Origin of the sequence: Salinicola lusitanus (genome assembly GCF_003206045.1) — a bacterium.
In the GTDB taxonomy this organism is placed as follows: Bacteria; Pseudomonadota; Gammaproteobacteria; order Pseudomonadales; family Halomonadaceae; genus Salinicola; species Salinicola lusitanus.
The window spans coordinates 458,856-515,933 of the sequence record NZ_PZJM01000009.1 but is presented as its reverse complement, the minus strand read 5'-3'; the positions used below and the strand labels follow the sequence as shown (position 1 = coordinate 515,933).

The 57,078-nt window shown below is 64.1% G+C and carries 52 protein-coding genes (2 of these 52 running past the window's edge); 35 read left to right on the top strand and 17 right to left on the bottom strand.

The genetic code is table 11. From position 1 onward, the window contains the following. Positions 1-177 carry the beginning of an SDR family oxidoreductase gene (locus DOM45_RS15655; RefSeq protein ID WP_110601971.1) on the bottom strand. It extends 678 nt beyond the left edge of the window, so 177 of the gene's 855 nt are visible here — the first part of the coding sequence; it begins with the start codon at positions 175-177; the stop codon falls past the left edge of the window. Between the two features lie 297 nt (positions 178-474). On the opposite strand from DOM45_RS15655, the gene DOM45_RS15650 reads away from it, so the two are divergent. Next, positions 475-1,524: an aspartate carbamoyltransferase gene (locus DOM45_RS15650; protein ID WP_110601970.1), complete on the top strand. Its 1,050-nt coding sequence runs from the start codon at positions 475-477 to the stop codon at positions 1,522-1,524. A 142-nt stretch (positions 1,525-1,666) separates the two neighbouring features. On the opposite strand, the gene DOM45_RS15645 is transcribed toward DOM45_RS15650, so the two are convergent. Continuing rightward, the gene (locus DOM45_RS15645; protein ID WP_205909480.1) at positions 1,667-2,488 is read right to left on the bottom strand and encodes a response regulator transcription factor; all 822 of its coding nucleotides are present in this window, start codon (positions 2,486-2,488) and stop codon (positions 1,667-1,669) included. Between the two features lie 171 nt (positions 2,489-2,659). Between DOM45_RS15645 and DOM45_RS15640 the strand changes: the two genes are divergently transcribed. The 10 genes from DOM45_RS15640 to DOM45_RS15595 all read left to right on the top strand — a co-directional run bounded on the left by DOM45_RS15640 (position 2,660) and on the right by DOM45_RS15595 (position 14,705). Beyond that, positions 2,660-3,472: a carbon-nitrogen hydrolase family protein gene (locus tag DOM45_RS15640; protein WP_110601967.1), complete on the top strand. Its 813-nt coding sequence runs from the start codon at positions 2,660-2,662 to the stop codon at positions 3,470-3,472. Positions 3,473-3,588: 116 nt separating this feature from the next. Then, positions 3,589-4,899, top strand: coding sequence for an APC family permease (locus DOM45_RS15635; protein WP_240612427.1), 1,311 nt, complete (start codon positions 3,589-3,591; stop codon positions 4,897-4,899). A gap of 554 nt (positions 4,900-5,453) precedes the next feature. Continuing rightward, positions 5,454-6,746 carry an NAD(P)/FAD-dependent oxidoreductase gene (locus DOM45_RS15630; protein ID WP_110601965.1) on the top strand — a complete coding sequence of 431 codons (1,293 nt, stop codon included), beginning with the start codon at positions 5,454-5,456 and terminating at the stop codon, positions 6,744-6,746. Positions 6,747-6,775: 29 nt separating this feature from the next. After that, the gene (locus DOM45_RS15625) at positions 6,776-7,906 is read left to right on the top strand and encodes an ABC transporter ATP-binding protein (RefSeq protein ID WP_110601963.1); all 1,131 of its coding nucleotides are present in this window, start codon (positions 6,776-6,778) and stop codon (positions 7,904-7,906) included. Positions 7,907-7,917: 11 nt separating this feature from the next. Continuing rightward, on the top strand, positions 7,918-8,838 hold the full coding sequence (locus DOM45_RS15620) for an ABC transporter permease (protein ID WP_110601961.1): 921 nt from the start codon (positions 7,918-7,920) through the stop codon (positions 8,836-8,838). Further along, positions 8,835-9,632: an ABC transporter permease gene (locus tag DOM45_RS15615; protein ID WP_110601960.1), complete on the top strand. Its 798-nt coding sequence runs from the start codon at positions 8,835-8,837 to the stop codon at positions 9,630-9,632. Before DOM45_RS15620 ends, DOM45_RS15615 begins: the two co-directional genes overlap by 4 nt. Before the next feature lie 72 nt (positions 9,633-9,704). Beyond that, positions 9,705-10,772, top strand: coding sequence for an ABC transporter substrate-binding protein (locus DOM45_RS15610; protein WP_110601958.1), 1,068 nt, complete (start codon positions 9,705-9,707; stop codon positions 10,770-10,772). Positions 10,773-10,851: 79 nt separating this feature from the next. Then, complete coding sequence (locus tag DOM45_RS15605) at positions 10,852-12,231, top strand: glutamine synthetase family protein (protein WP_110601957.1); 1,380 nt, start codon at positions 10,852-10,854, stop codon at positions 12,229-12,231. Between the two features lie 44 nt (positions 12,232-12,275). Next, complete coding sequence (locus DOM45_RS15600) at positions 12,276-13,349, top strand: ABC transporter substrate-binding protein (RefSeq protein ID WP_110601956.1); 1,074 nt, start codon at positions 12,276-12,278, stop codon at positions 13,347-13,349. A gap of 45 nt (positions 13,350-13,394) precedes the next feature. Further along, a complete protein-coding gene (locus tag DOM45_RS15595) occupies positions 13,395-14,705 on the top strand; it encodes an NAD(P)/FAD-dependent oxidoreductase (RefSeq protein ID WP_110601954.1) in 1,311 nt (436 codons plus the stop codon). A gap of 76 nt (positions 14,706-14,781) precedes the next feature. On the opposite strand, the gene DOM45_RS15590 is transcribed toward DOM45_RS15595, so the two are convergent. Next, positions 14,782-15,534 carry a gamma-glutamyl-gamma-aminobutyrate hydrolase family protein gene (locus DOM45_RS15590; RefSeq protein WP_110601953.1) on the bottom strand — a complete coding sequence of 251 codons (753 nt, stop codon included), beginning with the start codon at positions 15,532-15,534 and terminating at the stop codon, positions 14,782-14,784. Positions 15,535-15,776: 242 nt separating this feature from the next. Here DOM45_RS15590 and DOM45_RS15585 point away from each other — a divergent pair, with 242 nt between their 5' ends. The 3 genes from DOM45_RS15585 to DOM45_RS15575 all read left to right on the top strand — a co-directional run bounded on the left by DOM45_RS15585 (position 15,777) and on the right by DOM45_RS15575 (position 20,125). Next, a complete protein-coding gene (locus DOM45_RS15585) occupies positions 15,777-17,153 on the top strand; it encodes a glutamine synthetase family protein (RefSeq protein ID WP_110601952.1) in 1,377 nt (458 codons plus the stop codon). Between the two features lie 72 nt (positions 17,154-17,225). Further along, positions 17,226-18,629, top strand: a complete 1,404-nt coding sequence (locus tag DOM45_RS15580) for an aspartate aminotransferase family protein (protein ID WP_110601950.1) — start codon at positions 17,226-17,228, stop codon at positions 18,627-18,629. Next, on the top strand, positions 18,626-20,125 hold the full coding sequence (locus DOM45_RS15575; RefSeq protein ID WP_110601949.1) for an aldehyde dehydrogenase: 1,500 nt from the start codon (positions 18,626-18,628) through the stop codon (positions 20,123-20,125). Before DOM45_RS15580 ends, DOM45_RS15575 begins: the two co-directional genes overlap by 4 nt. A gap of 34 nt (positions 20,126-20,159) precedes the next feature. Here the strand turns inward: DOM45_RS15575 and DOM45_RS15570 are convergent, their stop codons facing one another. The 4 genes from DOM45_RS15570 to gshB form a co-directional block, all read right to left on the bottom strand. Then, positions 20,160-20,711, bottom strand: a complete 552-nt coding sequence (locus DOM45_RS15570; protein WP_110601947.1) for a cupin domain-containing protein — start codon at positions 20,709-20,711, stop codon at positions 20,160-20,162. Between the two features lie 23 nt (positions 20,712-20,734). Beyond that, the gene (gene ruvX, locus DOM45_RS15565; protein WP_110601945.1) at positions 20,735-21,205 is read right to left on the bottom strand and encodes a Holliday junction resolvase RuvX; all 471 of its coding nucleotides are present in this window, start codon (positions 21,203-21,205) and stop codon (positions 20,735-20,737) included. Further along, a complete protein-coding gene (locus tag DOM45_RS15560) occupies positions 21,205-21,762 on the bottom strand; it encodes a YqgE/AlgH family protein (protein WP_110602123.1) in 558 nt (185 codons plus the stop codon). The genes ruvX and DOM45_RS15560 overlap by 1 nt, the downstream gene beginning before the upstream one ends. Positions 21,763-21,900: 138 nt before the next feature. Continuing rightward, positions 21,901-22,866: a glutathione synthase gene (gshB, locus tag DOM45_RS15555; RefSeq protein WP_110601944.1), complete on the bottom strand. Its 966-nt coding sequence runs from the start codon at positions 22,864-22,866 to the stop codon at positions 21,901-21,903. A 425-nt stretch (positions 22,867-23,291) separates the two neighbouring features. Between gshB and DOM45_RS15550 the strand changes: the two genes are divergently transcribed. From DOM45_RS15550 to DOM45_RS15535, 4 genes are read left to right on the top strand one after another with little or no spacing between them, the layout of a single operon-like run. After that, positions 23,292-24,302: a TRAP transporter substrate-binding protein gene (locus DOM45_RS15550; RefSeq protein ID WP_110601942.1), complete on the top strand. Its 1,011-nt coding sequence runs from the start codon at positions 23,292-23,294 to the stop codon at positions 24,300-24,302. A 59-nt stretch (positions 24,303-24,361) separates the two neighbouring features. After that, complete coding sequence (locus DOM45_RS15545) at positions 24,362-24,913, top strand: TRAP transporter small permease (protein WP_198655636.1); 552 nt, start codon at positions 24,362-24,364, stop codon at positions 24,911-24,913. After that, on the top strand, positions 24,910-26,190 hold the full coding sequence (locus tag DOM45_RS15540; RefSeq protein ID WP_110601940.1) for a TRAP transporter large permease subunit: 1,281 nt from the start codon (positions 24,910-24,912) through the stop codon (positions 26,188-26,190). The genes DOM45_RS15545 and DOM45_RS15540 overlap by 4 nt, the downstream gene beginning before the upstream one ends. A 10-nt stretch (positions 26,191-26,200) precedes the next feature. Then, complete coding sequence (locus tag DOM45_RS15535) at positions 26,201-27,133, top strand: amidohydrolase family protein (protein ID WP_110601938.1); 933 nt, start codon at positions 26,201-26,203, stop codon at positions 27,131-27,133. 38 nt (positions 27,134-27,171) lie between these two features. Here the strand turns inward: DOM45_RS15535 and DOM45_RS15530 are convergent, their stop codons facing one another. Both DOM45_RS15530 and DOM45_RS15525 read right to left on the bottom strand, forming a co-directional pair. Further along, positions 27,172-29,331, bottom strand: a complete 2,160-nt coding sequence (locus tag DOM45_RS15530; protein WP_110601936.1) for a prolyl oligopeptidase family serine peptidase — start codon at positions 29,329-29,331, stop codon at positions 27,172-27,174. A 64-nt stretch (positions 29,332-29,395) separates the two neighbouring features. Then, positions 29,396-30,973: an FMN-binding glutamate synthase family protein gene (locus DOM45_RS15525; protein ID WP_110601935.1), complete on the bottom strand. Its 1,578-nt coding sequence runs from the start codon at positions 30,971-30,973 to the stop codon at positions 29,396-29,398. Positions 30,974-31,212: 239 nt separating this feature from the next. On the opposite strand from DOM45_RS15525, the gene DOM45_RS15520 reads away from it, so the two are divergent. The 3 genes from DOM45_RS15520 to DOM45_RS15510 all read left to right on the top strand — a co-directional run bounded on the left by DOM45_RS15520 (position 31,213) and on the right by DOM45_RS15510 (position 34,721). Next, positions 31,213-32,592 (top strand): GntP family permease, encoded by a 1,380-nt coding sequence (locus DOM45_RS15520; RefSeq protein WP_110601933.1) that lies wholly within the window; start codon positions 31,213-31,215, stop codon positions 32,590-32,592. A 43-nt stretch (positions 32,593-32,635) separates the two neighbouring features. Further along, positions 32,636-33,403, top strand: coding sequence for a glucose 1-dehydrogenase (locus DOM45_RS15515; RefSeq protein WP_110601931.1), 768 nt, complete (start codon positions 32,636-32,638; stop codon positions 33,401-33,403). A 184-nt stretch (positions 33,404-33,587) separates the two neighbouring features. After that, entirely contained in the window at positions 33,588-34,721 is a 1,134-nt protein-coding gene (locus DOM45_RS15510; RefSeq protein WP_110601929.1) for an alkene reductase, read from the top strand. Positions 34,722-34,825: 104 nt separating this feature from the next. Here the strand turns inward: DOM45_RS15510 and DOM45_RS15505 are convergent, their stop codons facing one another. After that, positions 34,826-35,242, bottom strand: coding sequence for a RidA family protein (locus DOM45_RS15505; RefSeq protein WP_110601927.1), 417 nt, complete (start codon positions 35,240-35,242; stop codon positions 34,826-34,828). A gap of 181 nt (positions 35,243-35,423) precedes the next feature. Here DOM45_RS15505 and DOM45_RS15500 point away from each other — a divergent pair, with 181 nt between their 5' ends. Continuing rightward, on the top strand, positions 35,424-36,032 hold the full coding sequence (locus DOM45_RS15500; RefSeq protein WP_110601925.1) for a TetR/AcrR family transcriptional regulator: 609 nt from the start codon (positions 35,424-35,426) through the stop codon (positions 36,030-36,032). Between the two features lie 64 nt (positions 36,033-36,096). Here the strand turns inward: DOM45_RS15500 and poxB are convergent, their stop codons facing one another. Together poxB and rph are read right to left on the bottom strand one after the other, a co-directional pair. Beyond that, complete coding sequence (gene poxB, locus DOM45_RS15495; RefSeq protein ID WP_110601923.1) at positions 36,097-37,833, bottom strand: ubiquinone-dependent pyruvate dehydrogenase; 1,737 nt, start codon at positions 37,831-37,833, stop codon at positions 36,097-36,099. 285 nt (positions 37,834-38,118) lie between these two features. Further along, positions 38,119-38,841, bottom strand: coding sequence for a ribonuclease PH (gene rph / locus DOM45_RS15490; protein ID WP_110601922.1), 723 nt, complete (start codon positions 38,839-38,841; stop codon positions 38,119-38,121). A 173-nt stretch (positions 38,842-39,014) separates the two neighbouring features. On the opposite strand from rph, the gene DOM45_RS15485 reads away from it, so the two are divergent. Both DOM45_RS15485 and DOM45_RS15480 read left to right on the top strand, forming a co-directional pair. Continuing rightward, complete coding sequence (locus DOM45_RS15485; RefSeq protein WP_110601920.1) at positions 39,015-39,878, top strand: YicC/YloC family endoribonuclease; 864 nt, start codon at positions 39,015-39,017, stop codon at positions 39,876-39,878. 139 nt (positions 39,879-40,017) lie between these two features. Beyond that, the gene (locus DOM45_RS15480; protein WP_110601919.1) at positions 40,018-40,701 is read left to right on the top strand and encodes a GntR family transcriptional regulator; all 684 of its coding nucleotides are present in this window, start codon (positions 40,018-40,020) and stop codon (positions 40,699-40,701) included. Between the two features lie 56 nt (positions 40,702-40,757). On the opposite strand, the gene DOM45_RS15475 is transcribed toward DOM45_RS15480, so the two are convergent. From DOM45_RS15475 to DOM45_RS15465, 3 genes are all read right to left on the bottom strand, one after another. Then, a complete protein-coding gene (locus tag DOM45_RS15475) occupies positions 40,758-42,299 on the bottom strand; it encodes a tripartite tricarboxylate transporter permease (protein ID WP_110601917.1) in 1,542 nt (513 codons plus the stop codon). Positions 42,300-42,302: 3 nt separating this feature from the next. After that, complete coding sequence (locus DOM45_RS15470; RefSeq protein ID WP_110601915.1) at positions 42,303-42,767, bottom strand: tripartite tricarboxylate transporter TctB family protein; 465 nt, start codon at positions 42,765-42,767, stop codon at positions 42,303-42,305. Positions 42,768-42,829: 62 nt separating this feature from the next. Then, positions 42,830-43,744, bottom strand: coding sequence for a tripartite tricarboxylate transporter substrate binding protein (locus tag DOM45_RS15465; RefSeq protein WP_240612426.1), 915 nt, complete (start codon positions 43,742-43,744; stop codon positions 42,830-42,832). Here DOM45_RS15465 and DOM45_RS20340 point away from each other — a divergent pair. The 3 genes from DOM45_RS20340 (at position 43,722) to DOM45_RS15450 (ending at position 47,339) form a co-directional block, all read left to right on the top strand. Beyond that, positions 43,722-44,801 (top strand): 4-carboxy-4-hydroxy-2-oxoadipate aldolase/oxaloacetate decarboxylase, encoded by a 1,080-nt coding sequence (locus DOM45_RS20340; protein ID WP_240612425.1) that lies wholly within the window; start codon positions 43,722-43,724, stop codon positions 44,799-44,801. The two genes, DOM45_RS15465 and DOM45_RS20340, sit on opposite strands and share 23 nt — an antisense overlap. Before the next feature lie 103 nt (positions 44,802-44,904). Beyond that, the gene (locus tag DOM45_RS15455; protein WP_240612424.1) at positions 44,905-46,236 is read left to right on the top strand and encodes an alpha-hydroxy acid oxidase; all 1,332 of its coding nucleotides are present in this window, start codon (positions 44,905-44,907) and stop codon (positions 46,234-46,236) included. Next, on the top strand, positions 46,233-47,339 hold the full coding sequence (locus DOM45_RS15450) for a hydroxyacid dehydrogenase (RefSeq protein ID WP_240612423.1): 1,107 nt from the start codon (positions 46,233-46,235) through the stop codon (positions 47,337-47,339). The genes DOM45_RS15455 and DOM45_RS15450 overlap by 4 nt, the downstream gene beginning before the upstream one ends. Here the strand turns inward: DOM45_RS15450 and DOM45_RS20110 are convergent. Next, complete coding sequence (locus tag DOM45_RS20110; RefSeq protein WP_157958451.1) at positions 47,297-47,635, bottom strand: hypothetical protein; 339 nt, start codon at positions 47,633-47,635, stop codon at positions 47,297-47,299. The genes DOM45_RS15450 and DOM45_RS20110 overlap by 43 nt on opposite strands. A gap of 393 nt (positions 47,636-48,028) precedes the next feature. Here DOM45_RS20110 and DOM45_RS15440 point away from each other — a divergent pair, with 393 nt between their 5' ends. The 5 genes from DOM45_RS15440 (at position 48,029) to DOM45_RS15420 (ending at position 53,044) form a co-directional block, all read left to right on the top strand. After that, entirely contained in the window at positions 48,029-48,889 is an 861-nt protein-coding gene (locus DOM45_RS15440; RefSeq protein WP_240612422.1) for a tripartite tricarboxylate transporter substrate binding protein, read from the top strand. 130 nt (positions 48,890-49,019) lie between these two features. Then, entirely contained in the window at positions 49,020-49,505 is a 486-nt protein-coding gene (locus tag DOM45_RS15435) for a tripartite tricarboxylate transporter TctB family protein (protein ID WP_157958450.1), read from the top strand. 12 nt (positions 49,506-49,517) lie between these two features. Continuing rightward, a complete protein-coding gene (locus tag DOM45_RS15430; protein ID WP_110601902.1) occupies positions 49,518-51,026 on the top strand; it encodes a tripartite tricarboxylate transporter permease in 1,509 nt (502 codons plus the stop codon). Continuing rightward, positions 51,023-52,033, top strand: a complete 1,011-nt coding sequence (locus DOM45_RS15425) for an amidohydrolase family protein (RefSeq protein WP_110601900.1) — start codon at positions 51,023-51,025, stop codon at positions 52,031-52,033. The genes DOM45_RS15430 and DOM45_RS15425 overlap by 4 nt, the downstream gene beginning before the upstream one ends. A gap of 66 nt (positions 52,034-52,099) precedes the next feature. Next, positions 52,100-53,044 carry a tripartite tricarboxylate transporter substrate binding protein gene (locus DOM45_RS15420; protein ID WP_110601898.1) on the top strand — a complete coding sequence of 315 codons (945 nt, stop codon included), beginning with the start codon at positions 52,100-52,102 and terminating at the stop codon, positions 53,042-53,044. A gap of 38 nt (positions 53,045-53,082) precedes the next feature. Here the strand turns inward: DOM45_RS15420 and DOM45_RS15415 are convergent, their stop codons facing one another. Then, complete coding sequence (locus DOM45_RS15415; protein ID WP_110601897.1) at positions 53,083-53,964, bottom strand: LysR substrate-binding domain-containing protein; 882 nt, start codon at positions 53,962-53,964, stop codon at positions 53,083-53,085. 165 nt (positions 53,965-54,129) lie between these two features. On the opposite strand from DOM45_RS15415, the gene DOM45_RS15410 reads away from it, so the two are divergent. The 3 genes from DOM45_RS15410 to DOM45_RS15400 all read left to right on the top strand — a co-directional run. After that, positions 54,130-55,122 (top strand): hydroxyacid dehydrogenase, encoded by a 993-nt coding sequence (locus DOM45_RS15410; protein WP_240612421.1) that lies wholly within the window; start codon positions 54,130-54,132, stop codon positions 55,120-55,122. 56 nt (positions 55,123-55,178) lie between these two features. Beyond that, positions 55,179-55,853, top strand: coding sequence for an RraA family protein (locus DOM45_RS15405; RefSeq protein WP_110601896.1), 675 nt, complete (start codon positions 55,179-55,181; stop codon positions 55,851-55,853). Positions 55,854-56,285: 432 nt separating this feature from the next. Beyond that, positions 56,286-57,078 carry the 5' portion of a Bug family tripartite tricarboxylate transporter substrate binding protein gene (locus tag DOM45_RS15400; protein WP_110601894.1) on the top strand. 155 nt of this gene lie beyond the right edge of the window, so 793 of the gene's 948 nt are visible here — the first part of the coding sequence; it begins with the start codon at positions 56,286-56,288; the stop codon falls past the right edge of the window.

Genomic DNA, 57,078 nt, shown 5'->3' with positions numbered 1-57,078 from the left:
GTGGACCGCGACGGCGCGACCGATGCCGCTGTCGCCGCCGGTGATGAGCGCCACCTTGCCCTTGAGCTTGTCGGTGCCACGGTAGTCGGCGCGAATGAACTCCGGTTCGGGATGCATCTCGTGCTCGTTACCCGGCTGATGGGTCTGATGCTGCGGTGGAAAATGCGACTCGGCCATGCTGGCTCCCTCCCGAATGAAGCGAATGAAATGTACCCGACCGTCGCGGGATCCTCCCGTGATTCACCGCGACGCTCTCCCAGCATAGAAAGCCTGGCGATTTCTTCCAAACCTTGGTATCGATATTTAACTCAGGTTAAGTCAAGAGTCGCGACGTGAGCGTCAGGGAGCGGTCTTGCCGCCCCTCGCGGCGGCGACGCGACATCACTCCTCTCCGGGCGTGAAGCCGGCCGCCAGCGGCGCTACACTATCGCCGCCGCCTGCGCTGCCACATTTGCCCGCCAAAGAGGTCCCCCGATGCCTTCGCACCTGCTCTCCGTCGATTCACTCTCCCGTGATGCCGTCGACCATCTGATCCGCATCGCCGAGCGCATGGAACCGATCGCCCAGCGGCGTAAGGTGACTCGCGTGCTCGAAGGTGCGGTGCTCGGCAATCTCTTCTTCGAGGCCAGCACGCGCACGCGGATCAGCTTCAACGCCGCCTTCTGCCGCCTCGGCGGCAGCGTCTGCGATACCACCGGCTTCACCTTCTCGTCGATGGCCAAGGGCGAGTCGCTCTACGACACCAGCCGGGTGATGGGCGGCTATGTCGATGCCATCGTCATGCGCCACCCGGAGCAGGGCTCGGTGGCGGAGTTCGCCGAGGCGACCCAGGTACCGGTGATCAACGGCGGCGACGGGCCCGGCGAGCACCCGAGCCAGGCGCTGCTGGACGTCTACACCATCACCAAGGAGTTCGCGCGGCTGGGCAAGCCGCTGGCGGGCGCCCACCTGCTGCTGACCGGCGACCTGAAATACGGCCGCACGGTGCACTCGCTGGTCAAGCTGCTGTCGCTCTATGAGCCCCTGCGCATCACGCTGGTGTCGCCGCCGGGGCTGGAGATGCCCCAGCACCTGATCGATCTGGTGGCGTCGCGGGGGCATCGCATCGAGACGCGCCTCAACCTCGCCGAGTCGTTCGACGACGTGGATGTCATCTACGCCACCCGGATCCAGCGCGAGCGCTTCACCGCCGAGATGACCGAGAGCTTCACCGAGCTGACCGCCGACTTCGTCGTCGATCGTGGCTTCCTCGACCGCCGCTGCTCGCCGACCACCATCGTCATGCATCCGCTGCCGCGGGACAGCCGCCCCGGCGCCAACGATCTCTCCACCGACCTCAACGGCGATCCGCGCCTGGCGATCTTCCGCCAGACCGACAACGGCATCCCCATGCGCATGGCGATCTTCGCCCACCTGCTGCAGGTGGAGGGTCTGATCGAGAAGGATCTACGCGACGTGGGTTGGTTCGTGCCGCCGAGCTTCGGTGTCGACGACGCCACCTTCCAGGGCTCAGGTTCCGCCTGAAAAGTTGGCGCGCGATGGCCGGGCAAGGCGAAAATGAGCGAGAAGGTGGCGTTTACGGGTTGTAAAGGCGTACTTTGATCGGACTCGCGCACGAGCTCATTTTTAACGCCGCATGGACGAGCGCAGCACTTTTGAGGCAAGCCTAACGGCGCGCCTGCCAGAACAGCGAAAACAGCTCCGACTGGGAGTTGACCCCCAGCTTGGCGTAGAGATGCTTCTTGTGGGCGCGGACCGTTTCGACGGAGATCGCCAGACGGCGGGCGATCTCCTTGGTCGAGCTGCCGCCCAGCATCAATTGGCTCACTTCGCGCTCGCGTTCGGTCAGTGCATAGCGGGAATCGAATTCCAGCGCGCGTTCCGGTAGCGGATGCCAGGGATGGGGGCCGGCCTCGCCATCGCCCTCCGGCTCGAAATGCATGCGCAAGCGCATCAGGGCCAGCAGCCACGGCTGCATCAGCGCGAGGCTGCCCAACGCCTGACGGGAAAAGGAACGGGTCGAGCCCAGCGACAGGCACAGGGTTCGGCGAGCATCCAGCGTCTGATTGAAGTGAATCTCGTCGGCGACGATGTTGCGTCGAAAATAGCGCTGGTAGTACTCGGTGCGGGTGAAGTGCTGAGGCGCCACTTCCGCCAGCGTGAACAGACCGCAGCGATCGCGCTCGCAAGCGTCGATGTAGAACGGATCGAGGAGATACAGGCCGCGCTGATAGTCCTGAAACAGGGCGTCGTCGGCGCCATCGTCCTCGTCGCTCTCGGCGAGAATACGGGGCGGCTGCCGGCGATCGAAAACCAGTGCCACCCAGGTATCGAAATGCACCTCTTCCGCCAACCGCCGCACCAATGCCAGCCAGAAACCGGCACGATCGACGTTTTCCGCCAACTGCCCGAAGGCACGATGCCACTCCAGACTCTCCAGCGGCGTCATGTCGTCGGCCCTTGTGCTCGGCCGGGGTCGATGGGTCATCGTTTCTCTCTCTGAGGCTGTGCCTGCCTGACGCCATATCGCTGCAACGCTACCGTCGAGCGTCTCCTTCCCCCGATCGGGTTACCCCGCTCGCGGGATAGGCAGCGGCGCGGGATTGGGGATACTGGAGGTCATCGGCTCCCGTTCCAATCACAACTCCCGGAGTGTTCCATGCAGCTTGTCCTGGCACAACTCGCCAGCTGCGAAGGCGAGATCGCGCACAACCTCGCCCGCGCGCTGGAAATCGTGCATGCCGCCGACGAAGGCACGGCGCTGATCGTCTTCCCCGAAACGCACCTGAGCGGCTTTGCCGAATCCGGGCATGTGCTCGACCGCGCCCTGACCCTCGACGGCCCGGAGTTGCAGGCGCTGATCGGCGTCAGTCGCGAGCGCGACATGGCGATCGCCATCGGCCTGCTGGAGCGGGATGGCGATGCCGTATTCAACACCACCGTGCTGATCACGCCGGAAAGCGGGATCGCCCTGCGTTATCGCAAGACTCACCTATGGCCGGATGAACGCACCCTGGTCGAGCCCGGCGATGCGCTTCACTGCCTCGAATGGCGCGGCCGATGCATCGGGCTGCTGATCTGCTACGACCTGGAATTTCCCGAACCGGCGCGGGCGCTGGCCGCCATGGGTGTGGACCTGCTGGTGGTGACCAACGGCAACATGGACCCCTACGGCCCCGTACACGCTCGCGCCGCCCAGGCCAGAGCCCAGGAAAATCAGTGCTTTCTGGCCATGAGCAACCGGGTCGGCCAGGGCGCCGGGCTCACCTTCGCCGGCGAGAGCGCACTGGTCGGCCCCGACGGCGAGCTGCTGTTCCGGGCCGGGCGCGAGGAGACGATCCAGCCGCTGCAGCTGGATCCGGCACGCCTGCCCAGCGCCAGGCAGGAGTACGACTACCACCGGGATCGGCGCCTGAGCCTCGCGGGCCACCTCGAAACCCGGGGCGCCCACCGCAGCTGGCATTTCGGCTGAGCGCCGTTGCTCTGCCCTGCGGTCATCGCCACAGCGGCAGCGGGTCGCAATGACCGCGAATCTCTAAATAACCGCGAATCTCAAAATAACCACAACAGGAAACGATGATGTCGGAAATGAAGAAGACCCTTACCCTCTCCCAGGTGGTGCTGTTCGGCCTGGCCTACATGACCCCGATCATCGTGCTCGGCACCTTCGGGGTGCTGGCGGTGGTCACGCAGGGGGCGGTGGCAGGTGCCTACCTCGCCGCCCTGGTGGCCATGCTGTTCACCGCCCACAGCTACGGTCGCATGGCCGCTGCCTATCCCGTCGCCGGCTCCGCCTATGCCTATGTCCGTCACGCCATCGACGATCGCCTGGGTTTTCTCGCCGGCTGGGCCATCCTGCTCGATTATCTGTTCCTGCCGATGGTGATCTGGCTGATCGGGGCGGCCTATCTCAACTCCGCCTTCCCGAGCATTCCGACGGCGCTGTGGCTGTTGGCGTTCATCGCGGTCACCACGGTGATCAACGTGCTCGGCCTGAAACTGGCCAGCCTGGTCAACAGCGCCATGATGCTGATCCAGATGCTGGTACTGGTGGCCTTCGTCAGTCTCAGCGTGCACTACATCCTCGGCGACCCCACTCAGCCGCTATTCAGCCTGGCGCCGTTTCTCGGCAGCGACGGCGGATCGCTACCGGTACTGATGGCCGGTGCGGCCGTCGCCTGCTACTCGTTCCTCGGCTTCGATGCCGTGACCACGCTGACGGAGGAGACTCGGGATCCGCAGCGCACGCTGCCGCGAGCGATCCTGCTGATCACGCTCCTGGGCGGGCTGATCTTCGTTGTCGTCTCTTACTGCGTCCAGCTCGCGGCGCCGGGCTTCGACTTCGCCAACCCGGACGCCGCCGCCTATGCCATCGCGCGTAACATCGGTGGCGATCTGTTCGTCTCGATCTTCCTGATCGGATTGGTCGTGGGCCAGTTCGCCTCGGGCATTGCCGCACAGGCCAGCGGTGCTCGGCTGATCTATGCGATGGGACGGGACGACGTGTTGCCGCGGCGCTGGCTGGGAACGCTGGGTCGCTATGGGACGCCACTGGGAGGGCTGATGCTGAGCGCCCTGGTGGCACTGCTGGCGCTGACGATGGATGTGCTGTCAGCGGCCTCGTTCATCAACTTCGGCGCTTTCCTGGCCTTCGCCCTGGTCAACTTGGCGGTGATCTTTCATTACTATCTCAAGGAGTGCCGCCGTGGCCCGGGCGATACCCTGCGCTTTCTGGTCTGCCCGGCGATCGGGCTCGTCGCCATCGTGTGGCTGCTGTTCAGTCTCGATCACAGAGCGATCATGCTTGGCTCGATATGGCTACTGGCAGGCGTGGGCTGGCTGGTCTGGCTGACCCGTGGCTTCCGCCGCCCGACGCCGGAGCTGCATATCGACGCTTGAGGTGGAGGAGGAGATGACACGCGACCTGCGCGAGGTGCGCTGGTCCGTGTCGAAAACTGACGGCATCGACGAAGAGAGTCCGAAAGCGGGCTCATGACGCGCCTTCGATCCCGGGAGCTGGGTCATACGCTGGCTTGACGGCGTTGTGGTGCCCCCAGCGACACGCCTGCCGATCTATCCACGGCAGCCGATGCCCTCCATCGGCTGCCTGATTCAACGCTACTGTCGATTATTCCACTATCCATCCAATCTCTCTCGGGGCCGACCCAAGGCCACCGGACGGGACATTCCGGCCCAGACCTCGATGGTAAGGTCGCGAAATAACGGACCTGGAAAAGCGAAAGACGCGCTCTCACCCTCCTTCCCGAGGGAAGGAAGCCCAGCAGAAAGAGGCGAGGCGTCTACCGAATCTCATCTCTTCCGGCCAAAAATAGTGTTATTAAATAGTTGACATGAACTACGGAACGAGTGACACACTGGGTAGGTCACGTCGCTCTTCGATATGACAGAATCAACAATTACAAGCGCAGCGCGCAACCCAAGACGGACTCCCTATGACAGTTCATTCGTCGTCGGCGACAACTTCCTCCTGGTACCGGGACTCCATCGCCGTCGAGCTCGAGCCGGCGCTCCCGCTGGAGGGCGATCACCGCGCCGATGTCTGCGTGATCGGCGCAGGCGTTACCGGTTGTTCCGCCGCGCTGCACCTGGCTCAGCGGGGGTATCGAGTCATCCTGCTCGAAGCACTGAGCGTGGGCCATGGGGCCTCCGGCCGCAGCGGCGGGCAGATACTGCCTGGCCTGGGCACCGACATGCACACCGTCGAGAAGGCCTTGGGGCTGTCGGCCGCCCGTGATATCTGGGAAATGAGCCGTGAAGCCGTCAGGCTGACTGCCCACCTCGTCGAGCATCACCAGATCCCCTGCGAGATGTCCTGGGGTTACCTTCACGCGGCGGTCAAACCTCGCCATGTCGTCGCGCTCAGGCAGTCACAGGAGCGCATGGCCCGCGACTTCGACTATCACGGGCTCGAGTGGCGGGAAGGCGACGCGCTGCGCGAACACGTCGTCACCGACGCCTACCCGGCGGCGCTCTGGGAGCGCGAAGCGGGCCACCTGCATCCGCTCAATTACACGCTCGGCCTGGCCCGAGCCGCTCAACGGGCCGGAGCGATCCTTCACCAGTTCAGCCCCGTGGTCGATATCCAGCACGGCAAGCCGGCCAACGTCGTCACCGCGCGCGGCCGTATCACTGCCGATCACGTCGTGGTCGCCACCAACGCCTACGGCGATAGGCTGGTGCCCGCCATGAGCGGGCGCATCATGAAAGCGGCCAACTACATGATCGCCACCGCGCCCATGACCGAGCAGCAGGCCGCTCAGGTTCTCCCGAGAAACGACGCCTTGTCGGATGCCAACTTCGTACTCGACTATTATCGTCTGTCGAGAGACAGGCGCCTGATCTACGGCGGGGAGGTGAGTTACGACGGCCGCCCACCGCAAGGTCTGGAGGCGCGTACCGATGCCAAGATACGGCGCCTTTTCCCGGTGTTGAAAGAGATCGATATCGAATATCGCTGGGGAGGAGACGTGGCCATCACCATGAATCGCGCACCTGACTTCGGCCGACTGGCGCCCAATGTTTTCTATGCCCAGGGCTACTCCGGCCACGGGATGGCGTTGGCGGGGCTGGCCGGCCAACTGCTGGGCGAGACCATTGCCGGACAAAGTGAGCGCTTCGACATCTTTGCCGCCATGCCCCACCGGACGTTTCCGGGCGGCCGGTGGTTACGGACCCCCCTGCTGGTACTGGCGACCCATTTCTACAAGCTTCGCGACCGGCTGTGACCAGCGGCAAGAACGACGAGGACGGCCCAATGACCGATTTGACCAACACCGTGAAAGCCACCGATCGCGCGGACGGGGCAGACACGGCGTCGAAAGACAAACGCGGTGCTTCCTCGATCAGGATGCAGGGGTTACGCAAGCAGTTCGGGCGCGATTCCGTTGCGCTGGCCGGCGTCGACCTGGATATCGACGCCGGCGAATTCTTTACCCTGCTGGGGCCATCCGGGTGTGGCAAGACGACCTTGCTGCGCATTCTCGCCGGCCTGGAAGAGGCCGATGACGGCCAGCTGAAGATCGGCGGAAAGGATGTCATCGACGTGCCGCCGCATCGGCGCAGCGTCAATACGGTCTTCCAGTCCTACGCGCTATTCCCCCACCTCTCCGTACGCGACAACCTGGCGTTCGGCCTGCGCATGCGTGGCGAACCGGCCGCCGAGCGCAACCGCAAGGTGGCGGAGGTCGCCGAATTCATCAAGCTCGGCTCGCTGGTCGAGCGCCGCGTCGACCAGCTGTCGGGAGGCCAGAAACAGCGCATCGCCCTGGCCCGGGCGCTGGTCTGCGAGCCCGACGTGCTGCTGCTGGACGAACCGCTGTCGGCCCTGGATGCCGGCCTGCGCGGCCAGTTGCAGGTCGAACTGCAACGCCTGCAGAAGCGCCTGGGCGTGACCTTCGTCTTCGTCACCCACGACCAGGACGAGGCCATGGTGATGTCGGATCGCATCGCGGTGCTCGATAGCGGCATCATCCAGCAGGTGGGCACCCCCAGCGAGATCTACGAGCACCCGGCCAACGCCTTCGTCGCCCGTTTCATGGGGCACGACAATTTGTTCGCCATCACCGCCAGCGACAGCAACTGGGTGGACACCGGGCTGGGGCGGCTGCAGCTGGATCCCGCCGAGCAACGCGACACCCCTGACGGATGGCTGCTGATCCGCCCCGAGACCCTGGAGCTGGGCGGCGACGTTCCCGCGGACTACAACCGGCTCGAGGGCACGGTGGAAGAGCGCCTCTATCGCGGCAGCCGCATCGAATACCGGCTGACCGTCAACGATCACCCCCTGACGGCGGTGGCCGGCAATCTCGGCCAGCGCATACACGACGTCGGCGACCGGGTGACCATCGGCATCTGTCCGGAAGATCTGGTCCGCGTCGCGGCCTGAGGAGAAGCGAGATGCTGCAGACATCCCAGACCGCCTCGCGGCGCCATGCGGTGGTCAGCGAAACCCGCCACCTGCTCTTTACGGTGACCCCGGGCGCCGCCTGGATCATCCTCTTTCTGGTGCTGCCGAGTCTCTATCTGATGGCCGTGGCGTTCATGACCAACGGCCCCTACGGACTGCCGCAGTTGCCGTTGTCGCTGAGCTCGTTCGAGCAGTTGGCGGGCGTCGGCTTTCTGGGCTGGAGCCCGGGCAATCTCTACACGCTGCTGCGCTCGCTGTGGCAGACCGTCGTCGCCACCGGCCTGGTGGTGCTGGTCGCCTATCCCATCGCCTATTACATCACCACCTGCCGGGCGCGGTGGCGACCGATCATGCTGCTGCTGGTGGTAGTGCCGTCCTGGACCAATCAGGTGATTCGCACCTTCGGCTGGATGAATCTGCTGGCGCCGGGCACACCGCTCTCCAACCTCGCCGAGATGATGGGCCTGATCTCGCCCAACATGGGGCTCTATCCGTCCAACTTCGCGGTGACACTGGGTCTCGTCTACAACTTCCTGCCGTTCATGGTACTGCCGCTCTACGCCGCCTTCGAGAAGCTCGACACCGCCCAGGTCGAAGCGGCGCAGGATCTTTACGCCAAGCCGGTCCGGGCGTTCTGGCACGCCGTCTTCCCGCAGACGCTGCCGGGCCTGCTCGCGGGCGTGGTGCTGGTGGCGATCCCCGCGTTCGGCATGTACGTGATTCCGGAGCTTCTCGGCGGCGGCAAGGCGATGATGCTCGGCAACCTGGTGGCGACGCAGTTCTCCGGCGGCTCGAACTGGCCGCTGGGCGCCGCTGGCGCGATCCTGATGCTGATCGCGACTTTCATCGGTCTGTTCGCGATGCGCCGCATCGGCAAGCGTCTCGGCGGCGGCGAGGAGGTGGTGATATGAGAAAGCGCACGCTCAAGCGCGGCCTGACGGCGTTCTGGTGGCTGACGCTGATCTTCCTCTACCTGCCGCTTGCCGTGGTGGTGCTGTTCTCGTTCAATGCCGCCAACAGCGCCGCTCGATTGACCGGGTTCTCGCTGCGCTGGTATCACCAGTTGCTGGGCAACGAACAGATCATCACGGCATTTGGTAACACGTTGATTCTGGCAACCTGTTCCTCCGTCATCGCGCTCGCCATCGGCTGCCTGATCGGCTACGGCATGTACCGGCACCGCCATCGCAAGCTCGGTTGGCTGATCGTGCTGATCTATCTGCCGATCGTGTTGCCGGACATCGTCTTCGGCATCTCCGAGATGGCGTTCTTCGTACAGTTCCACCGTCTGACCGGACTGCTGCAGCCGGGGCTTGGGACCATGGTCATCGCCCATGTGACCTTCCAGATCCCGTTCGTCGCGCTGATCGTCTACTCGCGCTTCGTCGGGCTCGACCCCAGCCTGTTCGAAGCGGCCAAGGATCTCTATGCCACGCCGTTGAAGCGGGTCATTCACTTCATGCTGCCGACCATCAAGCCGGCGCTGATCTCCGCGTTCTTCCTGTCGTTCACGCTATCGGTGGACGATTTCGTGATCAGCTTCTTCACCGCCGGGCCGGAGAGTGCCACGCTGCCGATCTACATCTGGAGCGCGATCAAGAAAGGCGTCACGCCGGAGATCAATGCCATTGCCACATTGATGATCGGCGCGGTGGCCCTGGCCGCCGTGATCAGTCTCGCATTCAACCGCCAACGCAAGGTCTGAGTCGAAGCCCAGCGTCGGGGGAGCGCTCGAAAAGCTGTCAAAAAAGCCGTCGAACAACAAGGAGAAGAACCGATGTCAAAGCCCGTCACCAGTGCCCTGACCGCCGCCTGCTGCAGCCTGCTGCTCGTCAGCCAGGCCCAGGCCGCGGACGACAAGCTCTATCTGTTCAACTGGACCGAGTACATGGACCCGGAGATCATCACGGCGTTCGAGCAGAAATACGACGTCGAGGTGGTGCAGAACTACTACAACTCGCTGCCGGAGATGTTCGCCAAGCTCAATGCCGGCGGTGCCTCCCAGTACGACATCATCGTGCCCTCGAACTACTACGTGCCGCGCTTGATCCAGACCGGCCTGGTCCAGAAGCTCGATCACTCCAGGATCCCCAATTTCACCAATGTGAAGGCGCAGTTCCAGGATCCGAGTTTCGACCCGGGTTCCGCCTATTCGGCGCCGTACCAGTGGGGCACGACCGGGATCATCTACAACACCGATACCTTCCCGGACGCGCCCCGCAGCTGGTCGCTGATGTTCGATCCCAAGGTCAACCCCGACTACCCCTTCGCGATCATGGGCGACGGCCAGGTCGCCATGGGCGCCGCCTGCGCGGCGCTGGGCAAACCCTACGACTGCGATGACCTCGACAGCTGGCGCGACGCCGCCAAGCTGATGATCGAGACCAAGCATCGCGACAACTTCTCCGGCTTCTCCGACGGCACCCCCGCACTGCAGCAGCTCGCGCGCGGCGTGACCCATGTCGGCATGTCCTATAACGGCGACTATCTGCTGTACAAGAGCGAGGATCCGGAGACCTTCGCGCACCTCGACTTCATGATTCCCGAGGAAGGCGCCGAGATGTGGGTCGACTCGATGATGATTCCGTCCCAGGCCCCCCACCCGGATCTGGCCTACAAGTTCATCAACTTCATTCTCGACGCCAAGATCGGTGCCCAGCTCTCCAACTACAATTTCTATGCCAGCCCCAACGCCGCCGCCGAGCCCTATCTGGAAGCGGCACTGAGGCAGCCGCCGGCCCAGCCCACCGACGAAGAGATGAAAGTGCTGCGTTTCACCCCGAGCCTGGAGGGCGAAAAACTGCAGACCTTCCAGCAACTGTGGTCGGAAGTGCAGGCTCGGTAGCGCCGCCGCTCCCCCATCTCACTGCCCGGCACGGCCGCTGGCCGCGTCCGGGCAACCCATCACCACACGGAACGCTCACATGGGTCACCGTCAGGAAACACCAGCGCTCAAAGACTGGTTCCAACAGCACGGCATCACCGAAGTCGAATGTCTGGTTACCGATCTCACCGGCATCCTCAAGGGCAAGATCATGCCCGCCAGCAAGTACCTCGATGGCGGGCTGCCACGATTGCCGGACTCGATCTTCATCCAGACCGTCACCGGCGGTTATCCCGACGACGAGGATATCCGCTTCTGGAATCCCGCCGAGCGGGACATGGAGCTGGTGCCCGATCCCGATGCCGCCTTCCTGGTACCCTGGGCCGAAGACCCCACCGCGCAGATCATTCACGACTGCTACTACCTCACCGGCGAGCCGGTCGATCTCTCGCCCCGTCACGTGCTCAAGCGCGTCCTGGAGCTCTACGAACAGCGCGGCTGGCGCCCGGTGGTCGCCCCCGAGGTCGAGTTCTACCTGGTCAAGACCAACACCGATTCCGACTACCCGCTGGAGCCGCCGATCGGTCGTACCGGACGCCAGGAGAGCAGCCGCCAGTCGTTCTCCATCGACGCGGTCAACGAATTCGATCCCCTGTTCGAGGAGATGTATGACTACTGCGAGGCGATGCACCTCGACCTGGACACGCTGATCCACGAGGAGGGTGCCGGCCAGATGGAGGTCAACTTCCAGCACGGCAATCCGCTGGCGCTGGCCGATCAGGTGGTCATGTTCAAGCGTGTGCTGCGAGAAACCGCGCTGCGCCACGGCATGTACGCCACCTTCATGGCCAAGCCGATGGCCAACGAGCCGGGTAGCTCCATGCACATTCACCAGAGCCTGGTCGACGCCAAGGGCAACAACCTGTTCGCCTCTGGCCTCAGCGGAATCGGAGACAACCCCACCAGCCCTCTGTTTCATCATTTCATCGGCGGTTTGCAGCACTATCTGCCCGCAGCGATGCCGCTGCTGGCCCCCAACGTCAACTCCTATCGCCGACTGATGCGCCACGAGGCGAGTGGTTCCGCGCCGGTCAACGTCGACTGGGGGATGGACAACCGCACCGTGGGCTTGCGCGTGCCGGTCTCCTCGCCCGCCGCCACCCGGGTCGAAAACCGCCTCGGCGGCGCCGACGCCAACCCCTATCTGGTGCTGGCGGCCTCGCTGGCCTGCGGCTATCTCGGCATGGTCGGCCAGTTGGAACCCCGTCCGCCGATGGTCGGTTCGGCCTGGTCCAGTGGCAGCAAGCTGCCGGACGACATCGGCCCGGCACTGGACCGGCTGCGGGAATGTCCCGAACTGGCCGACATCCTCGGCGAACGCTTCACCAACAGCTATCTCGCGGTCAAACGCGCCGAACACCGCGCCTACTTCCGCGTGATCAGCTCGTGGGAGCGCGAGCACCTGCTGCTGCGGGTTTGAAGTCCAACAAGAAGGCCAATAAACAGCGAAGCGGGGGAGCGATGATGAAATTGACGCAATGGGCGGTCTTGTCGATGGCGGCGCTGGCGAGCAGCGGCGCCGTGGCCGACGATCAGGAAAGACAGTTGAACCTGTTCAACTGGACCGACTACATGGATCCCGAGATCATCGCCGACTTCGAGGCCGAAACCGGCATCGACGTGGTTCAGAACTACTACAACTCCAACGCCGAGATGCTGGCCAAGCTGAACGCCGGTGGCGATGCCCAGTACGATATCGTCATCCCCTCGGACTACTTCGTGCCGCGCCTCATCGGGGCGGAGGTCATTCAGCCGCTCGCCCCTGACGGCCAATCACTCGAGGGCATCGACAACATCATGGCGGACTTCCAGCAGCCCGCCTACGATCCGGATGGCACCTACACCGTGCCGTATCAATGGGGGGTGACCGGCATCGTCTACAACACCGACACCTTCCCCGACCCGGATCCTAGCTGGGGACTGCTGTACGATCCCGCCGTCAACGCCGACTACCCCTTTGCGCTACTCAAGGGCGATGCCCAGTTCACCTTCTCGACCCTCTGCGCCTACCTTGGCGAAGGGTTCGACTGCGTCGGCCAGGCCCCTTGGGTCGAGGCCGCCAAGCTGCTGGTTGCCACCCGTGAGCGAGACAATTTCGTCGGCTTCGTCGACGCCACCGCGACCATCGAGCAGATCGCCAGCGGCGTGATCCACGCCGGCATTGCCTACAACGGCGACCTGGCCGGCAAACAGAGCGAGGACCCGGAGCTCTACGGCAACATCGGCTTTTTCGTGCCCAGAGAAGGCTCGCAGCGCTGGGTGGACGTGATGGCCATCCCGGCCCGGGCACCACATCCGGACAACGCACGCCGTTTCATCGAATACCTGCTGCGCCCCGAGGTCGCGGCCCGGCTCTCCAACTACAACCTGTACACCTCGCCCAACGCGGCGGCGCAACCGATGCTGTCCGCCGAACTTCGCGAGCCGCCGGTGATGCCCGATGCCGACACCCGCGCACGGCTGTCGCTGACGCCCGCCGTCGACGGCGAGCAGTTGCAGCTGCTGCAGCAGTTGTGGTCGGAAGCCCGATCTCGCTGATCGGCCTTTATCCTCCCAATCGTCCTTTCATTCATGGAGTCCAGGATGTCCGCGCCTTCCGACGCAAAGCGCCCGTCACAGCTCGAGCACACCGCCTCCTGGTACGCGGCCTCGGCCAACGCCGCGCCGGCGCGACCGGCACTGTCGGCCGACGTCAGCTGCGACGTGTGCGTGGTGGGGGCCGGCTTCACCGGGCTGTCATCGGCGCTGCATCTGGCCGAGAAGGGTCTGAAGGTGATCGTGCTGGAAGCCGCGCGCGTCGGCTATGGCGCCTCGGGGCGCAACGGCGGCCAGATCGTCAACAGCTACAGCCGCGACATCGACGTGATCGAATCGAAATACGGCCAGACAACCGGCCGGGCGCTGGGCGACATGGCCTTCGAGGGCAACCGGATAATCCGCGAGCGAATCGCGACCTACGGCATCGAGTGCGACCTCCGCGACGGCAACCTGTTCGCCGCCTGCAACGCCAAGCAGCTCGAGGCCCTCAGGCATCACCAGACCCTGTGGCAGCGCTACGGCAACGACAGCCTGGAACTGCTGGGAGGCGACGCCTACCAGCGTGAGGTCGGCAGCAACCGCTACACCGGCGTGCTGATCGATCACTCCGGCGGCCATCTCCATCCGCTGAACCTGGCGCTGGGCCAGGCTGCCGCCCTGGAATCGAGGGGCGGCGTAATTTACGAGCAGAGCCCGGTCGTCACCCTCGAGCACGGCGCTCCGGTCACGGTGAAGACCGCTGATGGCACCGTCAGGGCCGACCGCGTCGTCATGGCCGGCAACGCCTATCTGCACGGGGTCATGCCGGAGCTCGAACGAAAGTCCATGCCCTGCGGGACGCAGATCATCACCACCGAGCCCCTCGGGGACGAGCTCGCCCGGCGCCTGCTGCCCAACGGCATGGCGGTGGAGGACTGCAACTACCTGCTCGACTACTACCGGCTGACTCGCGACAACCGGCTGCTGTACGGCGGTGGCGTCAACTACGGCAGCGAGGGGCCGGCGGATATCGAGGCGGTGATTCGCCCCAAGATGCTCAAGACGTTTCCGCAGTTGAAAGAGGTCAAGGTGGACTACGCCTGGAGCGGCAACTTCCTGATGACGCTGAATCGCCTGCCGCAGTTCGGCGTGATCAACGACAACGTCTACTACGCCCAGGGCTACTCCGGCCACGGCGTGACCTGCACGCATCTTGCCGGGCGCCTGATCAGCGAAGTGATGACGGGGCGCGACGATCGATTCGACGCCTTCGCCGGGCTGCCGCACCAGCCCTTTCCCGGCGGCCGGATGCTGCGCGTGCCGCTTTCGGCACTGGGAGCCTGGTATTACGAGGCGCGCGACCGACTCGGCATCTAGGTGGCTCGACATCCCGATGCCGCCGGGAGCGCGCAGGGATTACCGTCCAGGTTCGGGCGAGCGCTGGCGGCGTCCGTCATTGCGGCTGACAGGCGCGGGCAAACCCCTGGAAGATCGCGTCGTAGAGCGCGTTGTTCCCGGGTTCCCACTCGGGGTGCCACTGCACCGCCAGGGTAAAGCCAGGCGCTTCCGGCAGCGAAACCGCCTCGACCAGACCATCCGGTGCCACCGCCTCCACGAACAGGCCCTCCGCCAACCGGTCTATACCTTGCTGATGCAGCGAGTTCACCCGTGCCTTCAGCCCTTTCCGGCACTCGCCATAGAGGCTGGCCAGGCGGCCGCCGGGCCGGATCTCGACCTCGTGGCTCGGCGCATACTGCTGGGCCTTCGACCCTTCCGGCTCGCGGTGATCCATGAGGCCGGGCACACGCTGGACGGCCTGATGCAGCGTCCCGCCAAGGGCCACGTTGAACTCCTGGAAGCCGCGGCAGATCCCCAGTAGCGGCAGCCGGCGCTCCAGTGCCAACGGCACCCACAGCATGGCGGCGTGATCGCGATCCAGGTCGTCCCGCGTGTTTTCAGGCGCCCGTTCCGCATGGTATCGACTCGGCAGCACGTTGGTGTAGCTACCGGTCAGCATCAGGCCGTCGAGACGATCCAGCAGCGCGCTGGCAGCGTCGGCATCGCTGTCGCGCCAGACCGGCAGGATGACCGGCTCCAGCCCATACGCCCGCAGCGCGCTGAGATATTTGTCGGTGACCATGTGGGCAGGGTGGCCTTCCACCTCACGGCGGCAGGCAATGACACCCACCAGGGGACGCTTCTGCATGATGCCTCCTCGAAACCGAAATCCGTCATGTTTTCATCAACACGCACCGATCTATTTTTATTGCCAGACAGCGACCGTGAAAACAAACAAAGCACATAAAAACAATCATTTATCCGAAAAATAAATAATAATCCATCAATTTTCAGCCGAAGAAAAAACGAATAAAACGTAAATAATTTGACAACAATACCGGGCGAACGAAACACTATCAACGACCATAACAAACGATCTCAGGTGACATCATGTCCTCCCTTCCCGTCGACGAGGCTCGTGACTTCCTGGCGCGCAACCCCGCTATCGATAGCATCGATCTCTTGCTGAGCGACCTCAATGGGGTGTTTCGCGGCAAGCGGATTCCCCGGGAAAATCTCGAAAAGGCCTACGTCAACGGTATCAACCTCCCCGGCTCGGTCTTCGCGCTGGACATCACCGGCAACACGATCGAAGCGACGGGCCTTGGCCTGGACATCGGCGACTGCGACCAGGTCTGCCGCCCGATCCCCGGCACCCTGATGCCGACACCCTGGCTGCGGGACGGCTGCCAGGGGCAACTGCTGATGACCATGCGCAACGAGCATGATGGCCCCTTCTTCGCCGACCCGCGCAACGTCCTGGCCCGACAGGTACAGCGCCTGGCGACGATGGGGTTCACCGCCGCCGTCGCGCTGGAGCTCGAGTTCTATATCGTCGATCGCACGCGGGACGAGCTGGGCAGAGTGCAGCCGCCCCGCTCGCCGGAGACCGGCGAACGCGCCACCACCAGCCAGGTGTATTCGATTTCGGAGCTCGACGAGTACGCCGCGTTCCTGGGCGACATCCAGGCCGCGGCCGCGACCCAGAACCTGCCGCTGGACACGGCGCTGAAGGAGTGCGCGCCGGGCCAGTTCGAGATCAACCTGCTGCACGGCAGCGACGTACTCAAGGCATGCGACAGCGCGGTGCTGCTCAAGCGCCTGATCAAGGGAATCGCCGTCAACCATGGCTTCGAAGCGACGTTCATGGCCAAACCCTACGACGAGGAAGCCGGCAACGGCATGCATGTCCACATCAGCCTGCTCGATGCCCACGGTCGCAATGTCTTTGCCGCCGATGACGAGAACCCGCTGGGTACCGAAACGCTGCGCCACGCCATCGGCGGCCTGCTCAGACTGATGCCGGAATCGGTCGCCCTGATGGCCCCGAATCTCAACTCCTTCCGCCGGTTTCAGCCGGGGCTCTACGTTCCCATGGCGCCGACCTGGGGCTTCGACAACCGCTCCGTGGCCCTGCGCATTCCCTCCGGGCCAAATGCCGCGCGACGGATCGAGCACCGTGTCGGCGGTGCCGATGCCAACCCCTACCTGCTGCTGGCGACCCTGCTCGCCTCGATCATCCACGGCATCACCCACCGGATCCCCCCCGAGGAGATCGTCACCGGCAACGCCTACGAGCAGTTCGACCCGATACTGACCAACAGCTGGTCTCGAGCGCTGGAGCTGCTCGAGCAATCCGAGGTGCTGAACGAGGCGCTCGGCCAGGAGTTCCTGAACGTGTTCCTGGCGAACCGCCGTGCCGAACGGGCATCCGCCATGCAAGTGGTAAGCCGGCTCGAGTACGACTGGTATCTGCGCCACGTCTGATCCCTGGAGCGACACCAGGAGGACATTGCCGGAGCCACCACATCGGGTACGCCCGCTCCAGAGGAGTACGCCATGACACCGTCAGACGCCGCAGGACTCAAAGCGCTCGACCGCGATCACTACCTGCACCCCTTCACCGACTTCAAGGCGCTGGGTGACGAAGGCAGTCGACTCATTACCGCCGCCGACGGCATCTACATCGAGGACGACGGAGGCCGGCGGTTCCTGGACGCGATGGCGGGACTGTGGTGCGTCAACCTGGGCTACGGCCGTCAGGAACTGGTCGATGCCGCGAGCCGCCAGTTGCGGCAGCTGCCCTACTACAACAGCTTCTTCAAGACCACGAACCCACCAGCGGCCGAGCTGGCCGAGACCCTCTGCGGCCTGGCGCCGGATCATATCAACCGCGTGTTCTTCACTGGCTCCGGGTCCGAGGCCAATGACACGGCATTGCGCATGGTGCGCCGCTACTGGGCGCTCGAGGGTCAGCCCGAAAAGCAGTGGATCATCAGCCGCGACAACGCCTATCACGGCTCGACGGTGGCCGGCATGAGCCTGGGCGGCATGGCGCCGATGCAGGCCCAGGGCGGGCCCTGCGTACCGGGCATCACCCACATCCGTCAGCCTTACTGGTTCGACCAAGGGCGGGACATGTCGCCAGAGGCGTTCGGCAAGGTCTGTGCCGACGCACTGGAAGCGCGCATCCAGGCGCTGGGGCCGGACAAGGTCGCGGCCTTCATCGCCGAACCGGTGCAGGGCGCGGGCGGCGCAATCATCCCGCCGGAGAGCTACTGGCCGGCGATCAAGGAGGTGCTGTCGCGCCACGACATCCTGCTGGTCGTCGACGAAGTCATCTGCGGCTTCGGTCGCCTGGGCGAATGGTTCGGCAGCGTTCACTACGATCTCGCGCCGGACCTGATGTCGGTCGCCAAGGGCCTCTCGTCCGGCTACCTGCCGATCGGCGGCGTGCTGGTCGGCGACCGGGTCGCCCGGACACTGATCGACGATGGCGGGGAATTCCACCACGGCTTCACCTACTCCGGGCACCCTACCTGCGCCGCCGTTGCGCTGGAAAACCTCAGGTTGATGGCGGCCGAAGGCGTCGTCGAACAGGTGCGCCGGGTGACAGGGCCGTATCTGGCGAAGCACTGGAAGGCGCTCGAGCGGCATCCCCTCATCGGCGAGGCCCGCTCCCTGGGGCTGATCGGCGCGCTCGAGATCGTCGCCGACAAGGCAGCCGGTACGCGTTTCGACAAGACCTTCAAGGCGGGCGAAACCTGTCGCGAGATCTGCTTCGAGTTCGGGCTGGTGATGCGCTCGGTGGGCGACACGATGATCATCTCTCCGCCGCTGGTCATCACCGAGGCCCAGATCGACGAACTGATCGCGCTGGCGACGGCCGCGCTGGACGAGACGGCTCGACGGCTGCAGGCCCGAGGGGCCACCATTTCGGCAACGAAGGAGACACCCACATGAGCCCGACGCCAACGCTGGCCGACTGGCAGGCCAAAGCCGCCGCCCTTACCGCCAATCTCGAGACACGCGCCTTCATCGACGATGAGTTCGTCGCGGCCGAGAGCGGCGAGACCTTCGCCACGATCAATCCCGCGACGGGGGAAATCCTGGCCAAGGTGGCGAGCTGCGACGCCGCCGATGCCGACAAGGCCGTGACCGTGGCCCGCGCGGCATTCACCCGCGGTAGCTGGGCACGGCTGGCGCCCACCGCACGCAAGCACGCGCTGCTACGACTGGCAGGGCTGATGGAGCGCCATCGAGATACGCTGGCCCTGCTCGACACGCTGGACATGGGCAAGCCGATCAGCAGCGCCCAGAGCGATGTCAGCGGCGCCATCGGCTGCATTCGCCATCAGGCCGAGTCGATCGACAAGCTCTACGGCGAGGTGGCGCCGACCGGCGACGATACCCTCGCGCTGGTGCTGCGCGAACCGCTGGGCGTCGTCGCCGCCATCGTGCCGTGGAATTTTCCGCTGATGATGACGGCCTGGAAGATCGGTCCGGCGCTCGCCGCAGGTAACAGCGTCATCCTCAAGCCCTCCGAGAAGTCGCCGCTCTCCGCGCTGTACCTGGCCTCGCTGGCGCGGGAGGCGGGCCTGCCGAGCGGCGTTTTCCAGGTACTGCCGGGGTTCGGCCACACGGTCGGCAAGGCCTTGGCGCTGTCCATGGAGGTCAACTGCCTCGCCTTCACCGGCTCGACGGGCGTCGGCAAGCAGCTGCTGCAGTACGCGGGGCAGTCCAACCTGAAGCGGGTGTACCTGGAGTGTGGCGGCAAGAGCCCGAATATCGTCTTCGCCGACTGCAAGGACCTGGACAGCGTGGCCCGCCACGCCGCCGAGGCGATCTTCTACAACCAGGGCGAGGTCTGCATCGCAGGGTCACGCCTGCTGGTGGAAAACAGCGTGCGCGAGGCCTTCATCGACAGGCTGCTCGCCGCCGCCGAATCGATGCAACCGGGCGATCCGCTGGACCCCGCCAGCTTCATGGGCGCTATCGTCGACCGCACCCAGTACGAACGGGTGCTGGACTATATCCGCCAGGGCGTGGCAGAAGGCGCGCGGCTGCGCATGGGCGGCAAGCCACAAGCTGGGCCCGGCCTTTTCATCGGCCCAACCGTCTTCGACGACGTCACCGACGACATGGTCATCGGCCGGGAGGAGATCTTCGGTCCGGTGCTGTCGGTATTCGGCTTCGACACGGAGGAGCAAGCGATCGCGATGGCCAACGACAGTGACTACGGGCTGGCGGCCGGCTTCTGGAGCCAGGACATCGACCGCATCATGCGGGTCACACGGCGCCTCCAGTCCGGCCAGGTCTTCGTCAACAACTGGGCCGGCGGCGACCAGACCGTGCCCTTCGGCGGCGTCAAGCAGTCCGGCAACGGCCGCGACAAGTCGCACCACTCGCTGGAGGAGTACTCCGAGCTCAAGAGTGTATGGATGTCGCTTTCGTCGTGAGCCGGGATCGCGCTTGGCAGATCGCCGCGGGGGATCAGAACGTCTTGGCGGGAGTGGCGCAGCTGACGAGCCGGCAGGCCGACTTGCCGGGGTTGCGGAAGCGGTGCGGGATGTTGGTATTGAAGTAGTAAGCCTCGCCCGGCGCCAGTGTCCGCGTCTGGGCACCGATCGTGATCTCGATCTCCCCCTCGAGCACGACCCCGGCTTCCTCGCCCTGATGGGCGATCATCTCGCGCCCGGTATCGCTGCCGGCCGGATAGGTCTCGACCATGAACGACAACGCCCGCGACTCCCGGTTGGCTCCCACCAGCTTGTAGATCACGTCTCCGGTGCCAACGTCGATCAACTCGTCGGCACCGAAGAAGACCTGATTCCGATTCTCCAGATCCATGGTGAAGAAATCCCCCACGCTCATCGGAATGGCGTCGAGGATCTTCTTCAGCGAGCTGACGGAAGGACTGACCTTGCCCTGCTCGATCAACGACAGGCTGGAGTGCGTCACGCCACAGCGCTTGGCCAGCTCGCGCTGGGAGATGCCGCGAAAGGTTCTCAGAGCTCGCAGGCGGGCGCCGACATCATCAGACATCCGTTCTCTTCCTCAAGCGATGGTCAGCTTACGTCGGGGGCCCCGGACGGGAGCGACTCGCGGTTGAACCAGTTCTCCAGAATCAACTGGGCGGCGATACCGTCGACGCCACGATCACGGTAGTTGCCCTTGTGGCCCTGCTCCCGGGCGATCTGCTTGGCGGCGCGGGTGGTGCCGCGCTCGTCGAACATCTCCACCGGCTTGCCGAAACGGCCATGCAACCGATTGCCGAACTTGCGCGCCCGCACGCTCATGTCGGATTCACTGCCGTCGTCGTGGATCGGCAGCCCGACCACCAGCAGGTCCGGCTGCCACTCCTTCAACAACCTCTCGACGACGACCCAGTCGGGGATGCCGTCGCGGGCGGGCAGCGGCTCCAGGCCACTGGCGGAGCGCAGCATCTCGTTGCCGACCGAGACGCCGATCCGCCGGGTGCCGTAATCGAACGCCATCACCAGGCGCTGACCGACCCGGTCACCGGTTGCCGATGCCATCAGGCGTGTCCGGCGTCGCGGGTCATCAGGTTGAGATCGACGCCGAGGATGCCGGCGGCGGCGCCCAGGCGCTGCTCAGGCGGGCGATCGAACAGGATCGCGGCGTCACCCTCGGCGATCAGCCAGGTGTTCTGCTTGAGTTCGTCCTCGAGCTGGCCGGATTTCCACCCCGCGCAGCCCAGCGTGACCAGATACTGCTCCGGGCCTCGCCGCTGGGCGATCGCCTGCAGCATGTCCATCGACGTGGTCAGCGCCAGACCGTCGGCGACCTGGATACTGGAGTCCCAGTCGCTGGCATTGCCACGATGCAGGATGAAACCGCGATCGCGGTAGGTCGGCCCGCCGTTGTAGACCAACACGTCGTTGTGCGGGCCGGGCTCGGACTCGATATCGAGCTGTTCGAACAGCCCGTCCAGGGTCAGTTCGGAGGGCCGATTGACGATCACCCCCAGGGTGCCGTCGTCGTCATGGTCGCAGAGATAGGTCAGCGTCCCGGCAAAGTTGGGGTCTTCCAGATGCGGCATCGCCATCAGGAAGTAGTTCTTGAGGCTCTGCATCGGCGTGGGCATGGATGTTGGCCTGGTCGTTGGCATAGGACTCCATCGGACATCGCGCAGCGATCCGGCGCTCGAGCCGCGAGCGCCGGTCATAGAGGAAATGGACTTATTGTAACATCTCTGCCCCGTCGGGCTGGATCAGCCCTGGGCGTCCAGTCGTCTGGCGATCGCGGCCATCAACTGCGCAGCGATGTCGGTACCGCGCTGGTCGTCGATCTCGCGCACGCAGGTGGGGCTGGTGACGTTGATCTCGGTGATGTAGTCGCCAATCACGTCGAGGCCGACGAACAGCAGCCCCTTTTCGCGAATCATCGGCTGGACCTGCTCGACCAGCCAGTAGTCGCGATCGGTCAGCTCCCGGGAGACGCCGCGGCCACCGGCGGCCAGGTTGCCGCGAGTCTCGCCGGCGCTGGGGATGCGCGCCAGCCCGTAGGGCACCGGCTCGCCGTCGACCAGCAGAATGCGGGTGTCGCCATCCTTGATCTCCGGCAGATAGCGCTGGGCCATGATCTGACGCTGGCCGCGCTCGGTGAGCTGCTCGATCACCGCGCCGAGATTGCGCCCCTCCGGGCCGATATGAAAGATACCGGTGCCGCCCATGCCATCCAGCGGCTTGAAGATGGTATCGCCATGCTCGGCCTGGAAGGCCCGCAGCACCGCGTCGCGACAGGAGACCACCGTCGGCGGGATGCAGTGGGCGAACTGCTGGGCGAACAGCTTTTCGTTGCACTCGAACAGCGCCCGGGTCGGGTTGACCACCAGGGTACCCTCGCGCTCGGCGAACGCCAGCAGGTGCACGGCGTTGAGGAAGTGGCCATCCACCGGCGGGTCCTTGCGCATCAGGATCACGTCCAGCTCGCCCAGCGGCATCGCCTCCCGCTCGCCCAGCTCGAACCAGTGCGCCGGATCGCGGAACACCTTGAGCGGGCGCACGCTGCCCATGGCGCGCCCCTCGTAGAGATAGAGATCCTCCTGCTCGAGATAGTAGAGCAACCAGCCCATCGCCTCCGCCGCCCACAGCAGGGCCAGCGTGGTGTCCTTCTTGTAGGTAATGTCGGCGATGGGGTCCATCACCACGCCAAGCTTCGCCGTTTTCTGGCTCATCGATCAGATCTTCCCAAAGAGAGATTGAATGGGTCGCAGTATGACGCAGCCCACGTCTCATCTGTAGGGGGCGGGGAAACCGAAGTTCGGGCGATCGGTCGCGGCGCCCGATCCCCACGCTTTCGATAGCCGCTGACGGCAACCGACGGGACTAAAGGTTAAGGCCCCCGGTGCTCCGAAGCGACCAACGTATAATGTATACATTGATCGATTGGGCGCAATCTCTCTCTTGAAGAGCATCGAGGGAGCGGCGGCCGCGAGGGTCCATCTCTGGCCGATATCGCCCGGCGCCAGGGGTGTCTCGGTACAGCGCACGCCGGTTTCGAAAACGATCTCTTCAGGCACGGCGCCTTTCCACCGTGCCACGGCGTGTTGATCGCTGGGTCGACGCGTCAGCTGGATGCCCTCAATCGGAGATCGCCTGCATGACCGTCCAGAACCCAACGTCCCGCCCTCTTCTCGCTATCCTGACGGCCGCTGCGACGGTGCTCGTGCCCTTCGCCAGCGCCCAGGCCGCCACGACACTCAACTTCGCCCATACCCATCCGGTGGAGGACGCCCAGCATCTCGCCGCGGAGCATTTTGCCGATCTCGTCGACGAGCGCAGCGGTGGCGACCTGCAGATCCGCGTCTTCCCCAGCGGACAGCTGGGCAGCGACACCGCCCTGGTGGCCAGCGCCCGCGGCGGCCAGGTCGATATCGTACTGACCGGCAACCCCTACTACACCGGACTGGTCGGCGAGCTGAACGTGCTCGACCTGCCGTTTCTGTTCGACGACTACGCCCATGCCTATGCCGTGCTGGATGGCGATATCGGTCAATCCCTGCTCGCCAGGCTCGGCGATCACGACCTCAAGGGACTGGCGTTCTGGGAGATCGGCTTTCGCAACCTGACCAACTCCCGACACCCGGTGGAGAACGCGGACGACATCAAGGGACTGACGCTGCGCACCACGCCCAACCCGGCCCATATCGCCGCTTTCAAGGCCCTCGGCGCCAACCCGACACCGATGCCGTTCACCGAGCTGTTCACGGCGCTGGAGACCCGCACGGTGGATGGGCAGGAGAACCCGGTCAGCCTGATCCGCTCGGCCAATTTCTATGAGGTTCAGGACTACCTGTCGCTCACGGCGCACGCCTATACCGCGGCGCCCCTGGTCATGAACAAGGCCAAGTTCGAGAGCTTGAGCCCGGAAAACCAGCAACTACTGGTCCAGGCCGCCATCGACTCGGCGAAGTTCGAGCGCGAGGAGCTCGCCCGACGCCTGACCGGCGACCTCGAGTTTCTCAAGCAGCAGGGCATGCAGATCGTCGAGGAGCCGGATCGCGATTCGATGCGGGATATCGTCGCCGCACCGGTACAGGCCAGCTTCGCCGAGCAGTACGGCAGCGAGCTGATCGAGGCCATCGAGGCGGCAAGGCCCGGCACGGAATAGATCGGCGCCGCGGCGACTGCCCAACACGATCGATCACCGATTGCGATAAGAGGCCCATCATGTCCAGACCGGCACAAGCGAGTGTCCGCACGCCCCATGGCTCGCTCCAGACCACGCTATGTCGCTTGTCGCACCTCACCGAAAAGGTGCTCAACCTGGTGATGGTGCTAGCACTGGTGGCAATGATCGCGCTGGTGTTCGCCAATGTCGTGCTGCGCTATGGCTTCAATAGCGGCATCTCGATCAGCGTCGAGCTGTCGCGGTTCCTGTTCGTATGGGTGATCTTTCTCGGTACCGTCGTGGGCCTGATGCGACACGAGCACCTCAGCGTGACGACGTTCTCGGATCGCCTGCCGGGCAGGGCCCAGGCCGTGCTGCGGCGGCTGGTGACGCTGGTGATGCTGGTCTGCTGTCTGATGCTGGTCAAGGGCAGCTACGCCCAGACCCTGCTCAACTGGAGCGACCTCTCCCCGATCAGCGGCATCCCCGTGGGTGTCTTCTATCTGGCCGGGCTGGTCGCCGGGGTTCTGATGTCGCTGATTCTGACGCTGCGATTGCTGCTGCCTGCCCCGCTGACGTCGATGCCGGACCGCCGGGAGATGGCACCATGACGATAGGTCTGTTTCTCGCCTCGCTGCTGGCCTCGATCGGGCTCAGCCTGCCGATCGCCTTCGCCCTGCTGGTCAGCGCCGTGGTGCTGATGCTGCATCTGGGGCTGTTCGATTCGCAGATCCTGGCCCAGAACCTGATCAATGGCGCCGACAGCTACACGCTGCTGGCGATTCCCTTCTTCCTGGTGGCCGGCGAGGTGATGTCGCGCGGCGGCCTGTCGAAACGCATCGTGCTGCTGGCGATGAGCCTGGTGGGGCACCGCAAGGGTGGGCTTGGCTTCGTCGCCATCTTCGCCGCCATCGTCATGGCCAGCCTGTCCGGCTCGGCCGTCGCCGATACCGCGGCGCTGGGTTCGATGCTGTTGCCGATGATGCGCCAGGCAGGCTACCCCCAGGGTCGATCGGCCGGGCTGATGGCGGCGGGAGGCATCATCGCCCCGATCATCCCGCCCTCCATTCCGCTGATCATCATCGGGGTGGCCGGTAGCATCTCGATCAGCAAGCTGTTCCTGGCCGGCATCGTGCCCGGGCTGATCATGGGCGCGACCCTGGTGCTGATGTGGATGTTCATCACGCGCAAGGAAACGCTGGTGGTCGCCGAGAAGGCGTCCGGCGCCGAGCGGCTGGCTGCGTTGCGCCAGAGCTTCTGGGCGATCCTGCTGCCAGTGATCATCATCGGCGGTATCAAGACCGGCATTTTCACCCCCACCGAGGCCGGCGTGGTCGCGGCGGTCTACGCCATGCTGGTGTCCACCCTGATCTACCGGGAGCTCAATCTCGCCGAGCTGTATGAGGTGCTGACGCAGGCTGCGCGCAACACGGCCGTGGTGATGTTCCTGGTGGCGGCGGCCAGCGTCGCCTCCTGGCTGATCAGCATCGCCCAGCTGCCAATGATGGTGGCCGGTCTGCTGGCGCCGCTGGCCGACCATCCCCGCCTGCTGATGCTGGCGATCATGGCCATCGTGTTGATCGTCGGCATGGTGATGGACCTGACGCCGACGATCCTGGTGCTGACGCCGATCCTGATGCCGATCGTCAAGATCGCCGGCATCGACCCGGTCTACTTCGGCATCATGTTCGTACTCAATTGCGCCATCGGCCTGATCACGCCACCGGTGGGCAACGTGCTCAACGTCATCACCAGCGTGGGCCGGATCAAATTCGAGAAAGCGGTCATGGGCGTACTGCCCTTCGTCACGGCCTACGTCGTACTGCTACTGCTGTTCGTGGCGTTCCCGCAAATCATCACCATGCCGCTCTACTGGCTGGCAAGCTGAGGTCATCCCCATGAGCGAACAGCTCCTGATCGATAGCCATCACCACTTCTGGGCGCTGGATGGCAGCGTGCACTACCCATGGCTCGAGGATGAGATCGACGACCACTTCTTCCTCGGTGATTACGCCGCCATTCGCCAGCCGTTCCTGCCGGCGGACATCCGAGCGCTGATCCCCCCGGGCTACCACCTGGCGGGCACGGTGCACTGCGAGGCCGAATCGACTCGCCAGGCGCCGGAGGTGGAGACCCGTTGGCTGACGCGGCTGTCCGAGCAGCAGGGGCTGCCGGTGGCACTGGTGGGTTGGGCGGCCTTCGCCGATCCGGCCTGCGAAACGCAACTCGATCGTCAGATGGATTCGCCGCTGTTTCGTGGCGTGCGCGCCAAACCGGTGACGGCCGCGCGCCCCGACCGATACGACGATACGCTCGGCGCGCCCGGTTCATTGCAGGATGCCGGCTGGGCCCGCGGGCTGCGAATGCTGGAAGAGCGCGACCTGTCATGGGATCTGCGGGTGCCGGCCTGGCATCTCGCGGATGCTGCCAGGGCTCTGGAAGCCACCCCGAACCTGCGGGTGATTCTCAACCATACCGGCCTGCCCTGGGATCACAGCGAACCGGGGCTGGCAAGCTGGCGCGAGGGGATGCAGGCGCTGGCGGCCAATCCCAATGTCGCGGTCAAGCTCTCGGAGCTGGGAAGCCCCATGGCTGACTGGGACGAGCGCCAGAATATCGCCCTGCTCGCCGAAACGATCGGTATCTTCGGGCCCCGACGCTGTCTCTTCGCCAGCAACTTTCCGGTTACCGGACTCAATGCCAGCTATGCGACCTGGCTCGCCATGATCGAGCAGGCCATCGCCGATGCCGCAGCGGACGCCCGCCAGCCGATCCTCCACGACAACGCTGTCCGCTGGTATCGGCTCCCGGCGCCGGCCATGGCGGGCTGACTGCCGCCGCGATGGCGGCAGTCGATTGCAACAACGCCCTATCCGGCCTTGCCCAGTCGAGCCCACAGAAACCGCCACGCCAGCGCGCTCAGCTTCGCCCGCTGGGCGTTGTCCGCCGCGCCGCCGTGGCCGCCTTCGGTGTTCTCGTAGTAGAAGACGTCCCCTGCGCTCATCGCTTCCATGCGCGCCATCATCTTGCGGGCGTGGCCGGGGTGGACCCGGTCGTCGCGGGTCGAGGTGGTGAACAGCACCGCCGGATAGTCCACGCCCTCGCGCAGGTTGTGATAGGGCGAGTAGTCCTTCAGGAAGCGCTCCCAGTCGTCGCTGTCCGGATCGCCGTACTCGGCCATCCACGAGGCGCCCGCCAGCAGCTGGTGATAACGCTGCATGTCGAGTAGCGGCACTTCACACACTGCGGCGGCGAAGTGATCCGGATAGCGGGTGATCATGTTGCCGACCAGCAGCCCCCCGTTCGAACCGCCCTGGATGCCCAACTGACGCGGGGTGGTGATGCCGGTCGCCACCAGATCTTCGGCGACGGCGGCGAAATCCTCGAAGGCCTTGTGGCGCTCGCCCTTGAGCGCGGCGCGATGCCAGCGCGGGCCATATTCGCCACCGCCCCGGATATTGGCCACCACGTAGGCGCCGCCGCGCGAAAGCCAGCTGCGCCCGGCCCCGGCGATGTAGTGCGGCGTGAGCGAGATCTCGAAGCCGCCGTAGCCGTAGAGCAGCGTCGGCAAGGGCGCATTCGGCCTCTCCCGCGCCACATCCGCCGGCAGCACCAGAAAATAGGGAATCGACGTGCCGTCCAGGCTGGTGGCGAAACGTTGCGTCACCTGCATGCCGTCGGCCTCGAAGAAGCTCGGCGCGCGCTTGATCGTTTCCGCGTCGCTCTCCGGCCGAGCCGACGGGGTCCGTGCCAGATCCATCTTCAACAGCGATGTCGGGGTGAGATAGTCGGTGACGATCAGAAAGACCTCGTCGCTCTCTTCGTCGTCCACCGCCGCGACGCCGATCTCGCCGGTGGCGGGCAAGCCGGCCAGCGGACGCGGCGACCAGCCGTCGCCCTGCCCCGGCGTTAGCACCTGCAGCCGGTGCTTGACGTCCTCGAGGATATCCAGCACCAGGTAATGGCGCGTCCACTCGAACCCTTCCAGCGAGCGGTGTGCATCCGGCGTGAACAGGATGGTGAAATCCCGGCCACCGCGCTTGAAGGTGTCGTAGTCGATCGCCAGCAGCGCGCCGCTTTGGAAACTCCGGTTGTTCTCTTCGAGTCGCCAGTCGTCGCGCAGATGCACCAGCAACCACTCACGATGCACCACAGCCTGCGCCGACAGCGGCACCTCGATGGGGAAGGTCTCGCCGTCGGGCATGAGCTCGATCAGGCGCTGCTCGTAGAAGGCCAGGGCGTGATGGATGAAATCGCGCTCGAAGCCGCGGGTGCTGTCATGGAACGCCAGCGCCATCAGATCCTGGCGGTCCGCCTCGAACAGCGTTTCGGCAGCACTCAGTGGCTCGCCCCGCCGCCAGCGCTTGACGCAGCGCGGGTAGCCGGAGCTGGTCAGGGAGTCCGCACCGAAATCGGTATAGACGAACACCGTGTCGCGATCGATCCAGCTCATGCCGCCCTTGGCCTCCGGGCGCTCGAAACCGGCCTCGCCGTGACCGTCGTGCCCGACCCAGCGCTTGTCGATCAGGTCGAACTCGCGGGTCACGTCGGCATCCGCGCCACCGCGGGAGAGTGATACCAGCGCCCGCTCCCAGGGAGCGTCCGGCGTCTTCGGCTCCAGGCAACTGGCGCCATGCCAGACCCAGTTCTCGCCCTCGGCCGCGTTGAGCGCGTCGACGTCGATCAGCACTTCCCACGCCGGCCGTGACTGGCGGTAGGACGCCCACGTGGTGCGCCGCCACAGGCCGCGCGGGTGCTCGGCGTCCTGCCAGAAGTTGTAGTAGTGCTCGCCGCGCTTGACCACGAACGGAATCCGGTCGTCGGCGTCGAGAATCTGACGCAATCCCGTCTGCAAGGCGTCGAACTCGGCGTCCTCGAAGCGTGCAAGCGTCCGCCGGTTCTGCGCCTCGACCCAGGCCAGCGCCTCTGGGCTGTCGACCGCTTCCAGCCAGCGATACGGATCCTCGCCCGGCGAACCGGCGATATCCGGATCGGCCGAGCGATAACGATAAGGGGGGAAGCGAAGCATGGCGTTCTCCAGACCATCAGGGTGCCGTCGAGCCTAGCATGCGTCGGTCGACGGCAAGGCGAGTTTAGAACCGATCCACGCCGGCGGCCCGCCATTCGGCCTGCCACACCTCGGGCATGTCGTCGCCGAGCAACTGGCCGGCCTCCAGCGCCGGCATTTCGAAATCGCTGTAGCCGCGAGCCGGCGCGTAACCGCTGCGATGCCGAATGTGGTCCGGGGTCAGCTCGTCGAAGTGCGAGAGCCCCATGGCGCCGGTGAGCGCGGCGAAACCATCCAGCGTGGCCTGATGATAGCGGGCCACCCGCTCGGCCTTTTCCGGCACGTTGATCGCCCGGGAGCGCTTGGGGTCCTGGGTCGCCACCCCGGTCGGGCACTTGTTGGTATGGCAGCGACGCGCCTGGATGCAGCCGACCGCGAACATGAACGGGCGCGCGGCGTTGCACATGTCGGCGCCGAGCGCGGTCTTGACCACCATGTCGTAGCCCAGTGCCACCTTGCCGCTGGCGACGAGGCGGATCTTGTCGCGCAGGCCGACGCCGCGCAGGGCATTGTCGACGAACGGCACGGCGTCGTCGATGAACACGCCGAGACTGTCCGAGAACTCCTGCGGCGCGGCCCCGGTACCGCCCTCGGCACCATCGATGACGATGAAATCGACCAGCGTGCCGGTCTCGATCATCGCCTTGCAGATACTCAGGAATTCGCTGCGCTTGCCCAGGCATAGCTTGATGCCGACGGGCCTGCCATCGCTGAGTTCACGCAGGCGCGCGACGAACACCATCAGTTCGCGCGGGGTGGAAAATTCAGGGTGTGAAGAGGGGGAGGCGCAATCCTGCCCCGCCTCGATCTGGCGCGTGCTGGCGATCTCCTGATTGACCTTGGCCCCCGGCAGCAACCCGCCATGAGAGGGCTTGGCACCCTGGGATATCTTGATCTCCACCATCTTGACCTGGTCCCGGCACGCCTTCTCTCGGAACGTCTCGGCGTCGAAGCGGCCATTGTCGTGGCGGCAGCCGAAGTAGGCCGTACCCAGCTCCCAGATCAGATCGCCGCCATGCTTCTCGTGATAGGGGCTGATCGCGCCCTCGCCAGTGTCGTGGGCAAAGCCGCCCTGCTTGGCACCCAGGTTCATCGCCTCGATGGCGTTGCCCGAGAGCGAGCCGAAACTCATCGCCGAGATGTTGAGCCGCGACGAGCGATAGGGCCGGGTACATTGGGGTCCGCCAATGGTGATCCAGCGCGCCTCATCCGGCACCTTGCCGGGCTGGATGGAGTGGTAGGAGAGGTTGTAGCCGGGCGCATCGACATCGCGGATGGTGCCGAACGGCGAGGTATCCCCGGTACCGTCGGCGCGCGCATTGATCAGGTTGCGCTGCTCGCGCGAAAACGGCCGGCCGCTGGTCTCGGATTCGAAGAAATATTGACGGAGCTCCGGGCGCACGAACTCGAGCATATAGCGCAGATGACCGATCAGCGGGTAGTTGTAGAGCACGTTGTGCGGCGAGCGCAGATCCCGCCAGCCGACGAGGGCCAGCGGTATCCAGAGAAGCAGCAACCACAGTAGCGGGGGCCAGAAAATGCCGATGACGAGAGTGGCCGCGATCAACGCAGCCGTCAGAAAATAAAAACATTGGCGATACATGGTTGGCTGTCCGACGATGAGGGTGACCCTTCAAGTGTTGATCGCACCTGAGGATTGTTCAAATTATCGAGCCCGCCGGCTACCGACGTAGTAAGTAAACCACGTCACCGATACGGAGGCGACGAGCCTCCGGCGCCATCGAACGAGCAGAGGGCGAGAACGACAAACCAATGTCGTATTTTTAGACATATGACTTCATGCAACCGTGGGACGGTAACCACCCCTTCCGGGAGAGCTTCATGGACGACTGGACGCAAACCCTGACCGCAGGGCCGTTGCTCGGCATCGCCGCCGCCGCGATCGCCCTGCTGCTGGTACTGATCATCCGCTTTCATCTACACGCCTTTCCCACCCTGGTGCTGGTCAGCCTGCTGACCGCCTTTGCCACCGGCATCCCGGCCGGTGCCATCGTCGATACCATGACCGACAGCTTCGCCGGCACGCTGGGCTCGGTGGCGCTGCTGGTCGGTTTCGGCGCGATGCTCGGCAAGCTGGTGGAGCACTCCGGCGGCGCCCAGGTGCTGGCCGAACGGATGGTGTCGCTGTTCGGCGAGTCCCGCGCCCCGTTCGCGCTGGGTATCGCCTCGCTGATCATGGGTTTCCCGATCTTCTTCGACGCCGGGCTGATCGTGATGCTACCGATCATCTTCGCGGTGGCGAAACGCCTCGGCGGCCCGGTGCTGCTCTACGCCCTGCCGGCGGCGGCGGCATTTTCGGTGATGCACGTGTTCGTGCCGCCCCATCCCGGCCCGGTCACCGCCACCGAGCTCTACGGCGCCAATCTGGGTCTGGTGCTGCTGGTGGGGATCCTCATCGCCTTCCCGATGTGGTACCTCTCGGGTTACCTGTGGGGGCGTTTTGCCGCCAGCCGGTTCGACTTCAAGCTGGAAGTCAGCCTGTTCGGCGGCCAGGACAACGACACGATCGAGAATCCGCCCAGCGTGGGTACGGTCATTGCGCTGCTGCTGTTGCCGCTGGCGCTGATCTTTCTCAATACCGGGCTCGATTTCGCCCGCGCCGCCGGCGTGGCCGACAGCGACGCCACCTGGTTCCAGTTCCTCTCCTCGCTGGGCGAGACGCCGATCGCACTGCTGATCTCGGTGCTGGTGGCGATCTACGTGCTGGGCAGCCGCCGCGGTGAAGGCGGCAGCGCGCTGGAGAAGATCGTCGACTCCTCGCTGGGGCCGATCTGCTCGGTGATCCTGATCACCGGCGCCGGCGGCATGTTCGGCGGGGTGCTGCAGGCCTCCGGCATCGGCGATGCGCTCTCCGACTCGATGAGCGACCTGGGCATGCCGGTGATCGTCGCCGCCTACCTGGTCGCGGTGGTGATGCGCCTGGCCCAGGGCTCGGCCACGGTGGCGCTGGTCACCGCCGCCGGGCTGATGGCGCCCGCCGTCGCCAGCGGCGACTTCTCGGCCATGCAGATCGTCGCGATCACCCTCGCCACCGCTGCCGGCTCGGTGTTCGCCGGCCACGTCAACGACTCCGGCTTCTGGCTGGTGGGGCGGCTTTTGGGCATGGACGTCAAGACCACGCTGATGACCTGGACCGTGCAGCAGGCGCTGGAATCGGTGGTGGGCTTCCTGCTCGCCTGCATCGTCTATCTGATTTTCTAGGCCACTGACCCGCCGGATCCGATTTTGGCGGCAAGGAGTATCGATGAAAGACCTTTTCGACATTCGCGACCGGCTGGCGCTGGTCACCGGCTCGACCCGCGGGCTGGGCAACGCCCTGGCCCGCGGGCTGGCCGAGCGCGGCGCTCATGTCATCCTTCACGGACGCCGCCAGGAAGCCGCCGACGAGGCCGCGCGGATACTGGCGGCAGAGACCGGGGCCCAGGTCGACGCCGTGGCCTTCGACGTCACCGATGCCGAGGCCGTGAAAGCCGCCACTGCCGCGTTGATCGAACGACTCGGCGTGCCGGACATCCTGGTCAACAACGCCGGCCTGCAGAAGCGGGCGCCCTTCAACGACTTCGACCCCGCCGACTGGGACGCCGTGCTGGCGACGAATCTCTCCAGCGCCTTCTATGTTTCCAGGGCGCTGAGTCCGGCGATGTCCGAGCGCGGCAGCGGCAAGATCGTCAATGTCGGCTCGGTGCAGTCGAAGCTGGCCCGCGAAACCATCGTGCCCTACGCCGCCTCCAAGGGCGGCGTGGCGCTGCTGACCCAGGGCATGGCGGCGGACCTGGCGCGCTACGGCATCCAGGTCAACTGCCTATCCCCCGGCTACTTCCAGACCGACATGAATCAGGCCTTGTGGCAGGACGCCGATTTCAACGCCTGGATCGAGAAGCGCACGCCGGCCCAGCGCTGGGGCCAGGTCGAGGAGCTGGTAGGCACGCTGGTCTACCTCTGCTCCGGGGCGTCCGACTTCGTCTCCGGGCAGAACGTGTTCGTCGATGGCGGCATGACCTCGGTGGTGTGAACCGGCCCGCGATTCGGCCCGGCCCGCGATAGGTTCCCCCTATCGACACGGTCGTCAGGTTTCATTGTTGGTCGGCTAATCGTTTCCTAGACTTTGGTCTATTCGAGCGAGCCCTTTCGGGCTCGCTCTGCGTTTGGCCGGCCATTACCGCGGCCGAATGTCGGCATAAAAAGGAGTTCACGATATGACATCGCTATTCGAACCGTTCGATCTTGCCGGTACGCGCCTCAACAATCGCATCGTCATGGCCCCGATGACCCGGGCCCGCGCCAAGGGCGACATCCCCGACGAGATGGGCGCCCTCTACTATCGTCAGCGCGCCAGTGCCGGGCTGATCATCTCCGAGGGCAGCCCGATCTCCCGCGAGGGCCAGGGTTACCTGTTCAATCCGGGCATCTACGGACCGGACCAGATCGCCGGCTGGAAGAAAGCGACCCAGGCCGTGCACGAGCGCGGCGGGGTCATCTTCTGCCAGACCTGGCACGTCGGCCGTGTCTCGCACACCTCGATCCAGCTCAACGGCGCCGCGCCGATCAGCAGCAGCGCCAAGCAGGGCGGCATGGCGTTCGGCTACAACGAAGACGGTCAGCCCGACATGCTGGCGGCGACGACGCCGCGCGCGGCCACTACCGAAGAGTGCCGCCGGCTCGTCGACGACTTCGCCCAGGCGGCGCTGAACGCGCGTAATGCCGGCTTCGACGGCGTCGAACTGCACGGGGCCAACGGCTACCTGCTCGAGCAGTTCATCAACGCCGGCCTCAACGACCGCACCGACGACTACGGCGGTTCGCGCGAGAACCGTTGCCGGCTGCTGCTCGAGGCGATCGACGCCTCGATCGCGCTGATCGGCGCGCATCGTGTCGGCGTGCGCCTGACGCCTTACGGCACCCTGTTCGATATGCCGAGCTACGACGATATCGAAGGCACCTATCTCTATCTTGCCGCCGAGCTGAGCAAGCGCGGCCTGGCCTACGTCCACCTGATGGACCAGGGCGCCCAGGGGCAGGATGGCCTGCCGCGGGAGTTCCTGCGTCAGTTCCGCGACGCCTATCGCGGCACGCTGCTGTTCGCCGGCAATCTCGACAAGGCGGAAGCGCAGAAGCTGGTCGATGAAGGTACCATCGACCTGCCGGTATTCGGTCGCTACTTCACCTCCAACCCGGATCTGGTCGAGCGCCTGCAGCACGACTGGCCGCTGGCCGAGTTCGACCCGGATACCTTCTACGGCGGCGATGCCCGAGGCTATGTCGACTTTCCCACCTACGAGGAAGAACAGGCACGTCTGGCGCGCGAAAAGATGATTGAGGAAAAATCCTGATCGCCTGACCCGCCGTAATCCCGGCGCCTCGCTGGCGCTATCCTGTCGCTGAGATGAAAACGCCCCGCAACCGCGGGGCGTTCGTCGTTGGGGGCAACTGGTAGTCAGGCGCCGTTCGGAATCCGCGCCACCACCTTGATCTCGAAATCGAATCCGGCCAGCCAGTTCACGCCCACGGCGGTCCAGTTGGGATAGGGCGGCGCCGGGAAGTGGCGCGACTTGGTCGCCAGCACCGTATCGAACTGATGCTCCGGATCGGTGTGGAAGGTGGTGACGTCGACGAGATCCTCCAGCCCGCAGCCGGCGGCGGCCAACACCGCTTTTAGATTGTCGAAGGCGAGCGCGACCTGGCGTTCGAAATCGGGCTCCGGCGAGCCATCCTCGCGGCTGCCGACTTGGCCGGAGACGAAAAGCAGATCCCCGGAGCGAATCGCGGCCGAGTAGCCGTGCTTCTCGTAAAGCGCACTACGGTTGGCGGGAAAGACCGGCTGCGGCGACTGGGTAGGCTGAGCTTGCAACATGGTTTGACTCCTTGGGACAGCGCGACGCGCGAGAGCGCCAGAGAATTGACATACGACACGTATATTAACGACACATACGCGATGTATGTCAAACTAATATACGCTGCGTATGCCAATACTCGTCGTCTCGCGATACCCTTGCGGCGGAACGGACGAAGCCGTCTTGAACACAGGAGAGATCATGACCCGACGTAGTCGCGCCGAAATGCTGGAAGAGACCCGCGCCAAGCTGATCGATGCCGCGCGAGCGGCCTTCGCCGAGAAGGGCTACGCCGGCGCCTCGATGGACGAGCTCACCGCCCGCGCCGGCCTGACCCGCGGCGCGCTCTATCATCACTTCGGTGACAAGCGGGGCCTGCTCGCCGCCGTGGTCGATCGACTCGACAGCGAGATGGCCGCCCGTGCCCACGAGATCGGGCAGCGCCATACCGATGCCTGGGAGGCACTGCTGGCGGAGGGTGGTGCCTACATCGAGCTGGCGCGCGATCCCGAGATCCAGCGCATCGTGCTGCTGGATGGCCCGGCGGTGCTGGGAGATCCCTCCCAGTGGCCGAGCCAGAACCGCTGCCTGCTGGCGACGATGACGACGCTGGAGGCGTTGAGCAGGGAGGGAGTCGTCAAGCCGGTGGACGTGGAAGCCGCCGCCCGGTTGATCAATGGCGCGGCGCTCAACGCCGCGCTCTGGGTCGCCGCCAGCGATGATGCTGACGTGCTGGACAGGGCCACCGACGCTTTCCGCCAACTGGCCTCGGGGCTATTGGCGCTCGACCCTTCCACCAGCCCGAGCTGATCGGAGATCACCGTCGCCCACCGGCGAGAGGGCCGGGCGACGGCATCATCGCGGTTGTCGTCGTCTACTTCTTGCGCCGCCACGGCCAGTTGGTCTTGGCCAGATCGACCACTTCGTCGCCGCGACCGCTCATCACCGCGCGCATGGTGTAGAGGCTGAAGCCCTTGGCCTGCTCGGCCTGGATACGCGGCGGAATCGACAGCTCCTGCTTGGCGGTGCGCACGTCGACCAGCGCCGGGCCGTCATGCGCGAACGCCTCGCGCAACGCATCGTCGATGGCGTCGGAGGATTCGACACGGACGCTGAACATGCCCAGCGACTCGGCGACCTTGGCGAAATCCGCCGCCGGCAGGTTGGTGACTTCGTCGACGAAGCCCGCCGCTTTCATCTCCATCGCCACGAAGCCCAGCGTGTGGTTGTTGTAGACCACGATCTTCACCGGCAGTCGATGCTCGACCAGCGTGATCAGATCCCCCATCAGCATGCTGACACCGCCATCGCCGGCCAGCGCCACCACCTGGCGCTCGGGGAAGGTCGCCTGCCAACCCATCGCCTGGGGTACCGCGGTGGCCATCGAGCCGTGCATGAACGAGCCGGTCAGCCTTCGCTGACCGTTCATGGCCAGGTAGCGCGCCGCCCACACCGTCGGCGTGCCGACGTCGCAGGTGAACACGGCATCGCCGGTGGCCAGCTCGCTCACTCGCGCGGTCAGATATTGCGGATGCAGCGGTTCGCCGCTGCCGCGCGGGGTGGCGAGATCGTCGAGTCCCTTGCGCGCCTTGCGGTAATCCTTCTGGGCATCGTCGAGGAAATCCCGATCGGTCTTCTCGATCAGACGCGGCAGCAGCGCCTCGAGGGTAGCGCCGATATCGCCCACCAGTCCCTTCAGCAACGGGCTGCGCCGGCCCAGGTGGGGGCCGCGCTCGTCGATCTGGACGATCCTGCCGTGCTCGGGGAAGAAGTCGCGATAGGGAAAGTTGGTTCCCAGCATCAGCAGGAAGTCGCAATCCTTGAGCGCGTGATAGCCGGAGCTGAAACCGATCAGCCCGGTCATGCCGACGTCATAGGGATTGTCGTACTCCAGCGACTGCTTGCCGCGCAGCGCATGGACGACCGGTGCCTTCAGCCGTTCGGCCAGGGCGACGACCTGATCGTGATAGCCGTCGCAGCCGTAGCCGCCGAGAATCGCCACACGCTCCTGGCCATTGATCAATTCGGCCAGCTCATCGAGTGCAGGCGCGGGCGGCACCGGCACGGCGCGCACCGGATCGGACCAGCTCGAGGCCTTGACCGGTGCCGGCTGCAGGGCGATGTCCCCCGGTATCACGATCACCGCCACGCTGCGCTGGGTGATCGCCACGTTCATGGCGGTCTCCAGCACCCGCGGCATCTGCGCCGGCGACGACACCAGCTCGCAGTAGTCGCTGCACTCACGGAACAGGTTCTCGGGGTGGGTCTCCTGGAAGTAGCCCAGGCCGATCTCGCTGGAGGGGATCTGCGCGGCGATCGCCAGCATCGGCACATTAGCGCGCTGGGCCTCGTACAGACCGTTGATCAGATGCAGATTGCCCGGGCCGCAGGAGCCGGCGCAGACCGACAGACGCTTGGTGGCATCGGCCTCGGCGCTGGCCGCGAGTGCCGCCACCTCCTCGTGGCGCACGCCGCGCCAGCGAATCCGCTCCTGGCGTCGCAGGCTCTCGGTCAGGCCATTGAGCGAGTCGCCCGGCAGCCCCCAGATGTTGCGCACGCCGGCGCGGTCCAGCGTCTCGATGATGAGGTCCGCAATATTCGGTTCGGCCACGAGAGTCTCCCTGGGTTGACTGGACTCCCGGCGAGGTCAGATGCCGGGCAGCCCCGATGACTGAAGAGAACAGCGAATGGAGCCTCCAAGCCGAGGCCCCAGTGCTTGGACTTTAGTCTAGTAGAAATACCGGGCCCTGCCGCCGGGCCTGAGCCCGCCGAGCGACGATGACCAGCCAGTCAGCCGGAAGTCGAAATCCCCAGGGGAGAAAACCGCGAAAAGAGAAGAGAAAATCGGAGAGAAACCCAGGATGGCGGCCCATGCGGCCGCCATCACGGCAGCGAATCAGCGGCGAATGCCCAGCGCTTCATGCTGCTTGGCAAACAGCGCCTGGCAGCCGCTCTCGGCCAGGTCGAGCATGCCGTTGAGCTCGGCGCGGGAAAACGCTTCGGCCTCCGCCGTGCCCTGCACCTCGATCAGCTTGCCGTCCTCGGTCATCACCACGTTCATGTCGGTATCGGCGGCGCTGTCTTCCGGATAGTCCAGATCGAGCACCGGCGTGCCCTTGTAGACGCCCACCGAGATCGAGCTGACCAACTGGCGGAACGGATCGGTCTTGATCATCTTCTTGCGCTGCATGTACTGCAGCGCCTCGATCAGCGCCACACAGGCCCCGGTGATCGACGCGGTACGGGTGCCGCCATCGGCCTGCAGCACGTCGCAGTCGACCGTGATGGTGAACTCGCCGAGTTTCTTCAGGTCCACCGCCGCGCGCAAGCTGCGGCCGATCAGGCGCTGGATCTCCAGCGTGCGCCCGCCCTGCTTGCCTCGCGCCGCCTCACGGCCACCGCGGGTATGGGTCGCCCGCGGCAGCATGCCGTACTCGGCGGTCACCCAGCCCTGGTTCTTGCCGCGCAACCAGCGCGGCACACCGGCTTCGACGCTGGCGTTGCACAGCACCTGGGTATCCCCGAAGCTCACCAGCACCGAGCCTTCGGCGTGACGGGTAAAACCGCGGGTCAGCGTGACCTCGCGGGGCTGATCGGGTTGTCGTCCACTCGGGCGCATGAAAGCCTCTCGATCCAAAACATCAATGACAGAAGCGCCACGCCTTCGACGCTTCACAGCAGGCCGGCCATTCTACACGGCTCGGCTGCACATTCACCGCTGGCGAGCGGCGGCCAACGGCTTCACGGATGGGTTACACTCGATCGATCAGCTCGACGACCCAAGGAACTTCCATGCCCCACAGCATGACCGCCTTCTCACGCCAGACCCGGGATGCCGACTGGGGCAGCCTGCAGCTCGAACTGCGCTCGGTGAATCAGCGCTACCTGGAGCCCCACTTCCGCCTCCCCGATACCCTGCGCGATCTCGAACCGCACTTTCGCGATGCCATGCGCCAGCGTCTCGCCCGCGGCAAGGTGGAGTGCTCGCTGCGTTTCGACCCCGCCGAAGGCAACGCCGCACCGGAGATCAATGCCGATCAACTCGCCGCACTCTCCCAGGCGCTGGAGCAGGTTCGCGCCCAGCTCCCGGAAGCGCCGATGCCCAACGCACTGGAGCTGCTCGCCCATCCTGGCGTGATGGCCACCCAGCGCCTGGATATCGATCAGGTCAAAGCCGCCGGACTCGCGCTGTTCGACGCCGCACTCGAGGATTTGGATGCCGGCCGCGCCCGCGAAGGCGAGCGCCTGGCGGAACTGATTCGCGAGCGTCTGAGCGGCATCCGCGAACAGGTAGCGACCGTGCGCGAGCACCTGCCGACGATTCTCGAGCGCCAGCGTACCCAGCTACTGGAACGACTGGAGAGCGCCAAGACCGAACTCGACCCGCAACGCCTGGAAGCGGAAATGGTGATGCTGGCCCACAAGGCGGATGTCGCCGAAGAACTCGACCGGCTGGAAACCCACGTCACCGAAGTGGAACGCCAGTTGAAACAGAAAGGGCCGATCGGTCGCCGCCTCGATTTCCTGATGCAGGAACTCAACCGCGAAGCCAACACCCTCTCCTCCAAGGCCGTCGTCGCCGACACCACCCGCTGCGCGGTGGAATTGAAGGTGCTGATCGAGCAGATGCGGGAGCAGATTCAGAATCTGGAGTGAGATGTCCATCCATCGGAGGACGATCCATCACCCCACCACATGACACTACCTGTCACCGATGCGATGCTGGCACGGTATCGACATCAGCCCAGGGTTCCGGACGACCGTCATGACGGTCTAGCGTGATCGCATTCAAGCCATGACAAAGCTCACAGATCGGGTCTACACGACACTCAGAAGAAAAATCATGTCGGGAGAGTTATCTTCGGACATGCAGATCAAGGAAGCCCATCTAGCCGAGACGCTTGCGGTCAGCCGGACGCCGGTTCGAGCAGCCATTCAGCGCCTCGTGGACGACGGCCTGATCTATCACGAGAAGGGTCGCGGCTCATTCGTTTCGCCCTGGCAGCAGGACGATATCGTCGACATCTACGAGCTGCGCATCCTGTTGGAATCACGCGCAGCCAGGCTGGCCGCTAGCCGTGCGACGGCGGAGCAGATCGCGCAATTGCATCGTCATGCCGACGTGATCGAAGGACTCTATCGGGACCAGCCCGACAAGTACCTGTTCAGCATCCAGGCGGAAAATCAGAAATTCCATCAGATCCTGATGACGGCATCTGGCTCTGCGCAGCTCAAGCAGATGGTCAGGATGCTGGTCGATTCACCGATCACGGTAGGCTCCTATTACCTCTACTCCGACGCAGAGATGCAGCGCTCGATGCAGCAACACAGGGACATCATCGATGCGATCGAGCAACGGGAGGAGAGTTACGCTGAAGACCTCATGCGCGTGCACCTGCGCATGGCCTACTGCGTTTTCATGGCCAGGCAGTCGGCCCAATCGAAAGGGGACCCTTGGGAAAAAGCGGATAAGACATAGCGCGCCTCGAGCTCACCAAAGACGCGCTGAATCAACCTATTCCAGATCACTGACGCTCAAGGCTCAAACCGTTGACGGGCCCGCTCAGGGTCGCTCGCCATCGCCAGTTTCGACGGCCGCCCCCGGTAGTGGGTGAGTAAGCGCCGAATGACCGGCACCAGAACGGTCAGCACAATGATCGTCACCATCACGATGGCAATGGTACTGGAGAAGAGATAGCTCACCTCGTGCCGGCCAATGAGCATCGCACGACGCAGGTTCGATTCCGCCACCGGGCCAAGAATGACGGCCAATACCGCAGGCGCCAGCGGAATTTTCAGTCGTTCCATGCCCCACCCCATGACCCCGAACGCCAGCATGAGCCACACATCGAACAGACTGTTGTTAATGGCATAGACGCCGATGGTGGTCAGGGCAATGATGATCGGCGCCAGGAGCAGTGGTGGCATGTACATCACATTGATGAACAGCCTCGCGCCAAGCCGACCGATCACGAACAGCATGATCGAGGTTACCAGCATGGCCAGGATAAAACCGTAGGTGACGGGAGCGGAGCGCGTGAACAGGTCCGGCCCCGGAAGCATGCCGTGAACCAGCAAGCCGCCCAGGATGACCGCAGAAACGCTGCTGCCCGGGATCCCCAGGGTCAGCGCGGGAATCAGGGAAGCCGCGTTGTCAGCGTTGTTGGCGCACTCCGCCGCTGCGACGCCTTCGGGCGCTCCCTTGCCGAACCGCGACTTGTCCTTCGCCACACGCCGCGCCTCGTTCCATGAGAGCATGGCTGCGATATTCCCCCCTGTGCCCGGGATGATGCCCACGATCACGCCGATGACCGATGCCCGGCACCAGGTCGGCACCAGTCGTCTCCAGCCGATGCCGCTTCTCGTCCTGCCGCCGCTGCCGATGCTGTTCCTGCTCAGCAGCATGGCTTCCTGCGCCAGCGTCAGAGCCGGCGGAATGGCATAGAGCCCGGTGAGCAGCACCAGGATATCGATGCCCCCCATGAGATCCATGACATTGAACGTGAAGCGCTCGTTACCGGTCATCGAGTCGATGCCGACCATACCGATGACGAGACCGAGACAGGCACTGATGAGCCCCTTGATGGGCGCATCGCTCAGCAGTACGGAGATGGCCGCCAGCCCGAAGATCGCCAGCCAGAAAACCTCCACCGGGCCGAACTTCAACGCCATCGCGGCCAGGGGCGGACTCAGAAAGAGCAGCGCCAGGGCACTGACCGAGCCGCCGATCGCCGAAGACGTCAACGCGATCTTCATCGCCTCCAGCCCCTGGCCCTTTTTCGCCATGGGGTGGCCATCGAAGACCGTGGCGATACCGGCAGGCGTACCGGGAATACGCAGTAGAATGGCGGGAATTGCGCCGCCGTACATGGCGCCATTGTAGATACCCGCCATCATGCCGAGCGCAACCAGCGGGTCCATGGTGAACGTCAGCGGAATCAGCACGGCGATCCCCATCGTCGCCGAAAGCCCAGGCAGGGCACCGATGAGCACGCCGATGGTCGTACCACCGGCCATGGCGAGCAGGACAGCGGGTGAGAATAGCAACGGGAGGGCGGAAAGAATGGAATCCCACATGAGTCATATCCCTGTGAAAAGACGCAGCGCCATTTCGGGAGGTAGTGGTCTATCCAGCACCACCTGGAAAATCACATAGATCAACAGCGAGAAAATGATTGCCGTGACCACCAGCCACTTGCCTCTGCGATAGCCGAGGAGCATTCCACTCAGAGGTACGAACAGCAGAAACGTAGTGGCGAATCCCAACCTGGGTGCAGCGACGATCATGACGATGGAGGTTGCCAGCAAGGTGAAAAACCTTCTGACATGGCCCGGCGAGAATCGCATCGATTCACCACCTTCATGACGCAAGGCAAGCGCAGACCTCACGGCCCATACCACCAGCAGGAGGGTCAGAAATCCCATCACGACGGTGGGCAAATAGGCGGAATCTCGCGTGAAACCCAGCGCATGGACAAGCCCGAAGACGCTGAGTATCGCGCCAGCGAGTGCCACGCCTGTCTCTACCGCTGCCTGACGCATCATCGCGCTCCTCTCACATGCGATGGATAAAAAGTGGCGAGCCAGCCAGGGGCTGGCTCGTCCAATCACTGACTCCAGGGAGATTCATCCCAAAGCGTCTGAAAACGTGCCTGCAGGTCCTGAAGTGTTTGCTGGTAGGTGGTCGGGTCCTGGTAGTCGAGTGGTAACGACTGCTGCGCGGCTGCCTTCTGGAACTCTTCGTTGTTCATGGCCGCTTCGATGGCACTGGAGAGTTTCTGAACGATCGCGTCCGGGACCCCGGCAGGAACGGCGATGCCGCGGTTCGAGCCAATAGTCAGCTCGTAACCGGCTTCGGCAGTCGTCGGCACATCGGGTAATTCCTTCGAACGCTGACTTGCGGCCTGGGCCAGCATCTTGATTCGCCCGGCCTTCACGTCCGCCGCCGCTTCGCCAATGTTGAATATCCCCATCTCGATGTGCCCGCCCATCAATGCCTGACGTACGTCGGCAGCACCGGGAAAGGGCACGTGGGTCATCTCGATCCCCGCCAAGCGCTCCAGCGCCAGCGCGGCCAGGTGATCGTCCGAGCCCACCCCGGTCGTGCCGTAGGTGATCTCGCCGGGGTGTTCCTTCGCGTAGGCGACCAGATCCTCGAGCGAGGCGAATTCGCTATCCGGCCCCACGTTGAAGCCATCGGGATCATCGACGACGCTGGCCACCGGCTGGAAATCGGAAAGTTCATAGCGTGTGTCACGTTCGATCGGGATGGTCAGCACGTTGGGCGTATTGATGAAGCCGATGGTGTAACCGTCGGGCTCGGCGTTGGCCAGTGCCGTGAAGCCGACCTCACCACCGGCGCCGGGGCGGTTGATGACGGTGATGTCGGTGCCCAATTCCTTCTCGATATAGGGAGCCAGTGTCCGCGCGGCGATATCCGTGCCGCCTCCGGCGGAGTAGCCGATGATCATCTGCACGGCGCGCTCGGGATAATCGGCCATGGCCGACAGCGGCATCAGCATGATGGCGGCGATCGCAACGGTTCTTGTCTTCATGCCAGGCTTCATGGGCCTCTCCTTTTTCGCCGCCATCGCCTCAACGGACGTACTGGCTTGGCGAGCTGTGCTCGGATGGATGTCGAAAACGACTGATATCGTTCGGCTTTCGATTATTGTTCTAATAAAAAACAAAATCATCGAATCACAGGTGTCTCATTGGCTCAAGCGGCGATTTCCACCGCTCTGCCCAGAAACCGAAAATGGCCTTCAAATAATTGAATATCAATATATTTTACCTTCATTATACTTTTGTCTCGCATTGGAAAAAGGAAGATTTTGTAGACAGGTCATCTTTATTGTTTTTTTATTGTTCTTGTCGATGTCCTGCGCTGACGAGACCTTGCGCACCGGACGATCTCCTCACTCAGGGAAGGGCCAACGAATGACCTCACAGACCGTCATGGACACGCTGAAGACCTTGGGCAGTGCAACGATTCATGAAGCTCAAGGTCAGCGTGGCGCCATGGATTCCGGTATCAAGCCGCTGGATCCAACGCTGAGAGTGGCCGGCAGGGCACTGACCGTGGACTGCTCGCCCGGCGACAATCTGCTGATTCACTACGCCATCTCCAAGGCAAGGCCGGGTGACGTGCTGGTCGTCGATGCCAAGGGCTTCACCGAAGGTGGGCCATGGGGGGATATTCTGACGCTGGCGGCCACGCTGGCGGGCATCAGCGGCCTGATCATCGACGGCATGGTGCGCGACGCCGACACCATCATCGAATCCCGCTTTCCAGTGTTCTGCCGCGGGCTCTCGATCAAGGGAACGCACAAGCATCAATCGGGCAAGGTCAACGAAACGATCCAGTGCGGCGGCGTGGCGATACGTGCCGGCGACATCGTGGTCGGCGATCGGGATGGCGTGGTGGTGGTGGCAAGCGAAGCGCTCGATGACGTCATCACGGCCTCCCAGGCGCGCGAGGAGAAGGAAGAGGCGTTCCGCCGTGAATTGGAACAAGGGGCCAGCACGCTCGATCTACTGAATCTACGCGGCACCCTCGACCGCCTGGGTTTGAAGTAAAGCCTGGCTAGTCAATGACCGGCGCGTCGCGGGATGAGGGTGTTGCGCGAAGACCCAATCCCCTTGATCGCCGGCCCCGCTAGACTGAATGACGGAACGCTCGATGCCGATCTCAATCCGCCCCCTTCTCGCTGACGCCCGATCGGCGATAATCCGTCGACGGCTGGCCCGTATTCACAACCTGCACGACTTCGAGGCGGCGGCTCGTCGGTATCTGCCCCACTCCATCTTTTCCTACATCGCCAATGCCGCAGAAGAGGGTCAATCGTTCAGAGCCAACCGGCATGCCTTTGGCGATTATGGCTTCATGCCACGCGTGCTGGTGGATGTCTCCCAAGTGAGCCAGACCACGACCCTCTTCGACCTGCCGATGTCATCGCCATTCGGTATCGCACCGATGGGACTCGGCGCACTGTGGGCTTACCGGGCTGACATCGTCCTCGCTGACGCCGCCGCATCGGCGGGCATCCCGATGATCATGAGCGGCTCATCGCTAATCCGTATGGAAACCCTCGCCGACCGGGGAGACGCGACCTGGTTCCAGGCCTATCTACCGGCCGGGCGCGAGGCCATTCGGTCGCTGGTGGCACGCGTCCAGGCAGCGGGGTTTACCACGCTGGTGATCACCCTGGATACGCCGGTTGCCACGAACCCGGACAACAACCGTCGAGCCGGCTTCTCCTCCCCCATGAAGCCGTCGGTCAGACTGGCCTGGGATGGCATTTCACATCCCGGATGGCTGTTCAACACCTTCCTGAGAACGCTCCATCGCCACGGGATGCCGCACTTCGAGAACAACTACGCTTCCCGCGGCGCCCCTATTTTCTCCCCCCATGTCGACAGAGATATCTCCGACCGGGGCCATTTGAACTGGGACGACCTGGGATTCATTCGCGACATCTGGCGGGGCCGGCTGGTACTCAAGAGTGTCCTGCATCCCACCGATGCGAAAAGAGCCCAGGCACTCGGGGTCGACGCGCTCATCGTATCCAACCACGGCGGCCGGCAGCTGGATGGGGCGATCTCGCCGTTACATGCGCTGGCCGACATCATCGCGGCAGTGGGCGACCTGCCGGTCATGATCGACAGCGGTTTCCGTCGCGGCACGGACGTGCTGAAAGCCCTGGCTCTCGGGGCGCGCTTCGTATTCATCGGGCGACCGTTCGCCTATGCCGCCGCCGTCGGCGGCGAGCCGGGCGTCGCGCACGCCATCGAACTCATGTCGGCCGAGATCCGGCGAGACATGGCACTACTGGGCATCACTCGACTGAATCAGTTGCGCCGGGATCACTTGGTCGCGCTGACCTCGATGGCGGAGCGCCGCTTGTCGAATGACAGCGACCCAGGTCATCACGACAGTCCAGAAAATTCGTCACATCGAGACCATCACACCGATCGAGAGAATCATCGTCAGGAAGCGAGGAGCGAAAATTGAATCATCGACACAGTGCGCCGACACCACTAGAGACGACGTCGCGGCAACGGTCTCTCGACAAGTCGGTCTTCCGACTCGATGTCTGGTACGACGAATCGATGCAGGCCATCTACAAGACCCGACCCGACATCACGCTGACCACGCTCCCCGTTGCCAGCCGCCTCGACGACTGCGCAGAGGTGCTGCAGGCGGCACACGCCTACCAGATATCCTCGGCTAAGGATGAAACCCCTCCGAGCTGGTTCGCCAATGAAGCCTTGCTCGCCAGAACGCCCAACCTTCTCTGCGTCTCCACGTCAGGGTCCGGCTATGACACGGTCGATATCGAGGCGTGCAGCCGTGCCGGCGTCCTCGTGATGAATCAATCCGGCGCCAACGCCCAATCGGTTGCCGAACACACCTTGGGCATGATGCTGGGAGTCAACAAGCGACTCGCGGAGAATGACCACCGCCTGAGGCAAGGGGGCACCTTCTCCCGAGAGGATCTCATGGGACGCGAGCTGCAAGGCAAGACAGTCGGACTCGTAGGCATCGGCCATATCGGCAAGCAGGTCGCCGCGTTGGCCAGAGCGTTCGGCATGGAGGTGATCGCCTACGATCCGTTCCTGAATGCGGACACGATTCGAGAGAGAGGTGCCCAACCGGTGACCCTATCGACGCTGCTGGCCGAATCGGACATCGTATCGCTGCACTGCCCGAGGAAGGCCGACACGCTTGGGATGTTTGATGCGTCCGCCTTTGCTGCCATGAAACCCGGCGCACTCTTCGTCACCACGGCACGCGGTGGCATCCACTCGGAAGCGGCGTTGGCCGAGGCACTTCAAAGCGGTCATATCGGTGGAGCCGGTATCGATGTGTGGGACATTGAACCCCCGCCTCTGGACCATCCACTGCTGGCCATGCCCAATGTCATGGCGACGTATCACACCGCCGGCGTCACTCACGAGGCGCGGCGCAATATTGCAACCTGGGCAACACGGCAACTGATCGAAACACTAGACGGTGAATTCCCGCCGCGCTTGCTCAACCCAGAAGCCTGGCCAATTTACGCTGAGCGTTATCATGCGATATTCGGAAAACCCCCAACAAAGGCTTCTCGATAAAGCATGAAAGCCTTGGCTTTTTTCAAGACCGACGGCCTGGCATGTTCGTGCAATCGAGATACCCAATCGATTGGTATCTCATCCTGATAGTTTGATTTCGAGCGCTGGACTTGGCAATGATGACACGCCTTGACCGGGCCAGCGCCAAGCTGACGCTGCCCGGGCGCTATCGCCGATTCCTCGCCGAGCTGTCGACGGCCGGTTTCGGCGGCGATATCGCCGCCAATACCGCCGATCTCCAGCGGATCGCCCGTCTCTTGGGGATTAATCGTATCGCAATGTCGTGCTTGCGCCATCGGGGCGGCACCGACCACCAGGCGGCATCTCGCCAACCTGACAATTTAGATATTCGAAGCATCCGACACTCTCGGTACCCGGGGTAGTGCACGAACTCGCCGCACAATTGGTCTGATTGACACAATGCCGGACATCATTTAAGTAAAGCTGCGAAACTTTAGACCAAAGTCTCGATTCACATCCCTAATTCCTTGTGTGAAAAAAAATTAACCACGTCCAATAAAAATATTCGCTTTAGCCCTCCTTTGATGTGCCCTTAACTGGCCGGACGAATTGAGAGTCTTGAGGGCACAAAAATGGGATTCAAATCGCTTTCGGTCGCCGCAGCGCTTATCGTCTCATGCATCACTACCACGAGCGCTCTGGCAGATTATCCTGAAAAGAAAATCGACATGATCGTCGGCTTCGCCGCGGGTGGCGGCACCGACGTCATGGCAAGAAATATCGCCCCTTATCTGGAGAAGTACCTGGGTAACGGCGTGTCCGTGGTCGTCAAGAACATGCCCGGAGCCAGCGGGCAGATCGGCATCACGGCCGTGGCCGAAGCCGACCCGGATGGCTATACGATCGGCACCTACAATCTGCCGGGAGCGATGGCACGAACCCTCGACCGCAATGCGGATTACGACGCTGACAGCTTCACCTATCTCGCCAACATCGTTAACGATCCCAATGTGATCGTGACGCCAAAAAGTAGTGACATCGACACCATGGACAAGCTCGTCGAGGCCGCCAAGGCCCGCTCGGGCGCGGTGACGGTCGCCATGTCCAGCCTCGGCGGCGACGATCATTTCTTCCTGCAGAAGCTCTCCAGCGCAACGGACGCCGACTACATCACCGTTCCCTTCTCGGGTTCGGCGCCGGCACGCAGCGCGTTGATGGGGGGACACGTGACGATGGGTATCATCAACGTCTCCGAAGTGGTCAATTTTCGCGACGAGCTGAACGTTCTGGGTATCGCCTCGAAAGAGCGCTCCAGCATGGCCGAGGATATCCCGACCTTCCAGGAACAGGGTTACGACCTGGTCAATGGCGCTCTGCGCGGCTTCGTCGCGCCGGCCGGCCTGCCCGAAGACGTCGAGTCGAAGCTGCTCGCCGCGTTCCAGCAGACCTACGACGACCCGGACTTTCAGACCGCGATGCGCAAGTCGGGCAATCCCACCGAACTTGCACTGGGTGACGACTTCGAGGCGCTCAACGCCGAACAGCTGGAGCTCGCCAAGCAGATCTGGGAAACCCAGCCCTGGAAGTAAGCGTCACTCGCCCGCGCCATCCGACACCCCCTCGATGATCCCTGCGACTCTCGTCACGAGAGAGTCGTAGTCGGCTCGCGCCAGTGGCGAGACACGTCGGCCCCTCGTCCTTCCATTGATGAGACAGACCATGAACCACGAGTCCAACGCCCCATCGTCCCCTCGTTCTCGCCGCCTCGATCCGGACCTGATCGCCGGCATCGTCATCGTTCTGGCAGCGGGCGCCCTGCTCCTGCGGACCGCCGGGATGCCGGCGATGACAGCGTTGCTGCCGGTCTCGATGCTGTCGGTGCTCGTTCTACTCGGCGTCTTCTTGATCGCCCGCTGCGTGATCCGCCTCAAGCGACAAGGCGACGCCTACGCGCCCACGCAGGTCTTCGATAACGCCCGCCGTTTCCTCGGGATCGCAGCGTCCATCGCCCTCTACGTCGCGGGCGTCGCCCTGCTCGGCTTCTACACCACGACCGCGGTGATGATCCCCGCGGTGGCCTGGTGTTTCGGCTATCGCAGCCTGAAGGGGTTGCTGCTCGCCGATCTGATATTCACCGGCGGCATCGCGATCATCTTCGTGCTGTTGATGGGCCAGGAACTTCCCACCGAACTCTTTCTGCGCTAGCGAGGGCATCCCATGTACGGCAATCTCATCGACGCACTGCCGGCAGTGCTGTCCCTAGGCAATATCCTTGCAGTCGTGGTCGGCGTGATCGCCGGCATCTGCGTCGGCGCCCTGCCGGGCCTCAGCGCCACCATGGCGATTTCGGTGCTCATTCCGTTCACCTTCGGCATGGACCCGCTAGTCGCGCTCGGCATGATGGCCGGCATCTACAACGGCGCCATGTACGGCGGATCGATTCCTGCCGTGCTGTTGCGCATCCCCGGCACCCCGGCGGCCGTCGCCACGAGCTTCGACGGCTACCCGATGGCCCAACAAGGGCGCGGCGGCTACGCCCTGCAGGTGGCGGTGGTCTCGTCGGCGCTGGGCGGTATCGCCTCGGCGCTGGTTCTGATGCTGCTGGCGCCGCCGCTGGCCAAGGTGACGCTCCTGTTCGGGCCGACCGAGATCTTCTGGGTTGCCGTGTTCGGCATGTCGGCGATCGTGTTCCTGCTCGGCGGCGACATCATCAAAGGGCTGATCAGCGCCGCTTTCGGCGTGTTCGTCTCCTTGATCGGCGTCGATACGATCACGGGCTACGAGCGTTACACCTTCGGCCATCTCGAGCTGCTGGATGGCATCAACATCGTCGTGCTGCTGGTGGGTCTCTACGCGCTGCCGCCGGCAATCGGGCTGCTCGAAGAAGTTCGTGACTTCGACACCAAGAACACCGGGCGCCTCAATACGACCAGCATCTGGAAGGCGATACCCGGCATGTTGAAGTACTGGAAGACCTGGCTTCGCTCGTCGGTGATCGGGGTCTTCGTCGGCATCCTGCCGGGGGCCGGCGGATCGATGGCCGCCTTCCTCAGCTACAACGAAGCGCGGCGTGCCTCCAAGAACCCGGATGACTGGGGCAAGGGCGAGCCCGAGGGCGTCGCGGCATCCGAGACGTCGAACAATGCCGATACCGCCGCCGCGCTGATCCCGGCGCTGACCCTGGGGATTCCGGGCACCGCCGTCGCCGCCGTCATGCTGGGCGGACTGCTGATCCATGGTCTCCAGCCGGGGCCGATGCTTTTCCGTGACAACCCCGAGATCGTCTTCGGCTTCATGTGGCAATTCCTGTTCGCCGCCATCCTGCTGATCTTCCTGGGCGGCGCCCTGGCGACGAACAGCTTCGCTCAGGTACTGCGCCTGCCGCGGCCGCTACTCGGCGCCATCATCATTGCCCTGGTCTTCATTGGGGTCTACTCGATCAACAATCGCATGTTCGATGTCTACCTGATGCTGGGCTTCGGTCTCATTGGCTACTTCATGGACAAGCTGAAGTTCCCGCTGCCGCCGGTGGTGCTGGGCCTGATCCTCGGCGGTTTCGCGGAGCAGAACCTGCGCCTGGCGCTGAGGATCGGCGGTGGTGACTGGAGCATTCTGGCGTCGAGCCCCACCGCCAAGGTGCTCATCGCCATGGTGCTGCTGGTCATCGTCTCGCCGCTCGTCTCGCGACGTCTGCGCGCCAGAAAGGCCAGCAAGGTAGCGGGATGAAGACGCCGCACGCGACGATCCGGGAGTCGTGGCTGGCCCGCCACCGGGAACCGATCCTGATGCCCGAGCAGAGGATCCTCGATGCGCATCACCATCTCTGGGACCGGGAAGAGAGCCGCTACCGCACCGACGAGTTCCTGGCGGATGTCGCCCAGGGTCACGACGTCCGCGCGAGCCTCTACGTCCAGGGCCGCACCGGGTATCGCGATGCGGGGCCCGAGGCCCTCAAACCGCTCGGCGAAGTCGAGACGGTACTCGAGTGGAGCGCTGGCACCCCGAGTTACCCGCTCGGCATCGTCGCCTTCGCCGACCTGCTGGCCGGCAGCCAGGTTCGAGAGACGCTCGAGGCGCTATGCGCCATTGCGCCCGGTAGCGTGCGCGGCATTCGTAACACCACCGCCTATCATCCCGATCCGACCGTACGCTCCAACCCCCGGCCGGCACCGGATGGCCTGCTGCGCGCCAGGGCCTTCCATGAGGGCGCCGCGCAAGTGGCCCGGGCGGGACTCACGCTGGATGTCTGGGCCTATCAGACCCAGCTTCAGGAGGTAGAAGCGCTGGCCCGCGCCCTGCCGGACCTCATCGTGGTGATCGATCACTGCGGCGGCCCGCTGGGGGTGGGGCCGTTCCGCGGCAGAACCCCCGCGGATTTCGCGGCCTGGCGCCAGGGAATCCAGCGGCTGGCGGCGCTGCCCAATACCCGCATCAAGATCGGCGGATTCGGCCTGGCGGTTTTCGGCAACGCCTATCACCTGAATCCCGAACCGCCGACTTCCGCGCAGCTCGCCTCGGACTGGTCGCCCCATGTGGAGACCTGCCTCGAGGCCTTCGGCTCGCATCGCGCCATGTTCGAAAGCAATTTCCCCGTGGACAAGGGCATGTACTCCTACGTCGCGTTGTGGAATGCCTTCAAACGACTGACTCAACCCCTGGGTCAGGCAGATCGGGACCGCCTGTTCTGGCGCACGGCCGCCGAGACCTACGGCCTCGACCCTGGCTGGCAGTGAACAGTGACCAGGACCTGGCGACGCCGCCTTGACCGCAGTCACCCGACGACCATGAGGAAAGAGACGATGCTCAAGAGAACGCTGGCCACGATACTGCTCTCCGCGCTGAGCGCCACGGCCTTCGCCGATTACCCCGACAAGCCGATCACGGTGGTCGTGGGCTACTCGCCAGGCGGGGGCACCGACGTGCTGGCCCGCGTGGTCGGCAAGTACCTGGAGAAGGCGTTGGGCGACGATGCGAGCGTCGTGGTCAAGAACCAACCCGGCGCCGGTGGCCAGATCGGTTTCACCAGCGTCGCCGAGGCCAAGCCCGACGGCTACACCCTGGGCACCTTCAACCTGCCGGCAGCGCTGGCGCTGACCTTCGATCGCCATGCCGCTTATGACGCCGACAGTTTCGATTACATCGCCAACGTGGTCCACGACCCCAACACCATCGTCGTCAGTCGGAATTCGCCCTACCACAGCCTCGACGAGCTGATCGAGGCCGCCAAGGCCAAGCCCGGGAGCCTGAGCGTGGCGCTGGCGTCCCTGGGCGGCAACGATCACTTCAGCGCGCTATTGATGGAAGCGGCTGCCGGCGTCGACTTCAACCTGATCCCCTTCGAGGGCGCCTCCATGGCGAGGACGACACTGATGGGCGGGCATGTGGCGGTCGGGACCATGGCGCTGAGCCAGACGGTGGGCTTCGAGGACGATCTACGAGTTCTCGCCGTGCTGGATGACCAGCGTTCCTCCTACGCGCCGGACGTGCCGACCGCCAAGGAGCAGGGGTACGACGTCGAGATGGGCTCCTATCGCGGGTTCGTCGCGCCCAAGGGGCTACCCGATGCGCTCGAGTCCCGCCTCGAAGCGGCCTTCAGGCACCTGGCCGACAACCCGGATCTTCGTCGGGAGCTGGCGGCTCAGGGCAACTCGCTGGATATCGTCGTGGGGGAGGACTACCGCAGGCTGGCCGAGGCGCAGTCCGATATCGCGGGAGACTTGTGGAAGCACCAGCCGTGGAAGTGAATCACGACACCTGGCGCGGCTCGAAGCGATCCAGACGATCAGAGAAAGACGCCGAACTCCCCGGAAAGCTCAGCGAGCTTGTTGTGCATGGCGATCAACAGTTCGGACTTGGCCGAGTTGGCGCGCTGCACGGTACCGATCTGGCGATAGATCTGGGGCTGCCCGAAGGGAAGCTTCAACATGTCACGACCGTTCTCGCGCACCGCGATGTCCGGCACCACGGCGGCACCGAGCCCGGCCGCCACGCACTCCACGATGGCCGGAATGGTGTCGATCTCGGCGATGTGCTTGACCTTGAGACTCTGGTGGGTCAGCTCGTTGTTGATGAGTGCGGCCAGCGGCACGTCGCTGGCGAAATGCACGAACGGCAGGCTCTCCAGCAGCTCACCCGCCGTCATTGGCGGCGTTCCCGGCGGCGCGATGACGACCAGCGGCTCGCGCAGGAAGGGAGACCAGGTGAGGTTGCGCGACACCCCCGCGTGTTCCGCCACCACCGCCAGGTCGAGGCGCCCGGCGTTGACGTCGCTCAGAAGGCTCGACGACATCCCGACGCGCAGGTCGACGTGAAGCTCGGGATAGGTCTGACGCAGGGCCACGATAGCGCGTGGCAACAGGCCGATCGTACTGGTTCGAACCGACCCGATGCTGAGCGAGCTGGAGATCCGGCTGCCTTTCAAAGAAATCCGAGTCTCCTCGACCAGTCCCAGAATCTTCTTGGCCGTCTCCAGCAGCTGCAACCCATGCAGGTTGAGGCTCGGGGGTCGCGTCTCGCGGTTGAACAGCGGTGTATCCAGCTCCTGCTCGAGCGCGAGGATCTGCTGGCTCACGGCCGATGGCGTCAGGTTCACCTCGCGCGCGGCCCGCGCAAAGGTGCCGTACTCGGCGATAGCCATCAGCGTGCGTAGCTGGCGAGTGTCCATACCACCCCTTTGATTAAAATAACTTCACTTAAAGAACAATATTAGTCGCTTTTATACAGAAAAACTATCTGTATTCTGGTTTGACCGCTTCATCGATTTGCGGCTCCTGCTACTTGGCGGGCCGTTGGACAAGACAAGTCGGATAAGACAAAGAGAGACACGCCATTGGATAAGCAACCCGCCATTCTCGTCACCGGCCCCTACTTGGCGAATCCGGCAAGGCAGCTTGCCGAGGACGCCGGCTACGCCATCTTCCATACCCCGCCCTATCCGACGACCGAGGTGCTCGTCGCGCACATCCAGCGTCACGATCCCGTCGGCATCGTCTCGCGCATGGGCCAGTTCGGCGCGGAGGCCATGGCGGCCGGAAAGTCGCTCAAGGTCGTCTCCAAGCACGGCGCGGGTGTCGACAACATCGACGTCGATGCCGCGACCCGGCAGGGCGTGCAGGTCATCCGTGCCGCCGGGGGCAACGCCATCTCCGTCGCGGAGCATGCGGTCGCCCTGATCTTCGCAGTCGTCAAACGCCTGCTGCCGCTGGACACCGGCATGCGGGCAGGCCGTTGGGAAAAAGCCGAGTTCCTGGGCCGCGAGCTGTCCGGCATGCGCCTGGGCCTGGTCGGTGCGGGCGCCATTGCCGCTGCCGTGGCAAAAATCGTGAAGGGGGTAGGATTGGAAATCAGCGTCTACGACCCCTATGCCTCAGTCGAGGCTATCGAAGCCCTCGGTGCGCGCCGAGCCGATCGAATCGAGGATCTTCTCGGTCAATCCGACATCGTCAGCCTGCACTGCCCGCTGACCAAAGATAACGCGCATCTGCTCAATGCCGAAACGATCGCGCTGATGCCGGCCAACAGCTACATCGTCAATACCTCCCGCGGCGGCCTGATCGATGAAAAGGCCCTGCTGGCCGCACTCGAGAGCGGTCACATCGCAGGCGCCGGCCTGGATACCTTCGAGCAGGAACCCCCCGAGGGCATCAGCCCGCTGGCGAACTCCGAGCGGGTCATCCTGACCCCTCATGTCGCGGGCGTCACGGAAGAAGGCGGTACCCGAGTCGGCGTATTGGCCGTCGGTGGCATCATCGATTTTCTTGCCGGAAAGGCGCTTCCGAAAGCGCGCCTGGCCAATGAATTGCCAGAGTCGATCTTCTCCTGAACGATTGCTACCAGTAACGCCATCTCGTTGGCGCTTTTCCACAACGGAGTCATGCCATGCCAGTCGGAAACAGAATCCTCCAGCGTAAGCGCAGTGTCGACCAGCGCCTCGTCAAGGCCTTTGCAGAACTGCCTGTCGCCGTGGTCAGCGACAGCATGTCGCGCGTCTTCGCTGGCGGCTCCAACCTGCGCCCCATGCACCGCGACGGCAATCTGGCCGGCGTTGCGCTCACCGTTCGCACGCGCCCGGGCGACAACCTGATGCTGCACAAGGCCATCGACATGGCCGAGCCCGGCGACGTCATCGTCTGCGACGCTGGCGGCGATACCACGAACGCGCTCATGGGTGAGCTGATGCTGGCTTACGCGGTCAAGAAAGGGGTCGCCGGGTTCGTCCTCAACGGTGCGCTTCGCGACCTCGACGGCTTTCGCGAGACCAACCTGCCGACCTTCGCCGCCGGTGTCACCCATCGTGGCCCGTACAAGAACGGGCCCGGAGAGATCAATACACCGATCAACCTGGGCGGCATGGTCATCGAACCCGGCGATCTGATCATCGGCGACAGTGATGGCATGCTTGCCGTGCCTTACGACGATGCCGAAACGGTGCTGGAGGCGGCCCAGGCCAAGCAGGCGGCCGAAGAGAAGCAGATGGCCGCCATTCATGCCGGTGAAAACGATCGATCCTGGGTCGATGCCGCGTTGAAAGCAGCGGGATGCGAGATGGTCTGAGACCACGGATACCGGATTCAACCTGCCATCATCGACAACGTCTATCGCTGCTAACCGGCGCCCACAGTCGCCGATAAAGCGCTACGAAAGCTGAAATCCGCCGATCGACTCCCCATGGGATAAGGTCGGCTTCGGCATGTCTAAATTAACTACAAATTACTGATATTTATGAAATAAATATTCTTTTTTAAAACTAAGGTCTAATGCTTTGGTCTCGCCGGATTGGCTAGTATTCCTTGTCGAATTCAAGGCTGACCGTCTTTGAAATTCCTATCGAAATCACGCCGAAATCCAATGAAAACCGACAGAAATGGCTCGTTATGATTTCAGCACATCGGCTGTCGATACAGCAGCGGGGCCATTCGTTCGTTTCATCGCGCATCTCAGGCTTTGGGATCGGCGGTGTCGTACCATCAACAGGGGTCTGATGCCTTGCTAGTTCACCGCATTACCATTGCCCTCGCCACGGCGCTGCTGCTCGTCACGACGACGGCCTGGTCCGAGCCTTTTCCCTCGCGGCCCGTCACGCTGGTGGTGCCTTACGGTGCTGGCGGCACGACGGATATCTCGGCGCGTCAACTGGCCAAGCTCGCGGAGCCGATACTGGGCCAGCCCGTGGTCGTGGAGAATCACCCTGGCGGCGGCGGCATCAACGCCATGCGCTCCGTCGCTCGAGCCACCCCGGACGGCTACACCCTCATCGCGACGACCTCGTCTCCCTCGTTCGTGACACCGGCGCTGCGTGACGTGGGATACGATCCGATCCAGGACTTCCTGCCGCTATTGAACTACTCAGGCCCCTATCACGGGGTGCTGATCAACGCCGACAGCCCTTATCGAACCCTGGACGAGCTGCTCGAGGCGGCGCGAAACGGCACGCGGCTGACCTACGCCACCGCCGGTGCGCTGAGCGGGGCTCGCCTCTCTTTCACCGCGCTCTCGCGGGAGACCCACGCCGATCTCCAACATGTCCCGTTCGACGGCGCCTCCAGCGCCACGGCGGCGCTGCTGGGTCATCATGTCGACATCGCCCTGGTCCCCGCCTACCGCGACCTGGTCAACGATGGGCGGCTCCGGCTGCTGGCGGTGCTGGATGACGAGCGGGATCCGGATTTCCCCTCGATTCCGACACTCGCGCAGAGTGGTCACGATATCGAGTTTCCCTCCATCGTCGCGCTGATGGCACCGCGGGGGACGCCAGCCGGGCGCATCGATACGCTCCGCG

Coding starts and splice junctions, on each gene's coding strand:
- DOM45_RS15650 (WP_110601970.1), top strand. CDS start 475: ATGCCTTCGCACCTGCTCTCCGTCGATTCACTCTCCCGTGATGCCGTC.
- DOM45_RS15645 (WP_205909480.1), bottom strand. CDS start 2,488: ATGACCCATCGACCCCGGCCGAGCACAAGGGCCGACGACATGACGCCG.
- DOM45_RS15640 (WP_110601967.1), top strand. CDS start 2,660: ATGCAGCTTGTCCTGGCACAACTCGCCAGCTGCGAAGGCGAGATCGCG.
- DOM45_RS15635 (WP_240612427.1), top strand. CDS start 3,589: ATGAAGAAGACCCTTACCCTCTCCCAGGTGGTGCTGTTCGGCCTGGCC.
- DOM45_RS15630 (WP_110601965.1), top strand. CDS start 5,454: ATGACAGTTCATTCGTCGTCGGCGACAACTTCCTCCTGGTACCGGGAC.
- DOM45_RS15625 (WP_110601963.1), top strand. CDS start 6,776: ATGACCGATTTGACCAACACCGTGAAAGCCACCGATCGCGCGGACGGG.
- DOM45_RS15620 (WP_110601961.1), top strand. CDS start 7,918: ATGCTGCAGACATCCCAGACCGCCTCGCGGCGCCATGCGGTGGTCAGC.
- DOM45_RS15615 (WP_110601960.1), top strand. CDS start 8,835: ATGAGAAAGCGCACGCTCAAGCGCGGCCTGACGGCGTTCTGGTGGCTG.
- DOM45_RS15610 (WP_110601958.1), top strand. CDS start 9,705: ATGTCAAAGCCCGTCACCAGTGCCCTGACCGCCGCCTGCTGCAGCCTG.
- DOM45_RS15605 (WP_110601957.1), top strand. CDS start 10,852: ATGGGTCACCGTCAGGAAACACCAGCGCTCAAAGACTGGTTCCAACAG.
- DOM45_RS15600 (WP_110601956.1), top strand. CDS start 12,276: ATGAAATTGACGCAATGGGCGGTCTTGTCGATGGCGGCGCTGGCGAGC.
- DOM45_RS15595 (WP_110601954.1), top strand. CDS start 13,395: ATGTCCGCGCCTTCCGACGCAAAGCGCCCGTCACAGCTCGAGCACACC.
- DOM45_RS15590 (WP_110601953.1), bottom strand. CDS start 15,534: ATGCAGAAGCGTCCCCTGGTGGGTGTCATTGCCTGCCGCCGTGAGGTG.
- DOM45_RS15585 (WP_110601952.1), top strand. CDS start 15,777: ATGTCCTCCCTTCCCGTCGACGAGGCTCGTGACTTCCTGGCGCGCAAC.
- DOM45_RS15580 (WP_110601950.1), top strand. CDS start 17,226: ATGACACCGTCAGACGCCGCAGGACTCAAAGCGCTCGACCGCGATCAC.
- DOM45_RS15575 (WP_110601949.1), top strand. CDS start 18,626: ATGAGCCCGACGCCAACGCTGGCCGACTGGCAGGCCAAAGCCGCCGCC.
- DOM45_RS15570 (WP_110601947.1), bottom strand. CDS start 20,711: ATGTCTGATGATGTCGGCGCCCGCCTGCGAGCTCTGAGAACCTTTCGC.
- ruvX (WP_110601945.1), bottom strand. CDS start 21,205: ATGGCATCGGCAACCGGTGACCGGGTCGGTCAGCGCCTGGTGATGGCG.
- DOM45_RS15560 (WP_110602123.1), bottom strand. CDS start 21,762: ATGCAGAGCCTCAAGAACTACTTCCTGATGGCGATGCCGCATCTGGAA.
- gshB (WP_110601944.1), bottom strand. CDS start 22,866: ATGAGCCAGAAAACGGCGAAGCTTGGCGTGGTGATGGACCCCATCGCC.
- DOM45_RS15550 (WP_110601942.1), top strand. CDS start 23,292: ATGACCGTCCAGAACCCAACGTCCCGCCCTCTTCTCGCTATCCTGACG.
- DOM45_RS15545 (WP_198655636.1), top strand. CDS start 24,362: ATGTCCAGACCGGCACAAGCGAGTGTCCGCACGCCCCATGGCTCGCTC.
- DOM45_RS15540 (WP_110601940.1), top strand. CDS start 24,910: ATGACGATAGGTCTGTTTCTCGCCTCGCTGCTGGCCTCGATCGGGCTC.
- DOM45_RS15535 (WP_110601938.1), top strand. CDS start 26,201: ATGAGCGAACAGCTCCTGATCGATAGCCATCACCACTTCTGGGCGCTG.
- DOM45_RS15530 (WP_110601936.1), bottom strand. CDS start 29,331: ATGCTTCGCTTCCCCCCTTATCGTTATCGCTCGGCCGATCCGGATATC.
- DOM45_RS15525 (WP_110601935.1), bottom strand. CDS start 30,973: ATGTATCGCCAATGTTTTTATTTTCTGACGGCTGCGTTGATCGCGGCC.
- DOM45_RS15520 (WP_110601933.1), top strand. CDS start 31,213: ATGGACGACTGGACGCAAACCCTGACCGCAGGGCCGTTGCTCGGCATC.
- DOM45_RS15515 (WP_110601931.1), top strand. CDS start 32,636: ATGAAAGACCTTTTCGACATTCGCGACCGGCTGGCGCTGGTCACCGGC.
- DOM45_RS15510 (WP_110601929.1), top strand. CDS start 33,588: ATGACATCGCTATTCGAACCGTTCGATCTTGCCGGTACGCGCCTCAAC.
- DOM45_RS15505 (WP_110601927.1), bottom strand. CDS start 35,242: ATGTTGCAAGCTCAGCCTACCCAGTCGCCGCAGCCGGTCTTTCCCGCC.
- DOM45_RS15500 (WP_110601925.1), top strand. CDS start 35,424: ATGACCCGACGTAGTCGCGCCGAAATGCTGGAAGAGACCCGCGCCAAG.
- rph (WP_110601922.1), bottom strand. CDS start 38,841: ATGCGCCCGAGTGGACGACAACCCGATCAGCCCCGCGAGGTCACGCTG.
- DOM45_RS15485 (WP_110601920.1), top strand. CDS start 39,015: ATGCCCCACAGCATGACCGCCTTCTCACGCCAGACCCGGGATGCCGAC.
- DOM45_RS15480 (WP_110601919.1), top strand. CDS start 40,018: ATGACAAAGCTCACAGATCGGGTCTACACGACACTCAGAAGAAAAATC.
- DOM45_RS15475 (WP_110601917.1), bottom strand. CDS start 42,299: ATGTGGGATTCCATTCTTTCCGCCCTCCCGTTGCTATTCTCACCCGCT.
- DOM45_RS15470 (WP_110601915.1), bottom strand. CDS start 42,767: ATGATGCGTCAGGCAGCGGTAGAGACAGGCGTGGCACTCGCTGGCGCG.
- DOM45_RS20340 (WP_240612425.1), top strand. CDS start 43,722: ATGGCCGACAGCGGCATCAGCATGATGGCGGCGATCGCAACGGTTCTT.
- DOM45_RS15465 (WP_240612426.1), bottom strand. CDS start 43,744: ATGCTGATGCCGCTGTCGGCCATGGCCGATTATCCCGAGCGCGCCGTG.
- DOM45_RS15455 (WP_240612424.1), top strand. CDS start 44,905: ATGCCGATCTCAATCCGCCCCCTTCTCGCTGACGCCCGATCGGCGATA.
- DOM45_RS20110 (WP_157958451.1), bottom strand. CDS start 47,635: ATGGCGCAAGCACGACATTGCGATACGATTAATCCCCAAGAGACGGGC.
- DOM45_RS15440 (WP_240612422.1), top strand. CDS start 48,029: ATGATCGTCGGCTTCGCCGCGGGTGGCGGCACCGACGTCATGGCAAGA.
- DOM45_RS15435 (WP_157958450.1), top strand. CDS start 49,020: ATGAACCACGAGTCCAACGCCCCATCGTCCCCTCGTTCTCGCCGCCTC.
- DOM45_RS15430 (WP_110601902.1), top strand. CDS start 49,518: ATGTACGGCAATCTCATCGACGCACTGCCGGCAGTGCTGTCCCTAGGC.
- DOM45_RS15425 (WP_110601900.1), top strand. CDS start 51,023: ATGAAGACGCCGCACGCGACGATCCGGGAGTCGTGGCTGGCCCGCCAC.
- DOM45_RS15420 (WP_110601898.1), top strand. CDS start 52,100: ATGCTCAAGAGAACGCTGGCCACGATACTGCTCTCCGCGCTGAGCGCC.
- DOM45_RS15415 (WP_110601897.1), bottom strand. CDS start 53,964: ATGGACACTCGCCAGCTACGCACGCTGATGGCTATCGCCGAGTACGGC.
- DOM45_RS15405 (WP_110601896.1), top strand. CDS start 55,179: ATGCCAGTCGGAAACAGAATCCTCCAGCGTAAGCGCAGTGTCGACCAG.